A 57,671-nucleotide genomic window follows, 5' to 3' on the forward strand; every position below is an offset into this window, starting at 1 on the left:
AATACCAGTAGGCCCGTCCTCGATCGTACCGATGGTGTTTTTGGAGTGTTCGCCGCCGTCGGGCGCGCGGAACCCCTCGACGGTCGCGATGCCGGTGGGGTCGGTGACACTGAACAGTGCGGGCCCGAACGACCCGAGGTCGTGTTTGCCGATGATGTCGATGTCGCGGACGAGCATCTCCTGCTCGACGTACGCCTCGATCGCGCGGAACCCGCTGTGTTTCGCCGTGAAATCGAACTCGAACCCCTCGAAGTGAAGGTCATTTCCAGGGTCGGAGCCGACACCGAGGCGGAACAGGCGTGTGGGACCACTGAAGGATCCTTTCACGACGCTCCGGCCGTCGAGTTCCTCGACGGTTCCCGGGACGATCGTCGCGTCGTTCCCGACGATCCCGAAGTTCTCGAAGCCCGTAAACCGGAACTGCTCCGTCATCAGATACTCGCCCGGGGGGAACATCAAGAGCGTGTCGTCGTCTGCATACTTCGCGAGCAGATCGTTGATCGATTCGGAGGCGGTGGTGTCCGCCCCTGCTTCGCGCATATCAATCACTGTCGAGAATCGATCGAAGTACTCCGAGTAACGGTCGGAGGTCGACTCCCCACGTACCGTGGGGGCGAGCGCCGCGAGCGAACCGGCGGCAGCGATACCTTGTAGAAAGGTCCGTCGAGAGATACCTCGGGATTGCCTTTCCTCGTGCTTCGTTGTTTCAATGTCGGTCGTTTTCATTACAAATGTATAGAATCACCCCAACCGGAACTACTTCTGGATGGATATATCTAGAGTTTATATACTATACCAGTAGAGTGCTGGTCAGGCGGGGACACTACAGATGTATGTTGTCAGTTACCGTGGTTTGGTTTAACATCAACCAAGACGTACCTGTCGGTGACGCAGTGACGACTGCTCCAAGCGTGGTACGACGTACCGGTTGAAGCACTGACAGACTCGTGAGTGAGGGGAGTGGTCTGCGGGAGACGTTCAGCCGGTGCGAATAGTCTCCGCCGTTACTGCTTTGACTCCTGCACCCGGCCCAATGTTTCTATCGTGTCTTGAATGAGTTGTGCGGTAGCCCGTCGAAGCCGGTGAGACACCGCGGTAGTCGAAATGTCGAGTTGCGTTGCGAGGTCGTCCTGTGTTTCCCGTCGTGGGATGTCGTAATATCCCGATTCGAAGGCGATGCGTAATGCCTCCCACTGTTTGTCCGTGAGCGTGGACGTGCCGTCACCGAACTGCTCAGACCGATAGAGGCTGTTGAGACCGAATCTGATGTCCCGCTCGGAGCAGAACTGCCGAAGCGCCACTAACGCATCGCGGTCAGAAAACAGTAACTGGGCCTTCCAACTACCACTACTGCCCCGAACGGAGCGAGCGCGTGCACCGAGTTCGAGACTCGTCGATGCGACGAGCAGCGCGTGGTCCGAGAGGGTGATCCGATACACCTCGCTGTCCGGGAACGTTTCGATGAGATCCGCAACGACGACGGTCGGGTCGAGCGTGAACGCGTCTTTTAGACGTCCGGGAGTCGCGCCCGAAACTGAGAGGTACAGCGTCCGTTTACCCGATGGTGAGAGCGTATGGTGGTCGGGGACGAACGTGGCCTCCGTGACCAATTCGAGCGTACGGGCGAGCGCAAGCGACCCCCCCGACAGTTGGACAGTTCCAACAAGTAACGACTCGGTGCGCTCTTTTCTCTTCAACGAACTCGATCCATCGCGGCCTGTCCCGTCGTGATCATCCTCGTTGGACGCGTCTCGCGTGCGTGACCACCGCCCATTGGGCGTTCCTACACACGTCGGTTCCATAGCTGACGAATTTAAACGTGGGGGTTATAGGTTTCATAGCTATACAGATAGTGTCCACAATCCAACCGTCCATCTCCGTTCGATTTGCACGACCTCCCTACAAGTAGTCACCATCGGATAGCTCACTCTCGAACAACGCGCTGAAAAGTTTCCGTTCAACCACCCGCAGGTGATTGTTGAACGTCGGCTGGGTGATATCGAGGAGCGCGGCGATCTCCTCGCCCGTTCGCTCCCGCGGCCATTCGAAGTAGCCGTTGAGATAGGCCGTCTTGAGAACCTCCAGCTGGCGATCGGTCAGAGACTCAGTGAGCCGGGATGTCGTCATCTGCCGCGGTTCGGTCGGTCGTTCGAGGGAGGAACAACCACGTAGCTCCGCCGTCGGATACTCCTCTCGAAGTCGTTCGAGGAAACCGCGAACGTTCTCCCGCCGAGTCAGTTCGACGCTGAGATGCGTCTCGGTGGGCGTGGCAGTGAGGTCCCGAATCGACACCCCGGTTCCTCTCACCGAAGAGAGGATCGTCGGTTCGGACGTCGTTATCGCGAACACGCTACTGGTAGGCCCGCTAGCTATCCGTTCGACCCGATCTACGGAGGCCGACTCCTCGAGATATTCTCGAATCTCGTCTGCCGATCCACCGTCCACTGAGAGGTACAGCGTCGACGTCGCGTCGACCTGTGAGACGCGTCCCTCGAACGAGACGGTGCCGTCGACCTGATCGGCCAGCCTCCGCAGAATGTCGCTGGAGTCGCGAATCCGAACGTCCAGTCCGACCACGTGGTCTTTTTTTAACGCCTGTCGATCGCTGATTGCGTCGATGCCGAAGGCCACCGCGTCGGCGATTTCCTCGAAAGCGGACCGCCACAGGTCACCGAAGGCCTTCGCGTCGCTGGCACCAACCGTCAGCACGCCGTACCGTAGCTCCCCCGAGACGAGTGGGAGACTGAGAACTGATTGATTGCCGCGGTTTAGCAGGTTTCGTCGCCACGGCTCCTCGCGCAGACCGAACGAGACGTTTTCTACGAGTACAGCGTCCACGTCGCGGGCTGCTCGAACTGCTGGCTCACTGTTCTCCGGCGTCACAGAGAAGTCGATATCATCAAAATACCCTCGTATGGCACCTGCGTGCGCACGGGGGACGAGCCGGTTCTCCGCGGTGTCGTGGTCGCCGACCCACGCGAAGTTGACCCAGTCAAGTTCGGCGAGCGTCTCACAGATGTCGGTCTCGAGTTCCTCTCGCGTTACCGAACGGGAGACAGCGCGCTCGACATCGAGCAGCGTCTCGGTGGCCAGGTGACGTCGCTCCAACGCCTCAATTCGTTGGTGGAATTCTCCGGCCTGCTCCCGTGCAGTCCGTTCACAGTGAATGCGGGAGAACGACTGCTCGAGGAGGTCGGCCACGAGTTCCACCAGGTGTTCGCTCTCATCGTCAATCCGCCCAGGTTCACCCCATTCGACAGTGAGAACGCCGAACCCGTCGAACGGAGCAGTCATCGCCTGCGGAGTCGAGAGAACGTCCGCGTCGCTTTCGATCGCCTCCACACCCTCACTGGCCACAAACGAATCCCAGACGAGAGACCCGTCGTGGGGACCGATCGGAGAGCCGTCGCTGCTGGCGGGGATAAGACCATTCCGCGCTTCGTCCATAACGTAGACCGTCGCTGCGGAGGACGGAAAGAGCTTCTTCAGGGTGAGTTCGGCCGATCTGCTCGCATCCTCGACGGATTCGGCGTCAACGAGTTCCCGAATACTGTCTTTGAGCGTGTGTAGCTTCCCGCGTCGTGTTCTCGGATCGTTATCGGTCTCACGGTCACCGACAGGATCGGACCGTCGGGGCCGTTCACCCCCCACCCCCCGTTGGAATCCGGAGGTGGCAAGGGCGTTCTCCACCCGATGGACTAAGAGCTCCTCCGCGGCATCGTCGGTACTATCGACGATGTCAGTGACGCCTGCGTCGAGACCGGAGATCACGACTCCGGCCGCTGCGTCCGAGACGTATAGCACGAACGGAAGGGCGGGGTACCGGTCCCTGACCGCTCGGAGGAACGCCACGCCGTCGAACGACCCGTCGTCGTGCTCTGCAACGACACAGTCTACTTCCGGTTCGGCGCCGAGCCTGTCGAGCGCGGCGTCGCTATCGGAGACGATCGTGACGTCGGCCTCGCTCAGTTCAGCGCTGAGGACTGGTGTAACCGATGAGAGGCCGTCCCCGACGAGGAGGATGTTCGCGGTGCCGGTCCTCGCGGGTCGTTTCGAGGACACAGAACCCATCACTGCCCCCCCGAACCGAACATACACTGTCGCATACTTCCGTCGACGACTGCGAAGTGTTTACTTATACGCACGGTAAGCAGCGAGCGATTCGTTCGAGGGCGTCTCGGACCACCTTACCGGTAATATAATAAAGCGTCCCAGGACCCAACGATTGCTCACGGCACCCGCCGTAATCGACATATGACCCGAAAAAGACGCCTCGCACTGGCCGGTATCGTCATCGGAATTGTTCTCACCCTCGCGAATCGACGAACCAAGCGGACAGACTCCGCCGACGCCGACGCGGTGCTCGACTAGCCGATGTACCGCGAGCAGACCATCGGGGCGGTCATCCCCGCATACAACGAAGAAGCCCACATCGGCGACGTCATCGAAACGCTCCCGGAGTTCGTCGACAGGGCGTATATCATCGACGACGGGTCGACGGACGGCACGTGGGAAGAGATACAACGACACGCCGAGACGGTCAACGAGCGGTCAGTGGCGAATCCGCCGGTGACCGATGGCGGGACCGCGCTCGAACCGCGGGTCGTCCCGATACAGCACGAGGAGAATCGAGGCGTTGGTGGGGCGATTAAGACCGGATACCTTCGCGCCCTCGACGACGGTGTCGACGTCACGGCAGTGATGGGCGGCGACGGGCAGACCGAACCGGACATCGTCAAGCGCATCGTCGACCCGGTTGCGAGGGGCGACGCCGAGTACGCGAAGGGAAATCGTCTTCTCAGCGGTGACCGAGACGACATGCCCCGACTCCGACAGGTCGGGAATTTCACGCTGACGTTCCTGACGAAAATCGCCAGCGGGTACTGGAAACTCATGGACCCACAGAACGGGTCGACGGCGATCAGTCACGAGGCCCTCGACGCGGTCGGTATCGAGGAGATGTACGAGGGCTACGGGTACTGCAACGACCTCCTCATCCGACTCAACACCCACGGAATGCGCGTTGCGGACGTCTCTCGACGGGCAGTGTACAAAGACGAGACGAGCCACATCCGGTATCGGACGTACGTTCCGAAGGTATCAGCGATGCTGCTGCGAGGATTCATTCGCCGGTTGCACACGAAATATTTTGTGAAGGATTTTCACCCGATTCCGCTGGTCTACTACCTCGGCGCATTCAGTGCGGGAAGCGGTCTCTTGGCCGCTCTCACGGGTGCGGTGTCGGAAGATCGCGGTCTAATTGGAGGGTTCCTGCTGTTCGTCATCGGCTGTCTCTCGCTCCTGCTGGCGATGACGTTCGACCTCGATCAGAACAAAGATCTGGAAGTGCTCCTGTACGACCGCGAAGCCGAGAAGTAGTCCCGTCGCGAGATATTTATCGGGAGGGACGCGGCGGTGACACGACTGATTCCGCAGCACCGTCATCGCGCGGCTCGAAGTCACAGAACTCGTCGATATTGTACTTCTTTTCGACGAACTGTTCGTGCATAAACCGACGCGTCCGTCCGAGTGTCTGGCTCATAAGCCGCTCAAGACGCTCGACGAACGTCGCGTCACGGTTCCCCCACAGGCCGGGGTGCATCAGCACCTGCATCCGTTCGGGGATACCGTCTTCGAGCGGCGGCTCCTCGCGCCAGCGCTGATTCGAGTCGCCCCGGTAGGCGATGTCGCTGAAGAACCGTTCCTCGTAGGTACTCGCGAAGTCGGGGAAGGTACGCCGGAACACCCACTCTGGGGGGCGGTGAAACGAGACTGTCTCGATCGGATCGTCGGTGACCTGTGCCAGTATCGCCTTCTCCGCGGCGACGCGCTCCTGAAGGGCATCCTCGGACGGTTCGTCTGCCCAGTACTGGTGCGTGCTGAAGTGTAGTCCGACGTCGTGTCCGAGCGCCTCCAACCGGGAGAAGATCTCTCGGTTCGGCTTGTGCGTGACAGTATAGAACGGCGAGGTAACGAGGAAGAAGTACGTCGCCTCGATACCTCGATCGGCCTCCATACGCGCCGTCCGCAGCGCCCGTCGCGGCGACCAGTCGACATCGTGACGGAGGAGGACGTCCCCCGCCGCGAGGTCCTCTTCGTACCCGCGGAAGCGGCAGCCGTGATCGCACAACTCATCGAGGAAGTCGCCGTACCACTCGAACGTGAAGGCGACCTCGTCAGTCGTCATCGTGACCCCCGATAGGAGCGGCGGGAGATCCCACGACGGTCGTCTCGGCAGTCACGTCGTCGAGGACGGCGGCGTTCATCCCGATCTCGGCGTCGTCCCCGATAACGACATCCGTCGCAACCGAGACGTGTGGATGAACGGTGACCCGATCACCGACACGGACACCGCCGCTGAAGCCCGATCCGTACGCGACGGTCGTGTCCTCGCCAAGTTCAGCCTGGTGAGCGAGGTGGACGTTCCCGCTCAGTTTCGTTCCCCGACGCACGATCGTCTCATCGAAAACCGCGCGATCGATGGAGGAGTTCGCGCCGATCTCGACGTCGTTCTCGATGACGACTCGGCCCGTGTGTCTCTGTCGTCTGAGTTCGCCGTCGTCCATCCGTGCGAATCCGAATCCGATTCCGCCGAGAGCGGTGCCCTGTCCCACTCGGCAGTCGTCGCCGATGGTAACACAGCTGGCGACGTAGGCGTGGGCTCCGATCCGACACCGCTCGCCGATCGTTGCACCGTCTTCGACGACGGCAGTGGGATGAACGACAGTCTCGGCGACGCCCGGGCGGAAGAACTCGTCGTCGACGCGGACGAGAGCCGCCTTGGGTCGCTCGGCGTGAATCAGCGTCCGCTCCGGCAGCGAACCGACTGTGGGCGAGCAGATGACGATGCCAGCGTCCGAGGTGCGTACGTGTTCGGGATCATCGTACGTACAGAACGCCAGATCGTCAGCACCGGCGCCGTCTAGTGCGTCGACGCCGGTGACTGTCGTCTCCGGGCCGGTCACTTCGGCGTCGAGGAAGTCGGCGATCGTTGTCGAAGCAACCGGGTCGTTCTCCGGGGCCGACGTTCGATTCGTCGCAGTCGAGTGAGTGTACCGAGTCATAGTCCGTGCTCGTGTGAGACACTCGGCTGTCGGGGCTTTCTTATAGTGCTGCTAATAGCCCCGAGGCGGTGGATCAGACCGGTTCGTGGCGACAGCGGGACAGCGCGTGTGAGCCGGGTCCCGACCGCGGGAGACACCTCTGGCGATGCGTGGTGACGCGCGGCAGAGAAGATCCGCGGTTGGGACCTCAGCCGTCAGAGGCGACCGAGCGGAGGGTCCTAATCGCCTGTCGAACGCCCGGCGCTCCGTCAATCACCCAGAGGGTACTGACGAGGAAAAACACCGAGAGGTACGCGAGCACGTACGGGAGGTTGCTCGGATCAGTAGCTTCGTGGAGGTATCGCCCGACGTAGAGGGAAAACCGTCCGACGAACCCGTGATCGGTTTCGTAGGCCGGAAACGAGACGAGGGGCCAGAGGAGGCGATCGAAGGACAGCGCTCCGCCCGAGAGGAACGGGCTGAGGACGTCGCCCGCGAGGTGTGAGAGGTAGCCGACAGCGAGCGCAATACCGATACCGGCCCGGTCGTACCGCCGCGCGATCCAGACCGCGACGGCTGTGAGGGGGAGGGAAAACAGGATCGAATGACCCACTGCATAGCCCATCGGAAACACTTCGAGTCCCCAGGAGAGGGGTTTGTCGATCAAATCTGGTGCCTGCGTCCCAATGGCGACGACGACGGCTTCCGCGCCGCCGGGTGCCCGTCGCCACGTGAGATGGACGCCGAGAGAATAGATCACGTAGCCGAACGCGAGGTGCTCCCACGGCCACATCTGTTAGCGTCCCCCCGTCGAACCGCCGTCGACGGAAATCCAGAGCTGTGTACTCCGGTAGGCCGTCTCGGCCGACGGGTCCTCCGGCGCGTCGCCGCGGTAGAGGAGATACTGCACGCGAAGGCGTGAACCACCGAACGAGGGCTGTAAGTCGTGTCTGATACGATCAGTCTCACCGGCTTCGACGGTCCGCGAGAACCGATCGAGCTCCGTTTCGCGCGTGACTTCCGTCCCATCCGTTGTTTGATCGACTTCCTGTAGTTTCACAACGGTCGTATACGACTGCGACGCACCCTCGTGATTGGCGATTCCGACGTACACGGGACGGCTCTGCCCCCCATCGAAGTTCCGAGGGTAGTCCGAGGCGACGAACTCGCCGTCCCCGGATTCAGTGAGCAGGTAGAGTTCGGTGAACTGTTCATCCTGCGTCGGAGCCGCGTACATCGCAGCAACGCTGCCAGCGAATGCGACGATGCTCACCGCGAGCGCGACGTTCAGCAGTAGTCCGCGCCGTGACGATGGCTCGAAGGTGGGCGTCCGGGAGAGCGACCGTTTCCGAATCCGGAACGACGCCCCGACTGCCCCGACCAGCGCGGCTACCGACGGCACGCCGAACCGCTCGGACTCCGGGAGCTGATATCGTCGAAAGAGGGCCACGGGCGTCAGAACAGCCGTGAACACCGCGAGAACGATAAAGCTCGGAACGACTCGAATCTCACCGAAGACGAATTGCAACGCCAGCACGACGCCGGGCAGCAACCCGATACTGGCGGCCACCGAGAGTCCGATGCGGGCGGCGAGCGAGATGCTGGTGTTACCGGCCTTCGGTGCCGACACAGTTGTGTTGTCCGACGAATCCGGCCTTCGTTCTTCCGGAAAGAGCGCCGAGACAAGTGCGTACCCAGGGAGGAATATCACGAACGGTAGGACCAGTACCGTTCTGAGCTGTGACCCGGTGTTGTCGATAAGGACTGAGACCGTGGCCAATACTGTCGACAGCAGGACGACCAGCAGATCGGTAGTCCACCGGCTTTTTTGGAAAGCCATTTCGAGACCGTTGACCGCCGAAGGGTAAATATCCCCCACACAGTTGTTCGCCAGATGCGCCGAATTTGCGGTTTAGAGACCTTCTAAGTTAAGAATTCATCACATCGTTGAATTTCAAATTCGGCCACGCATCCGTTTAACGACCGTATAGTAAACTCTCTGACTAACGGAGTGCTCTCCGCGAAGCCGCTGTCGTGCCCGTGGCACGGAGCGCCTACCGACGCGTCGACACACAGGACAGACAATGATACGATTCCGAGATCCGACATCGTTGTGGCACCGCCCTCGAGGGGGAACCGACCCATCGCAACCGAATGAGGAGACGGTCCCGAGATGATACGCGAAGAATCAACTGAGGCGATCGACGGGCAGGTCCCCATCGCGGAACCGCACATTGGCGATGCGGAGATCGATCGGGCCGTCGACGTCCTCCAAACGGGGCAGCTCGCTGACGGACCAGAGGTCAGATCGTTCGAATCGGAATTCGCCGACCTATGCGATGCCGGGCACGCCGTTGCGACGTCGAACGGAACGACTGCGCTCCACGCCGCTCTAGAGAGCGTCGGGATCAGACCGGGAAACCGCGTCATCACGACGCCGTTCTCGTTCGTCGCAACCGCGAACGCGATTCGGCTGGCCGGGGGAGTCCCGACGTTCGCGGATATCAATCCCAGTACGTTCAATCTCGATCCGTACGCGGTCGAAGAGCGTATCCGATCGCTGGACGACCCGGTCGACGCGATCGTGGTGGTGCATCTGTACGGCCTTCCCGCCGATATGGATCACTTCGCGGATATTGCTGACACCTACGATGTCGCGCTCATCGAGGACGCCGCGCAGGCGCACGGAGCGATGATCGACGGGCAACACGTCGGTGCCATCGGTGACGTCGGGACGTTCTCCTTCTACCCGACGAAGAACCTGACGACAGGCGAGGGAGGGATGATAACGACGGACGACGAGGAGATCGCCGCGGCCGCATCGCAGTTCATCAATCACGGTCGAGAGAGTGACGGCTACGAGCACGTCGAACTCGGGCACAACTTCCGAATGACGAGTATGGCGGCCGCCATCGGGAACGCTCAACTCGAACGGCTGCCCGAAATCATCGAACGGCGACGCGAGAACGCGGTTGCACTGAACGCCGCGCTCGCAGAGACTCCGGCAGTCACGCCCATTGAACCCCCCGGACGCCGACACGCGTATCACCAGTACACGATACGGTGTGGAAACCGCGATAAAGTGATGCGCGTGTTGGCTGATCACGATATCGACAGCGCGGTGTACTATCCCACGCCAATCCATCAGCAACCGGCCTATGACGGCGTCTCAGGCACCGCACCGGTGACCGAACGGCTCGTAGACCAGGTGCTCTCCCTCCCAGTTCATCCGGGCGTGTCCCGCGAAGAGGCCGCGCATATCGGTCGAATCCTCACCGACGAGGAGGTGATCTCCTATGTCTGAGATGGCCCCGCTTTCCGCCGGTGTCATCGGCGCGGGGAGTATGGGACAGAATCACGCACGGGTGTACGATGAACTCCCAGTGACGACGCTGACGGGCGTGTTCGACGTCGACGCTGATCGTGCGGCGTCGGTGGCTGAGCGGTATGACACCGATGCGATGGATCTCGAAGCCCTCCTCGAATCGGTCGATATCGTCTCGATCGCCGTGCCGACGGCGTACCACCACGAGACCGCGAGAACCTGTATCGATCACGGCGTCGACGTGCTCGTCGAGAAACCGTTCGTGAGCGATCCGGACGCGGGCCGTGAACTGGCCGATCGCGCCGAGAAAAACGGTGTCACGTTGCAGGTAGGCCACATCGAGCGTTTCAATCCGGCAGTCAAGGTGGTTCGCGACCTCATCGATGAGTTAGACGTCATCTCGGTCTCCGCGCGTCGGCTGGGCCCGCCGCCGAAGCGCACGATAGAGGATACCGCGGTAATGGATCTGATGATACACGACGTGGACATCATCCTCGATCTGGTGGACGGCGATCTCGCTTCGTGCGACGCCGTCGGCACCGCAAAGGGCCGCTACGCGACGGGAACACTCGCGTTCGAGTCCGGGGTCGTCGGGCACCTCACTGCGAGCCGCGTGACCCAAGAGAAGGTTCGTGAACTCACCATCTCCGCGCGGGAGTGTCGAGTGCTAGTGGACTACATCGACCAGACGGTAGAGATCCATCGGTCATCGACGCCGGAGTACCTCCGGACGGAGAGCGACGTCCACTACCGCCACGAGAGCGTAGTGGAACAGCTCACCGTCGAACGCGAAGAGCCCCTCAAAAACGAACTTCGGTCGTTCGCCGAGGCGGCCGCGGCCGGGGCGGAACCGGTCGTGACCGCGTCGGACGGGCTGACGGTTCTCGAAGTCACCCGTGCGCTCGATCGAGCGGCCGCGGAGACGGAGAGCGGGACGGCAGACGACGCGCTGGCGGCCGACGGCGGACACAGATAATCCCCAAATCAGCCGCTTATCCTCCCGCTAAGCGCTGGTTTACCTGATTCATAGTGAAAGGGGCCCAGAACCGAGTACTCCACACCCACGGACCATCGGCTCACGGTACCGGGTCAATAGATACATGACGCACACGACGCACAGCGTGGTTGACAAGCACGCACGAGTGAGTGATGCACCGGCTATCGAGCAGTATGCACCTGCTGTCGAGAACTCAGTCCGGCAGCGGAACGCTACAGGCGAATTCGGGGGTGTCGAGCGCCCGTGAACGCCTTTGTGACCGGCAGCGGCTGCGACATCGACGAGGACGTGACCATCGGGTGCCGGGGAGAGGAGGCGCAGACGACGATCATCGGATCCGAAGCGAGGATTCGGGCCGGAACGATCATCTACGCTGACGTCGAGATCGGCGACGAATTCACAACCGGTCACAACGCCGTCGTCCGCGAACGAACCCGTATCGGTGACGGCGTGCTGGTCGGTTCTGACGTCGTCATAGACGGTAACGCCGTTATCGGTGACGAAGTACGTATGCAGACCGGCGTCTACGTCCCGCGGAATACGACGATTCACGACAGAGTCTTCTTGGGGCCGCGGGCGGTGCTGACGAACGATCCGTACCCGCTCCGTCGCGACGTGGACCTGGACGGACCGACTATCAGAGAAGGGGCGTCAATCGGGGCGAATGCGACAGTTCTCCCTGGCGTGACCGTCGGAGCGGACGCCTTCGTCGCCGCTGGCGCGGTCGTGGCGGAGGACGTCCCCCCCAACACGCTCGCCGTGGGCGTTCCGGCGACGCATCGACCACTACCCGACGAACTCGAAGGAACGAACGTAATCAGATGATATCTCAATACGGCCGAAAGCTGTACGCGAGTCGCGACGACCCCTCGGATCAACAAGACGACCTCATCAGCGGCAACGTCCCGGTGGCGGTCTACGGACTCGGGAAGATGGGACTGCCGTTGGCGGCGGTCTACGCCGACGTGACGACGGCGGTGATCGGCGTCGATACGGACGAAGAAGTCGTCGAGACGGTGAATCGCGGCGTGAGTCACGTCACGGGCGAACCCGGCCTCAGCGAGGCGGTCTCACGGGCCGTCTCAGAGGGGTGGCTCCGTGCGACCGACGAAGGCGAGCGGGCGGCCGAGGAGGCCAGCGTGCACGTGGTGATCGTCCCGACGCTGGTCGACGAGAGCGACGACCCGGACCTGTCGGTGGTCAAGGACGTCACACGCACGATCGCCGCCGGACTCGAACCCGGCGACGTTGTCATCGCGGAATCGACGTTGCCACCGCGGACGTGCCGCGATGTTCTCCTCCCGCTTCTCGAACGCGAAAGCGGACTCTCTCGTGAGGAGTTCGGGCTCGCATTCTGCCCGGAGCGGACATCGAGCGGCAGGGCCCTCGAAGACATCAGGGGCGCGCATCCGAAGATCGTCGGCGGCGTCGACGAGGAGAGCACCCGCGCGGCCACGCTCATCTACGAGCAGATCACCGACAACGACGTCCTCGCCGTCTCCGATGCGACCACGGCTGAGGCGGTCAAGGTGTTCGAGGGGGTCTATCGCGACGTGAATATCGCGTTGGCGAACGAGCTGGGGCGGCATTCCTCGGCGCTCGGGATCGACGTCGTAGAAGCGATCGAAGCCGCCAACACGCAGCCGTTCTGCGACATCCACACGCCGGGAGCGGGGGTCGGCGGCCATTGCATCCCCTACTACCCGTACTTCCTCATCGGACCGTTCGACGAGGATACACAGTTACTGGAGACCGCACGCGCGGTAAATGACGAAATGCCGTTCTACACGGCTCAACTCGCACTCGACACGCTCCGCGGGCAGGGGGTAGATCCCGCGGACGCCTCGATACTCGTGCTCGGGCTGACGTACCGTCCCGGGGTGGAAGAAATCAGGGCGACGCCGGCCCTCCCCGTCGTCAAACGGCTTGATCGAAGCGGTGCCTCCGTCTTCGCACACGACCCGGTCCTCACCGACTACGACGCGTTCGAGGAAGCCGGTGCGGAGATCACAGAGACGGTCGATCTCGACGACAATCAGTTCGATGCTGTCGTTCTCGTCACACCACAGGCGGCGTTCGAGGACATCGACGTCCCGGAGTTGGGACCGGAGGAACGCCCGCTCGTCGTCGTGGACGGGCGACAGGACCTGACGCACCTCCGAGACCGCGACGACGTGACGTACCGGGGGGTGGGACTGGATGGCTGACACCGTCTGCATTGTCGGGTTGGGATACGTCGGCCTACCGTTATCCGAGGCGTTCGACCGGAACGGCGCGCACGTCATCGGGTACGATATCGACGAATCGAAGGTCGAACGATTGGCCGCGGGTGAGGACGCTGTCGGCTGCGTCGGCGACGACGCCGTCGCCGACTGCGACGTGCAGTTCACGGCCGATCCGTCCCTGATCGGAGACGCGGAGTACGTTATCATCACTGTACCGACACCCGTCGACGACCTCCAGAACCCGGATATGCGATTTGTCGAGGCCGCGGCGGAAACGGTCGGCAAACAGATGATGCCGGAGACCACCGTCGTGCTGGAGTCGACGGTGTTCCCCGGTGCGACCGCTCAGGTACTCGTCCCCGCTCTGGAGCGGACGTCGGACTTCACGAGAGGCGAGCAGTTCAACGTGGCGTACTCACCGGAACGCGTCGCCCCCGGCGTCACGGGGCGGAGCGTCAACGAGGTCGTGAAACTCGTCGGTGCGTGGTCTCCGGCAGTCGGCGAGGACGTCGGGCGGCTCTACGAACGCATCGTTGACGCGGGCGTCGTCCGCACGCCCGACGTCGAAACCGCCGAGGCCGCGAAGGTGATCGAGAACGTCCAGCGCGACCTGAACATCGCGCTGGTGAACGAACTGGCCGTCGCCTGCGACCACATCGGTCTCGACACGCACGCGGTGCTGGACGCGGCCGGGACGAAATGGAATTTCCACGACGAATACCGGCCGGGTCTCGTGGGCGGGCACTGCATTCCGGTTGATCCGCTGTACCTCACCTACCGCTCGGAGCGCGAGGGGTTCTCGCCGAAGCTCATCCTGCAGGCCCGCGAGATAAACGAATACGTTCCGAAGCACACGGCCAATCTCGCGATACGCGCACTCAACGAGAGCGGACGCGTTATCAAAGACAGCAGACTGCTCGTTCTCGGCCTCGCATACAAGGCGAACGTCGGGGATATCCGGACCTCCGAGGTCGGCGGGGTCATCTCCCATCTGCAGGACTTCGGAGTCGACCTCGCCGGGTACGATCCCCACGCTGACGACGCCGAGGTGCGCGAGGCCTTCGGAATCGAGATACTTCCGGAGGTGTCTCTGGAGAATTTCGACGGGGTTCTGATCGCGACGGCCCACGACGAGTTCGCCGACCTCGATCTCGAAACGCTCAGTGAGGAACTGAACGCCGATCCCCTGCTCATCGACGTGGCGAACCAGTTCGACGGCGAGACGGCCCGCGATTTCGGGTTCGTCTACGAGAGCCTCTAACCCATGAACAGAACCTACCGTCCTGGCAGCGAAATGGGCGCACGGCGAACGAACGCGTTGCACAGTTTCGGGTGGGGATGATGGAGATACTCATCAGTATTCAGCATCCGGCACACGTGCACTTTTTCAAGCACGCGATCAGGGAGTTACGCGAACGTGATCACGAGACGCACGTATACGCCCTCGACAGAAGCGTCACGCGCGAACTACTCGCCGCGAACGATATCGAACACACCGTCCTCGCGTCCCGAGGCCCTGACGACTCGGTTCCGCTCACCCAGTTGGTTTACGAGTACCGACTGCTGCGTGCCGCGCAGCGTCACGATCCGGACGTGATGGCGGCCGTCGGCGGCGTCTCCGTCTCACACGTCGCGTCTGTTCTCAAAACCAGAAGTGTCGTCTTTACGGACACGGATCACGCCACGCTCTCGAACCGACTCGCGTTCCCCTTCGCCGATCTCATCTGCACGCCGACCTGCTACCGCGGGAACATCGGCCCGAAACAGTACACCTATCCCGGCTACCACGAACTGGCCTACCTCCATCCCGACCGGTTTTCGCCGTCGCCAGCTCCCCTCGAAGCGATCGGCATCGACCCCGAGGAAACGTTGGTCGTCCTGCGGTTGATCCGGTGGGATGCGATGCACAACGTCGGAGGAGAGGGGTTCAAGGACTTGGAAGGCGTCGTCGAGCGGCTCGAACGGACCGGCGCGCGCGTCCTCGTCAGCTCCGAGAAGCCGCTCCCGTCGACGCTCGAAGACCACCGAGCCGTCGTCCCGTCGAACCGGATGCACGACCTGCTCGCCTACGCCGACCTGTTCATCGGCGAGAGCGGCACGATGAGCGCTGAGAGTGCAGTTCTCGGCACGCCAGCGGTCTACGCGCACGAGAATGAAACAGGACTGACGGAAGAACTCGCCGAGTACGGACTGCTGTTCCCTTGTCACGGCCCGACTCGACGGGCTGACGCGCTCAAGACTGCGGTCTCCATCCTCGAAGGCGGGACCGAGCGCGATTGGGAATCCAGACGGGATCGAATGCTCGCCGACCGTCGAGACACGACCGAAATCGTCGTCGAGCGACTTCTCGACGTGGGGAGACGATAAGATGCGTACCCTTCATCTCGTGACCACGGAGTCGCCGTTCTTTGAGAAGCAGATACAGGCCCTCGAAGAGCGGGGCGTCTCCTGTACAGTCGTCTCGATGCCGAAACGGGGCGAAACCGCCCGATCGGTACTGTCGTACGGTTCCTTTTACAGCCGGGTGCTGCAGTCCGCGATGGACGACTTCGATATCGTCCACGCGAACTACGGCCTCGTGGGACCCTTCGCGCTCGCGCAGCCGAACAGGCCTGTCGTGCTGACGCTTTGGGGATCGGAGGTGATGGGCTCGTCCAGATGGCTCGACGCACTGAGCGCGTGGACGGCTCGGCAGTGCGACGCCGTCGTCGCGCCGTCGCCCGCAATCGCAGCGCGACTCGATTGTGATCACCACCTCGTCCCGTTCGGTGTCGACACCGATCTCTTCGAGCCAATACCGCAACACGAGGCCCGCGAGCAGGTCGGATGGGATCCCGACGAGCACGTCGTCCTCTTCCCGTACCCACCGCGCAGAACGGTGAAGAACTATCCACTCGCCGAGCGGGTGGTCGCCCAATTACCGGATAACGTCGTCCTGAAGACGATGTGGGGCGTCCCGTACGAGAAGGTTCCGGTGTATATGAACGCGAGCGACACCGTACTCGTGACGTCGCGTCGCGAGAGTGGGCCGATGGTCGTCAAGGAAGCGACCGCGTGCGGGGTTCCGGTCGTTTCGACTGACGTCGGATTCGTGGCCGACGTGCTCGAAGACGTCCCCCAGTCGTTCGTGTGCTCGTCGGAGGCGGAACTCGTCGAAGGTCTACGAGCCGCACTCACCGCTGAAACGTCTGAAAGCCCTTCGAGGGAGATCACCCACGATCTCGATCGGATGGGTGATCAGCTCCTCAGAGTGTATCACGACGTCCTCGACAACTCCACGGAGGGAACGCGTGTACGAACCTAACCGCGGCCTCGTCGACCGGATCGACGGGCTCCGTTTCGACGTCGTCGGTGCCGCCATCGGGTTAGTCCTCGCGGCGCTGATGTTCCCGCTGCGATTCCTCTCCTCGCAAATCTACATCGAGACGCTGCCGATCGTCCTCGGGTTGGGGTGCGCCATCTATCTGCTCGCCACCCGACAGAGCCTTTCGACGGACGAACGGCCACAGTTCGGTGCTGGCTTCGCCCGGTTGGCTCCGGCACTCGTCTTCTTCGGCCTCGCGGGGATGGTCGTCGTCGCTGGCACGGCCGGTCGTCGAACGCTGTTGTTCTACGACCTCGGCGGCGTCATCGGTACGTTACTCCTGGCGCAGGTCGTTCTGATCAGAGAGCGCGACTTTTACCCCGGTGTCGTCCTCGCACAGGTCATCCTCCTCGGAATCGTCGTGCGGTTCGCTGCACTCTATACCGCACCGGGATACATCGGCATAGACATCTGGTCACATATGACGTACGTCGAGGCAATCGCCCAGGGGAACTCCCTCTCGGCGATCGAGCACACCAAGTACTACGCCTCACCGTTCTATCACCTGTTGGTTGTCACATCGTCGAGGCTGCTGGACGTGTCGCTGCGGAACGGTCTCTACCTCTCTCTCGGCATCGCGATGCCGCTGTCTGTCCTCCTCGTCTACGCGGCGGGAAGGACACTCGTCTCCGCGCGGTGGGCCGTCTTCGCCGCCGCAGCGTACGTGGTCTCGGACCACGCGATTCGTTGGGGAATCCACATTATCCCGACCAGTATGGGACTGGTGTTCTTCCTCGCGATACTCTTCCAGCTATCGCACATCCTGCAGAACGAGCACCGTCCACGCGATTATGGGCTGCTCGCGCTGTTCAGCGCGGCCGTTATCCTCACGCACCAGATTTCGTCGTTCATAATGCTCGTCTTCGTCGGAGCGGGGTTACTCGCGCAATTACTCCTCAGATCCGACCTGATTAGAAAGCCGTCCAGCAACAACTGGCTCCTGCAGTCCGTCCCGAAACCGGCGAACCTTCTCGGCATCCTCATCTTCGACGTTGGACTGATTACGTTTATGTGGTCGCTCACGCCGTACAACGGTGACACGTTTCTCGAGACGGTGTTGAGCTATCTGTATGACACGCTGTTCAGCACTGCGGGGTTTCTCAACGGCGTCGACAACGACAGAGGGGGAGGTGCCGCGGCCGCAGGGGGCGACGGCGGTTCACAGTTCATCGCCGAACTCGCGGTTTACATGGACACGGTCGGGTTCCTGTTGCTGCTCTTCACCACCGTGATCGGCAGCCTCGTCGTCCTCCGGCGACGGCGTGCGAACCACGCGACGTTCACGCTCGTAATCACGGTTGTCGTGATGCTCTTCTTCGTGCTCGGCCTGCCGCTCTTCAACGTGAACAACTTCGTTCCGGGTCGCTGGTTCGCGTTCCTCTACGCTCCGATGGTGATACTCACCGCGATCGGCTTGCGATACCTCAGCCGTAACCTCTCGCCCAAAGCGGTCCTCGTTTGTCTCCTCATCTTCGCGCTGGTCTTCCCGAGCGTGATGCTGATGTCGAGCGACGGGACGCCCGACAGTCCGGTGTTCCCGAGCCAGAACGAGCGACTGTCCTACACCGACACCGAACTAACCGCGGTGCAGACCACCGGTGCCATCGCGGCCACGGAGGGACAGCCACTCTACACAGACCACCCGTACGCCACGGTGTTCGTCCGAACCGAAACACATCCGGCGGAGGTGATACGATTGCGCAACGGTCGCGCCGTCCTCGATGGGACAACTGTCTACCGGACGTACCAGTCTGACGGCGGTTCGTTCTTCCGCATCGGGGAGGGCGCAGGGATCCGCAACCCCGACCGCTCGAACATCTGTCCCGGCGCCACGAATCACGTATACGCGAACGGTGATGTGCAGGTGTGCCAAGCACCGTGATCACGGAAGATTGTAGCTAAAGTAGCGTTTGCAATCCGTTTCGAAGGTTGCTAATCGAAGATCAATTCGGATTTAGTTAACTTACAATCGACACACTGCGTGGATATCAACGGTCTAAATAATTGCAACGGTCTGCAAAAGTCGGGATTAGTTTCCCATTTTATTATCTCCCTGGTGAATGGGGAAAGTGCAATGAGCACGAACGCTTCCGATGGAATGAACGAACTCTCAGAGCAAGCCCCCCAGACGACGAACGCGGAGCGTCAAAGCCTCTCTGAGGACGATATCTTCCACGTGCTACAGAACGAACGACGGCGCCTCGTTCTCAAGTATCTCGAGGGTCGAGACGGGGAGGTCCGTATGCGCGATATCGCTGAGCAGGTGGCCGCGTGGGAACACGACACGACCGTGCAGGCGCTCACGTCCACGCAACGCCAACGTGTGTATATCCCGCTCTATCAGAACCACCTCACCAAACTCGATGACAAAGGAATCATCGAGTACAACCAGAGCCGCGGTATCGTCAAGCGAACCCCGCTCGCCGATGAGCTACAGGCTTATCTCGATCCGTTCGAGGTCGAGAGCGACAACGCCGACGCGGAGAGTGACGATTTCCCGTGGGAACTCCCGTATTTCAGCATCGCTGGCCTCGGGACGGTCCTCCTCGTGGGTAAGGCGTGGAGCCTCCCGCTACTGTCGATGCTGTCCAACTTCCTGGTGAGTACGCTCATACTGGTCTTGTTTTCGGCCACTAGCGCCGCACAAGTCGCAAATGAACGCGGCTTCAGGGTGTAAGCGGCGGCCCCGCCCGATACGAGCTCGTCTCGGAAACAGTGATGTTGTTGAAATCCCCGAGGAGTTACGGGTCCGTCTCGTGATATCACGAGATGGCAATCATCCCGAAACAATAGTTCGACCTGCTATGGACGATGCGGGATTCGCTGAGTGGACGTACTACAATGGCACGGAATTGAAAGCACTGACTTCAGCCGAAGTGCCAGTAATTTATGTTGCGAAGCGGTGACTGTGTGTTCCTCTGCAATCAGTAGGCACTCATCAGCTACCGGCCGTGTTTATGCTTGTTGTGCCTGAAAGGTAGGGTTTCAACAGTGGCGAAACAGCGGGACCTAGAAGCGATTCATTCCACAGCGCGCTCGATCTGTGCGAGCGTATCCTGAAAGTCGACCGTCGGTGCGGTAACCGTCCCGTCAACCGCCACTCGCGGGACCGTTGAGACGCCGAGATCAGCGGCAGTGTCCGTCGTCGCGTGGACCGGACCGGCGTACGCCCCGTTCGTGACGCTCTGTCGGAACTGCGTGATCCCCGACACTCCGCTCGTCTCCGCAACGCGGACGAGGAACGACGGTTGCGCCCATTCGTAGCGCTCCTGGGGTTGGTTCGCGAAGAGGTGGGCGAAGTACGACCAGTACGATTCCGGGTCGATATCCCAGACGGCGAGACCCGCGCGAGCGGCCCGCGGTGCGTCGGTACCGAGAAACGGATCGCCCGAAAGATACGCGAGCGAGCGGTACTCCACCTGGAGATCCCCGGAATCGACGAACCGATCAACGATCTCGGGCAGCAGCTCCAAGACGAACTCCTGCGTGTAGGGACACTTCCAGTTCCCGATTACCGTGGCGGTGACCGCCGCGTCGTCGCGGCCCATTCGAGCGTACGACGACTGTCCGTCGGGGACGGGGATACCCGATAGATCGAGATCCGGCGATTCGAGTGTCACCGAATCCGTCGACCAAGAATCATCATCTGCCTCCGTCGAGGCTGTCCGATCGGATCGAGTCGAGACCGAATCAGTCGACGGTTGGCCGCCGTTCTGACCGGGCTGAGACGTCGATGTCGACCCCCCTTCACCGTGGTCTTGTTCGCCAGTGGAGAACTGCTGTGCGACGCTTGCACAGCCAGCAATCGATGCGATCGCGGTTGTTCCGGCCAATTGCAGAATTCGGCGGCGTGTGTCGTCTAACGACATACGTACCACGAGTAGCCGCACACTCATCATTATCCGGATGGTAATACCGTCTGAAACAGTCGGTTTCACGGTGTCCGTCACTCCAGGTGTGGCGGAGTTCTTCGCTGTCTCGTGTCGATCAGTTCACGTGTGTGACGTCGGACGGGGTCAGTTCCGAGACCTCAAGCCAACGGGTTTTCGACCGTCCCACCGGGCTTACCGCGATGATAACGGACTGCTTAGCCCGTTTATAGTAATGGGTCGAGCCGGTGTACGCCAAATCAACCCCTCGTAGCGAATCGGGGCCCTGAACGGAGATTTCGACTATGACACGACCCACTCCAGTCATCGACGCAGAGACACCACCCGCACAACCAGTCTGCCTCAGTACCGACATCGTGTACTGGTGTTCACCGCTTGCAAGCGCCCGAATGACCTCCTCCGAGGTGAACTGCTAATGTGTGGCATCATTGCCAGAGTCGGCGAAGGAAACGCCGTCGACCGAGTCATCACCGGACTCGACAATTTAGAGTATCGCGGCTACGATTCCGCCGGGATCGCCCTCCAGAACGGCACCGGCGTCTCGGTATCTAAGTGCTCGGGCGAGGTCGAAGAGCTGAAGCAGAACATCCGTGGTGACCGATTAGCTGGCAACATCGGAATCGGGCACACGCGATGGAGTACCCACGGCCCACCGACAGACGAGAACGCTCACCCTCATACGAACGGCGATGGGACCATCGCCGTCGTCCATAACGGCATTATCGAAAACCACGCAGAGCTCCGTGAACGACTGAGGAGCCAGGGCGTTGAATTCGAAAGCGACACCGACACCGAGGTCATTCCGCATCTCATCGATCACTACTACGCGACGTGCGACGACCCGAAGGTGGCGTTCACCAGAGCGATCAGCGAGCTCGAGGGAAGCTACGCCGTTGTCGTGATGTTCGAGGACTACGATGCGGTCTACGGCGCTCGGCAGGGATCTCCCCTCGTTCTCGGCGTCGGTGACGATCAGTACTTCCTCGCGAGCGACGTGCCCGCGTTCCTGGAGTACACCGACCGCGTCGTTTACTTCGAGGACGGCGACGTCGTCGTCGCACGCCCGCACGGGGTCACGGTGACAACGGCCGACGGAGAACCGGTGAATCGCCCGATCGAGTCGGTCGATTGGGACCCCGAGGAGACGGGGAAGGGCGCCTACGACCATTATATGTTGAAAGAGATCGAGTCACAGCCGAGCGCCCTCTCGAACAGTATCAGGGGACGGATCAACGACTCGAACGACGGTGTCGATGTAGACGTGTTCGATCCGTCGACGCTGGCGGATGTCCGAGAGGTGCAGTTCATCGCCTGCGGGACGTCGTATCACGCGGCGATGTACGCGTCGACGGTGTTGAACCGAACCGGAATTCGCGCACGTGCCTTCCGGGCGAGCGAGTACCAGTTGTCCTCCGATCCGGTGACGACCGACACGCTCGTCGTCGCGGTGACGCAGAGCGGAGAGACGGCTGACACGCTCGGAGCGATGGAGCGTGCGGCCGACGAGGGGGCGAAGTTGCTGACCGTTACGAACGTCGTCGGATCGTCCGCCGCACGCGCCGCGGATGACACGCTGTTCATCCACGCGGGTCCTGAGATCGGTGTTGCGGCCACCAAGACGTTCTCCTCGCAGGCGGTCACGCTCTCGCTGCTCGCACAGCACCTCGCCGAACACATCGAGGATGGGACACCCGTCCCGAATCTCCCAGCGGTTTTGGACGCCGTCCAGACACTCCCATCGGACATCGAACAGATCATCAACACCACGCGCGCCGCTGCGCTCGCGAATCACTATCTGAACAGCGAGGCGTACTTTTTCATCGGGCGAGAGCTCGGTCACCCGGTAGCACAGGAGGCCGCGTTGAAGTTCAAAGAGATCACCTACGAGCACGCGGAGGGCTTCGCGTCCGGGGAACTGAAGCACGGTCCGCTCGCGCTCGTGACACCGCGGACGCCGGTGTTCGCCATATTCACCGGCCTTCACGACGAGAAAACGCTCAAGAACGCAAAGGAGGCACAGACCCGCGGAGCAGATATCGTTGCCGTGGCACCGGCCGGGCACCCCGCGGTCTCAGAAACGGACGCTCATCTCCCGATACCGGACACGCATCCGATGTGGGCCGGGCTGCTCGCCAACGTTCAACTCCAACTTCTCTCGTATCACGCGGCAGATGCGCTCGGGCGTTCGATCGACAAGCCTCGAAACCTCGCGAAGAGCGTCACCGTCGAATGATCGGTTGTGTCAGAGCGGGGAGACGAATATGAAAAAAGAGCTCTTCGGTGTCTTCGGCGACCTCTCGGAGTTCCGGCGCTACCGGTCGGAGACCGAGTTCGATCGCGTCGTCGAAGGGCAGTCATCGACGGTCGGGATCCGGGACATCGCACTCGGAATTCCCGGTCGATCCACCGTCTACGAGGAGGGAGACGATATCTGCGTGCTGTGGGGTGAAGTGTATCCCCCGTACGGGATGTCGACCGGGACGGCCCGGTGGCTCCTCGAACGGTACCGAGAGAGCGGACTCGACGCTCTCAAGGAGTTGAACGGTTCCTACCTCGCCCTCATCGACGACGGCGACGCGGTCATCGCCACGGACCCGATCCGGTCCTGGGAGTGCTACTACGCGGATACGAACGGATCGCGCGTCTTCAGCACGGCACCGGATTCGATTTCGAACCACCTCACGGAGCCGGAGCCCTCGACACGGGGACTTCAGGAGTTCCTTCACTTCGGCGTCGTACTCGGCGACAAGTCGACGGTCAAAGGGCTTCATCGCGTTCCGTTCGACGGGTGTCTGTACCGCGGTTCAACCCGAGATCTTCGCCGGTTCGTCTACGAACCGACGGAATTCGACTACGTGCAAGAACTGGCCGATCGCCTCGAACGCGCGTTCGCCCGCCGGGCGAAACTCCCCGGCAAAAAGGGGTTACTCCTGAGCGGCGGGTACGACTCGCGGACGCTTCTGGCCGGACCGCTCGACGTCGATCAGTGTTATACAGTCGGCGATCCCACGAGCGCCGAGGTGAACGTCGCGGCCCAGGTTTCCGACCAGTACGACGTTCCGCACCGCGTTCTGAGCATCGATGAGCGATACCTTCGGCGCGATGACGACGTCATCAAGTACGGACACGGAATCAAGGAGTCGCTCCACATCCACCACGCCGCGTACGACCACGAGATCGACGTCGATACGATGTATCACGGACTGCTGTGGGACACGTTCTTCCGAGGGCACTTCCTGCCGAGGGATCGCTTCGACGTGTTCGGGTATAAGATACCGAGAAATCGACTCGAACCCGATCCGGGCCTCGCCGAGACGCTCGTCGATCGGAAGTTCGGGTTCATCCCCACGGAGAAGGATCTCGTCGCTGACGCCGACGTGAGAGGCGATGGGCGCGCAATGGCATACGACGCCATCGTCTCCCAGCTCGATGGCCAGACGGACCGGTACGATTCGATTTATAACGCGATCGATCTGGTGGGCATCCAGAACCAGCCGACGCTGCCGTTCCGTAACCACCTCGCGGACCAGTACATTGAGTCCTTCATCGTCGCGGACCGCGAGCTTATCGATTGGCACCTTCGAACGCCGCCGGAGCATCGAAACTCGAAAACGCTTCTCCAGGCGATCCAGCTCATCGACTCGGACATCTTGCGGCATCGACCGCCAGGACGGCCCTTCGAATCGGTGTCTCTCAACACCGCACAGAACTTCTTCCGGAAGCAGTGTCCGTTCCTGTCCGGGTTCAACGGTTCGTGGCCGGACCGAACCCGGCACTACGATCAGAACCACTTCGACGAGAAGCTCTTCCCGCACTGCCGGGAGATACACAACCTTCCGCCCCGATTGAAACTCCGTATCAGCGACATCAGTGTCTGGCTGGACGACGCCGCTGACGATTTGAGCGGCATCCCATCCGAGACGCTCTGCTCACCGGTCTGAATTCCGCGAGTTTCTCATCGGCCCCCACCACACACTCTTCTGTAGACGACGACTCACCGAGTGACGACAACGCTGCTGAGGTGATCGCCGGGGTATCCGCCGAACAGGGTGAGGAGTTTATCGAAGGTCGATAACAACGACGTATTCGACGACGTGGTCGACGTCTCTGTAGTGCTGGCCGATGTCTCCGTGGCCGTCGTCGTTTCGGTTGTCGTTGCGGTGGTCGCTGTCGTCTCCGTCGGCGTGGCTGTCACGGTCTGAGTTGACGTGGCAGTCACGATCTGAGTCGACGTTGTCGTTTCCGTCGGAGTCGGCGTCCTCGTCTCCGTGGATGTCGAGGTCTCTGTGGGTGTGGATGTTTCCGTCACCGTCTCCGTTGGTGTGAATGTCGACGTCGCCGTCGATGTTTCCGTCGGAGTCGGCGTGGACGTCGACGTCTCCGTAGACGTGGATGGCGACGTCGCCGTTGATGTCTCCGTCGGAGTAGGCGTCTCGGTGGACGTAGACGGCTCCGTGGGAGTCGACTCCGAGACTGTCGTTGTGGTCTGCGTCGCCGTGGGGGTCGTTGCGTCAGTTGGAGCCGACGTGGGGGCAGTGGTTTCTGTGGAAGGCGATGGCGGCGGACGCGTCTCCGCCTCAGTCGGTGCGTCCGTGGCAGTTGAATCGGGAGTCTCCGTTTCCGTCGGGGTCGACTGCGGTCCGGTGGGCGTGGGAGTCATCGTGGGCTCCTCATCACCCGGAACCGGGATGTCCATTCCGCCGACGCTCGGTCCGGCCACGGCGACGACCAGTCCGGTCACAAAGAGCAGGACACCGACGATCAAGAGCAGACCTTGGACGGTGTCAACCATATCCGCCCTCACATGGAAATCGACAGTGGTCGCTTGGGTCCGTGACGCCCATCGACCGAGTGGGTCGGGGAACGACTCGAGGACCGAGAGGAGTTCAGTACCGCCGAGGGCACCGGTCAACAGCGCGAACGACACGTAGATGAAGAGCCCAACGGGCGGGACAATCGCGAGGGCGAGAACGTCGCTTTCGATGACCCGCGCGAGGTAAAAGATGGGGACGATAGAAAGCAGGATCGTGAGCAGCGTCCGGATCGGTCGAGCGTCCGAAAGCGGGTCGAACCCGATCCGACGCGCGCTCCACACGTGGAAAACGAACATCGACCCGTAACTGATGCTGGTCGCGACGGCCGCACCGTTCATCCCGTACCGGTTGATGAGAATCCAGTTGAGAACGAGATTGAGTCCGGCCGCAGCGCCGGTCGCCACGATCAGTGCCTTCAGGTCACCCTTCCCCTGTCCGATAGCGAGAAGCGGTCTCGCCACGGCGAACCCGAGTGCCCCCGGAAGCAGTAATAGGAGCGGGATCCGGCTGGCGATGTAGTGGTCCGGATAGATGAGTGGTATCGCCTGTGTTGCGAGCGCCGCGAGACCGATCGCCATCAGGGCAGTGAGAAGGAGAGTGTAGCGGGTGACCCGAGCCGCGATAGAACTGATCCGCGCTTCGTTCTCGTTCGCCCAGAGGTTCGAGGTCGATTGTAACAGCACCATTTGCAACGAAATGGGGACAAACCAGAGAAACTCCGCGAGTGTGAGTGCGATCTTGTAATACTGGGTTTGATCGCGGCCAGCGAGTGGACGAAGCATCAGGATGTCAATGTGAAATAGCGACGTGAGCAACAGGACCAACAAGATACTGAATCCGTTGAACGCGAGCATCTCTCGCCGGGGGAACTCAAGGGAGGGCACTGACAGGACGGAGAGCAGCGATACCCTCCGATGAATGAGCCAGAAGCCGATGAGCGCGACGGTGGTGCTCGCAAGGATATGACCGATGAGAACGCCGACGACACCGTATCCGAGGTACGCAAGCGAGAGACCGCTCGTCAGGAAGATCGCCTTTCCAAGCACTCTCAGCGGTTCGGATCGGGATTCCAGTCCGAATCCCATAAGCGTACGTCGGGTGTATTCTCGAAATTGAGCGGCGACGACGAGGACAGCCAATACGTAAAAGTACGTCTCGAATCGCGCACCTGCTACGATAGGTTCAATAAACCCCAATCTCGATGCACCGGCGAGGAACGCGGCACCGAGTGCAGCCAACACGACCGCGAGCCGAAAATAAAATCCCACAACGTTCTCTGCCCACTGCGGATCGTCGCGCTGTTCGGCGAGGAATTTCCTGACGCCGTCGGTTACGCCCGAACTGACGAAGATCATAAAGATAGCAAAGACGGACATCAGGAACGCGTAATCGCCGTACTCGTTGTCGAGGAGGCGTGTCAGAAGCGGAGAAGACGCGATCCCGAGGAGGAGCAAGAGCACCTTCGTACCCACCAACGAGAGAAACCCGCTGGTAATACTCCGGTCCATTATGACGCCATCTCCGGTTCGGATTGAGACTGCCCCACGAGTGACGGTGTCCGTGTTGAGGCCGCTTGATTATCTGTCACGGGAAATACGTTCGCCTGGTTCCGTCGTGGCGGTGGGAGACAGCGTGACCCCCGGTTCGAGACTCGTATTGATAGCCGTCTTTGCACCGGGGCCAGCAACCACGCCGAACTTCCGGCGGTTTGTCGAGACGCGTTCTCCCTTGACCGTGAGCTTGACCGGTTCCCCGTCGTGCCGGAGGTTAGCCACGTTCGTTCCGGCACCGAAGTTCACGTCAGGGCCGAGGAGGCTATCGCCCACGTACGAGAGATGACTCACGTTGGTATCGGTCATAATAATACTGTTTTTCACTTCGACACCGTGGCCAACGGAGACGTTGGGTCCGACGAGCGTGGCACCCCGAATGTAGGCGTTGGGACCGATGCGCGCATTCGACCGGACCAGTACCGGCCCCTCAATGATGACGCCGTCTTCGACGACCGCACCCGGTTCGACAATCACGTTGCCGTCGATTCGCGCCCGTTCGCTGATCTCTCCCTCGATCCGCCGATCGATTTCACCGAGCTTCCATTCGTTGGCCGAGAGGAGTTCCCACGGGCGGCCCACGTCGAGCCAACGATCCAATTCGACCGCGCTCACGTCGTAATTTTGAATAACGCGCGAGAGGACGTCCGTAATCTCGCGCTCACTGCGTTCGCTGGGTGGGACGTCCAGCAAGTCCCGCGCTTCAGACGGAAACACGTACGCCCCCGCGTTGATGAGCGTCGATTCGGGGTTATCCGGTTTTTCCTCGATTTCCATCACACGATCACCCTCGGTCGTCAAGACGCCGTACTGCGACGGGTTATCCCGATGGACGCACGCGACGCTCGGCCCCGACTCGAACAGTGCGCTCACGTCGGTCGCCTCGTAGAGGTTGTCGCCGTTGAGGACGGCAAAGTCCCCTTCGAGATGCGTCACAGCGGCGTGGACCGCATCCGCAGTGCCAGCCTGTTCTTCTTGGATGGCGTACTCGACCGGGGTCCCTCGGAACGACGCTCCGAAATAGTCTCGGACGGCGTCTGCCTCGTATCCGACGACGAAGATCAGCTCATCGACACCGGCGTCGACCGCCGCCGAAGCGACGTGGGCAGCGATCGGTCGGCCAGCGACTGGGAGCATCGGTTTCGGAAGCGAGTCGGACAGCGGCCGAATTCTCGTTCCTTCGCCAGCGGCGAGGATGACTGCTTGCATTACCCTCCTCTCCCACCCGAGCGGGTATTATTATACGGCTGATAATGCGACCGACACTGCACAGTCCGTCGATGTTCCGCGGTCCCCCGATATACATTCACGGAGCACAGTCACATAACGCACCCCCTCTCAGTCAGATTGTGATATCGAAGGTGTGATAAGTTCCCTCGCGCGCTCGAGCAGTTCGTCCGCGCGGCCGGGATCATCCGCCTCAGCAGTGAGACGAACGAGGGGCTGCGTCCCGCTCGCACGTATCAGAAACCAGCCGTCGCCGACGGGCACCCGTATCCCGTCAGTCGCCTCGATCCCATCGTAAGATTTCGATGCCCGTCGGTGGACCTCTTCGATCACGGCCGCACTATCGTCGCAGGAGAGGTTCGTACGCCGGGTAACGTACCCGCCGATTCCGTCGAGTTGTCCTGCAAGCGACCCGCGCTCATCGACCAGGTTGACGAGTCGGCAGGCGGCTAACGGACCGTCTGGACAGAGGGTCTCCTCGGGCCATATCCACGCGCCGCTCGGTTCGCCACCGAAGACGACGTCTCTGTCCGTCGCTCGCTCAGCCACGAATACGTCTCCGACTTTCGTTCGAACGACCGATGCGCCGACCGACGCGAGCGCGTCGTCGACTGCGAGACTGGTGTTGAGCGGCGCCGCGACGGTATCACCGGCGGTTGCAACCGATCGAGCGAAGAGGGCAAGCAGGTGATCACCCATCACGAAATCTCCGTGTTCGTCGACCGCCACTAACCGATCGGCGTCACCGTCGTGGGCGACGCCCAAGTCGGCGTCGCTCGTCGCAACGAACTGACGCAGAGCGCGACAGTTCTGAGCGGTCGGTTCGCTGGGGCGAGCGGGGAAGCTGCCGTCAGGCACGGCGTTCAGCGTCGATACCGTTGCGCCGAGTTCGCGCAGCGCCGTGGCCGTAACGACCCCCGCACCGTTACCGATATCGACAGCGACGTGAACATCATCGACCGCAGAACAGGCGTCTCGAAGCGCCGCAACGTGTCGCTCGTTCCGCTCCTCCCAGTAGCGGGTTGTCCCGACATCGGCCGCAGACGCGAATGAATACGCCTCGTTCTCGATCGTATCGGCGATTACGGTACGCTGATCGGCGTCGAAGGCCTGTCCCGAGGGATTCCACAATTTGAGCCCGTTATCTTTCGGGGGATTGTGCGACGCCGTGATCACAACGCCCGCGTCAGCGTCGAGCCAACCGACACTGCGAGCGACCGTCGGCGTCGCCGCGATCCCAACGTCAACGACATCGGCACCGCATTCACACAGACCCGCCGAAAGCGCGTTAACGAGCATCTCGCCGCTCTCGCGCGTGTCTCGTCCGACGACGATCCGACGGTAACCGACAGACGCGAGTGCTCGACCCATCGACAGCGCGAGATCAGCAGTAACGTCACTCCCAACTTCGCCTCGAACGCCGCTCGTTCCGAACATAGTCGTACAACCCAGACCGATATCCTAACTATAGGGATGCTAACCCACCTGTCTTGCTGGACGAGACTGCCGTACCGGGCGGTTTTCCCCGCCAACACTATCGCGGACAGCCCAACCAGTGCTTAAGTACGCTATAATAAATGGGTCGCCGACGCTAGGGGACTGTGATGATAGATCGACCGCTGTCTCGACGGCGAGCCATCAAGAGTATCGGCGCGGCCGCGCTTGTGGGTGTTGCCGGTTGTTCGAGCGATAGCGATCAGACGGACACCGAGTCGTCGACTAGTACCGAAACGCCGACGGCGACGAGAACAGAGACCGCCACGTCCACACAGAGTGATTCGTTAGGCCTCGACGGGCCGCGACACGGGGACGATCTGCCAGCAGACCCGGACCCAACCAACGGATACCCGCCGGAGTTCGAGGTGGTTCCCGAGGAACGGTCCATCGATACCGCGGAGTTCGAGACACTGACGCGGGGGGACTTCGAGGTAAAACTCGTCCCAACGGACGTCGCGTATTACTGGTACGCTCGGGGAGAGGCCCGGTTCGCCGACACCCGCAGCGAATCCGAATTCGAGGTCTCGCACATCTTTGGCGCCGTGCTCAGTCCAGCAGGGGATGGTATCGACCTCCCCGACGATCCGGTGCTCGAATGGCCGACAGACGACCGAATCGTGACCTACTGCGACTGTCCACACCACCTCTCATCCCTTCGAGCAGCTTCACTAATGAATCGCGGGTACGAACGGGTGTATGCCCTGGATGAGGGGTTCGGTGCGTGGCGCGAACACAACTTCCCACTCGCGGGGACGGACGCGGGACGCACCCCGCCCACCAGAACGATCACCGGCACGGTTCCGACCCAGTATGAAGGCGAGACGGCGTGGGCGTTCCACACCGAATCGAACCAACGTGAGGCAACCGAAATCACGTCCGATGGGAGCTATACGCTCGAATTCCGGTTCGTAGATGTCACTGCAGAATCGACGATACGCGTCGAGACGCCCGCCTATGAGGTGACCGCGCCGCTAGGTGACCTGACGAATGGCACTGTGACGTCGGACGGAACGGTCTCCGCCTCCGGCGGAACGACAAACACGACCAACACCGCAAACACTAGCACGAGGTAGTGGCGACGAGCGCCGAAACAGTCAATTGGGCCCGCTGACGCGTCACAAAATGACGTTAGACAGGTGTTAATCGACACTATATCTGTAGTAATCGGTAGTCGGATTTCCGATCGTGGAATTACAGATATATATGTGTAATGTGAATTGTGTGAAGTGAACCCGCTACCGATCGCAACGGTGCTATGCATATAGTGATCAGCGGGGAACGACGGTAACCGATTCGCGAGGATCACCGAGTGAAACGGAACAGACCAGCGCCGAAACGCTACTAGTGTGATAGCACCGCGGACAGCAGAGGGAGTAAACGAACAAAATCGAGGATGCGAACGTTCCACATAGAGATAATTTCTGCACTAATTTAGTGGGTTATACTCCGGACAAGTTTTCAAATAATAGACCCAATATATTTATTGGATTAGTGTTAATTAGTGGAATAACGATGGCAAACTACGAAGTAATCGAACGCGTCGTCGTCGATCGGTGGGGTGACGGAGAGGGGCGTGCCGAAGTCCAGGCGGTCAGAATCGAGGACACAGACAGGTATGAGGTGCGCGTCTGTTACTTCCGAGATAATGGTCAGTTCGGACAGTCCGCCCCGACCGTGAGTCCGGACGAGGAAACAGTCGAGCGCGTCAGTGAGGGGATCGAAGAGATGGCGAAGATCGCTCGTACGAAGGAACGCGAGCACCGGTTGGCCGAGATCGACACTCTCGTGGAAGATGTCGGTCTCGACCGGGCAAAGCAGATTCTCGAGGAAGCGGCGGACGAGGAAACGCAGTAGCTCATATCGGATGAGTAGCGGGAGACACTCCGGTAGCGTAAAGCGCTCTTGAAGCAATCGGGCGTTCTTAGGTATCGGCTGCACACCGGAGACGTGTATGCCCTCCACGGCCATATCGAAAATCGACGCTGACGGGAACAGATCGCGCGACCGTGACGACAAACAGATCCCAGGAACCACGCCGAATCGAACGACGGGGGCGCACAATGAGTAACAGAACCCGATCGAGATCACTCATTCTCGTGGGGGTCCTCCTGATCGCCGCGCTGTCACCCGCGGTACTGGCCGGTCCGGTCGCCGCAGATCCCAGTGTGAGCGTCGACTACGACGGGGACGGGGTGACGGTGGCGAACGGGACCTCCCAAGTGGTGAGCGGAACGGCCGACGCGCCGGTCGGGACCGAGATCATCGTCCGAGTGCGATCAACGGGCGAAACGGAGCCGGTGTTTCTCAAGAGCGCAACGGGAGTCGTGACCGAGAACAGCACGTGGGCCGTGACGTTCGACTTTGAGCCCCATCGCGCGAACGACACGTTCCAGTTGACCGCCCGGTTCGAGAACGGCTCCGCCGAGACCGAAGCCGACGGGGAGGTAGTCGCCTGCGGCGAGGAGTGTGGAGAGACACCACCGAGCGGAACGCCGACACCGATTCCGGAACAGACCCAGAGCCCGACGCCGACCGACGGGCCGTCGGCACCGGTGACGTTCGAGGAGAACATCTTCGTCGTCGACCGCGGCGGCGTCGCCGCGATTCCGATCGCCTTCGAGTCGGACCAGGGGGAGCGTGTCGACGAGGCGGTCGTCGTCCTCGGAAACGAGAGCCAGTCGAACTACGAACTCGAAGCGGTCGTGCGCGACGATGACGACGACGGACAGGCCGTCCTCTACGTCGACACCTCCTTGGCCGGACGGAGCGACGAGACGCTGAGCACCTCCGGCGGCGATGGCGTGCGAGTCGTTTCGGAGACGTCGCTCGATTCGATGATCGATCCCGCCGATTACGACGTCTCGCTGTACGCGGGCAGCGAACGGGCCGAGGAACCCACCGACGTCGGGAGTTTGGTCGTCCAGACGCAACCGACGCGAACGGCGACGGTGACGACGTCCTCCGGCGTCGAAACCGGCGACAGTTCGGGGATCGACGGGTTCGGTCTCGGGCCCGTCGCCGTCGGGGGCGTCGTCAGCGGCGCGTTCATCGTCGGTGGTGCGCTCCTCGCGGCGTTGCTACTACGGGGGTAATCGAGGGGGCCGGTCCGAACTGTGAACGCTACTATAATACGGCGGTAGCGAGAAGGCGGGGTATGAACTTTCGATACGCCGGGGACGCCCACGAGCGGCTCTTCGACTCGTATCAGAACGACTCGGACCCGTTTCCGACCAGCGTGACCGCGTGCTTCCCGGACCGGGAGCACCGCCGCGAGGAGGTCGCGATCCTTCAGGAACTGTTCTTCCCGACGTGTTGGAACGCGCCGGAGCTCGTCCGCGACGAACTTGCCGTGTTGGACCGCCTCGACGATCTCGGGAGCTTGTTCAAGGCGGGGATCTGCCCGTACACAGACAGTCGTCCGGACGAAACGGTCGCGGCGGTCCTCGACAGCCTCCCGCACGTTCGCTCGCTCCTCAAGCGCGACCTGGAGGCCGCCTACAAGGGCGACCCCGCGGCGAAGACGTATATGGAGATCGTTCGCTCGTACCCCGGCTTCCTGGCGATCGCGGTTCAGCGCGTCGCCCACGTGCTCTACGGCATCGGCGCGGCCGAGTACGCCAGAGAGCTCACCGAATACGCGAAGACCCAGACGGGCATCGACATCCACCCGGGCGCGGAGATCGGCGAACACTTCTTCATCGACCACGGGACCGGCGTCGTCATCGGCGAGACGGCGACCGTCGGCGAGTGGGTCCGGCTCTATCAGGACGTTACGCTCGGCGCGCTCCACTTCGAGGAGGAGGAGGGCGACGAACACGCGCTGAAGAAGGACTACAAGCGACACCCGGATATCGGCGACCACGTCGTGATCGGTGCCGGAACGAAGGTGTTGGGAGCGGTGACCGTCGGCGATCACGTCAGCATCGGCGCGAACTCCTGGATCACCGAGAACATCCCGGATCACACGAAGGTGTTCGTCAAGGACCACCCGACGCAGGAGCGAAAGCGGTACGAGTAGCGCGGCGGGTGGGCAGGCGTAGAATCGAGCGGGGGAACGGAGAGCTGTGCAATCGAGAGCGGAGAGGTGGAGGACGGAGAGAGCGGAGAGGTGGAGGACGGAGAGAGCGATGACGAAACACCGAAGCCGCTCCACCGTGTCGACTCCTCTATGTCAAGTAAATCGACGCTCGTGAGAGATGTAATGTCGACGCCGCTCGTGACGATCAGTCCTGACGCGACGTTGGTCGAGGCGGCCACGCGGATGCGCAGCGAAAACGTCGGCGCGCTCTTGGTTCCCAGCACCGAGTTGGCGATTCTCACAAGCACCGACATCCTGGATGCGATCGCCGCCGATCGCGACCCGGCGGGGACGACAGTGGCCGACGTGATGACCGAATCCGTCGAGACGGTGACTCCCGAGCTTCGACTCACCGAGGCCGCGGCGATGATGGAGAACTTCGGGATCAGTCACCTCCCGGTCGTCGACGACGACCTCGTCGGGATGGTCTCCTCGACGGATATCACGGCACAGCTATCCTAACTGACGTCGATAAGAGCCCTCCATAACGGTGGGAGCACGATCCACGTTCCCACGAAGGCGCACGAGCACGTCCTCACGGAGGCAGGTTATCGCGTTCCCGACGGAAGCGCACGATTCAATTACCACGCGCTCGTCCACGCCATATGGACATCGTCGCTGCACTGGAGGCCGAGAGCGGGACGACCTGCGTCGTCGGCGCTGGCGGCAAGAAGACGACGCTCGCCGCGCTCGCGTCTCGCCTAGACCGTGCGGTCGTCACCGCGACCGTCCGTATCCCGATCTTCGACGACTGGGTCGACCGAGTCGTGGTGACGGACGATCCGGTCGGCGTCCTCGACGGAGTCACCGCCGACAGTTTCGAGCGAGACCGCGGGTCGGACGGCGCCGGTTGGCCGCTCGGGCTGGTCCCGGAGCGCGAACGCGACGACCGATACCGCGGCTACGAACCGGCGACCGTCGACGCGCTCGCAGGTTTCGACGTCCCCGTGCTCGTGAAGGCCGATGGGGCCCGGATGCGGCGGTTCAAAGCGCCCGCCGAGAAGGAGCCGCAGCTCCCGACAACAGCGGACACGGTGGTGTCGATCGCGAGCGTTCACGTCGTGGGCGAACCGCTCTCGGCGTCGCTCGTGCATCGGGTCGACCAGGTGTCTGAGATCACCGGACTGTCGGAAGGCGAGGAGATTTCGGCCGCGGACGTCGCCAGAGTGCTGGCGAGCGACCGCGGCGGGATGAAGGACGTGCCCGACGGAGCGACCGCGATCCCGCTGCTCAATATGGTCGACGACGGCGACCTCGAAGAGACGGCCCGGGAGATCGCCGCAGAGATCCACGACCGTGCCGACGTGCCGCGCGTCGTCCTCGCGGAGATGCGCGCCGAGGATCCACTCGTCGACGTCGTCTAAGTAGGAATCACCCCGCGTCCTTCGAATCCGGTTCGCCCGATCCACTCATTCCAAGGTATCACTCGGCCTCGAACCGCCGCTTCGCCGCTTCGAACTCCTCGGGCGTGTTGACGTTCTCGAACGTGTCGAGGGAGCCGACGGATTCGATCTCGTCGGCGTCGACGACGACTTCGTCGAGGTCGTCCAGGGGTGCGACGATCCGACTCGCCCCGCGGTCGAGCGCCCGGCGGCAGGCGCGCGACATCGGCTCGGTCCGATAGACGGCCTGCGTCGTCTGAAACCACTCATCGAGCCGCGGGACCGCGGCGTCGTGGTCCCGAGCGCGCTCGAAGAGGAGATCGACCACCTCGGGATCGACGAAGGGCATATCGCAGGCGACGACGAGGGTGTACTCGGCCGATACCGCTTCCAATCCGCGAGCGATCCCGGCCATCGGCCCCGCGTCCGGGTCGCGATCGACAGCGAACGCGGGCTCGAAATCGAGGCCCGCGAGCGCGGTCTCGATGGCGTCGACCTGGTCGGCTCGGCAGTTGATCACTACCTCGTCGACGACGGGTGCCAGCCGATCGACGACGCGGCGGATCATCGGCATCCCACCGAGGTCAGCGACGGCCTTGTCGCGGTCGCCGAACCGGGTCGACCGTCCGCCAGCGAGAACGAGGGCTGCGCGCATACGCCGTGATAGGTGGACTGGGTAAAACAACGCACCGATCGAGAGTCTGTTAGAACCGATGTGCCGACCGCACCGTCACAGCGGAGCGCATATATCCCGTGAGGCAGTCCATCGAAGCGATGCGGGAGGACGAACTGGCGACGGCCGCGGTCGAACACTTCGAGGCGGCCTTCGAATCCCCGGAGATCCACCTCGAAGAGCCGTACGACCACTACGGGAACAGGGGCGCGGTCGACCTGTACGTCCGAACCCGGCCCCCGGAGCGAGTCGAGTACGTGGTCGAACTCAAGGCCGACCCCGCCGTGCGGATGGCGGGCGGCGCGAACGAAATCCTTCGCCAGTACCGCCGGATGGAGCGGTACTTCTACGAGGACGACGAGCACGCGCTTCGGAAACGCCTCGGTAGGGAAGCGCCCGCAATCAACCTGCTGTTACTGTTCGCACCCACGACGCGGTGCGTCGAACACGTTTACGAGTACCGGCGGCTCTACGGGTCGATCGACGCCGATCTAACGATCGACGGGGTGGCCGCGGCCCGGAAGGTCGCGTTCCTGGTCAACCTCGATGAGGCCGCCTCCGGCGGACTCGGCTTCCTCTCAGTCAACGGCGAGGTGACGATCGGCACCGTGCGGTTCGCCGAGGCCGTGCCCGACGGCTCGCGGCTGGCCGAAGCGCTCGACGCCGCAGAAATCCCAGATCCGGGAGAGCGTCCCGATCCCGGCTAACCGCCGATCCGGGAGAACAGTAGCCCTCGACGCGGCGCGAAAGCGGTTCGATCGGTTCGAGACCCGCCACGCTCGACACAGGTGCCGGTGACGCCGACGGCTCGCTCACCACGCGCGGTCGAGTATCGAACGGATCTCGTCGATCCCCGGATCGACACCGTCGGGCGCGACGTCCAGAAGGCGGTCCTCGGAGATCGCCGAGGCGACGTCGTCGAGGTCGGACCGCTCGATGCCGTCGATGTCGCGAAGTCGACTCGGGAGACCCAGATCGTCTCGAACGTCCTCGACGGAGTCGATCACCGCCGCGGCGACAGCGTCGTCGGAGCCGTCGCCCATCGGACAACCGAGCGCCTCGGCGAGGAGACGGCGGCGGCCGTCGACCGCATCAAATACGTACCGGAGGACGTGCGGGGCGACGACGCCGTGGACGGTGCCCTGGTGCACGTCGAAGCCGTGGGAGAAGCCGTGGCCGAAGGCGTGGATAATCGACGCCCGGTAGCCGTCCCCACCAGCCAGCCCGTACTGGACGTTCACGATGCCGGAAAGCACGTCAGCGAGTCGTTCGTCGTCCATCGGGTCCTCGCGAATCGTTCCGACCCCTCCAACGAGCAGCCGCAGGCCGCGCGCGGCGGTCCCGTCGGTGATCGGCGTCGCGTGCGGTGAGTAGAGCATCTCGACGCCCTTGTCGAAGCCGTTCATCGCCGAGGCGGCAAGGACCGCGGAGGGCGTCGTCCGATACAGGTCCGCGTCGTAGAACAGCGCCTCCGGCATCAAGCGAGGGTCGCCGACGCCGCCGCTTTCGGGATTCCCCTCACCATCAGAGGCGTTGCGGGGAGCCGCCGCACCCGCAGACGCGTCGGCACCGTCGGGTAGGTCGCGGTCGAGGGTGAGCGTCACGCCCGCGATATCGGAAAGGTCCGCTCCCGCGAGCGTCGTGGGCACGGCGACGATGGGAAGCGGGTCGCCGTGCGGAGCCACCGAGAGTTCACCGGTGTCGACGGCCCGCTTTGCGACGTCCTCGGTCGACTGTCCGTGCGAGGAGAGCGCGGAGAGGGCTTTCGCCGTGTCGAGCGTGCTTCCGCCGCCGACAGCGACGACGACGTCCACGTCGTGCTCGCGCGCCAGACGAAGCCCCGCGAGCGCGGTTCCGAGCGTCTTCGCCGGAGTGGTTTCGGGGAACTCCGCGGCGAGACGGTCGCCGAGTCCGGATCGAATCGGATCGACGACCGCGGGGGTGGTGCCGACAGTCCGGCCGCTCAGTAGCATCGCCCGCTCGTGGTCGCGGCGTTCGAGTTCGTCGCCGAGACCGGCGACACAGCCAGCGCCGACGACGATCGTTCCGGGGTGGAAATCGAAGGTGAATCCCTCGGTCGCGTTCATCGGGTTGTGTTGGGAGGGGACGCGGAAAGGTCTATCCCGTTCTCGGTCCGACAGTGACGCGTTCCGCGGCGAGGGAGGAAGATAGGCCGGGCAAACCCATTGGGCCGCGCAAGTATGATGCGCCACGCGAATCCAATCGGCCGGGCAAGGGCGGTGACCACGCAAAGCCACTGAGCCATCCAAACCCGATCAACGTAAGGGGGAGGGTAGAGACCACAGTCGTATGGAGGTTCTCGGCCGACTGCTCGGACTGCTCGTCCTTCTCTTGGTCGGGACCGGGCTGCGCTTCTCCGGCGCGCTCGACGAACGGCGGACGCAGCTACTCAACACGCTGGCGTACTACGTCGCCCTCCCCGCGCTCATCTTCGTCTCGACGTACGATCAGGCGATCGGCGAGTTGCTCACCGGGGAACTGCTCGTCGGCCTGCTGGCTGCGGTCTTCGGGACAGTCGGCGTCGCGTGGCTCATTCATCGCGGCGCCGAGGAACGGGGTCGCCGGAGCGTCGCCATCATACAGTCGTACCACTCGAACCTGGGCTATCTGGGACTACCGCTCGTGGCGGCGACGTTCGACGCGCGGGTGACCGCCATCGCGAGCGTCGTCCTCGGCGTGGTGTCGCTGACGCAGGTCCCGCTCACGATCGTCATTCTCACGGCGATCAACGAGGCGGACGCCTCGATCGGCGAGGAGGTTCGACGCCTCGCGCGCAACCCCGTGCTCGCGACGCTCATCGCCGGACTGACAATCGGATCGCTCGGACTGCCGGTACCGGGGCCGGTCACGGCCGGACTCGACGTCCTCGGGACCCTCGCCCTCCCGATCGCGCTGCTGTGCGTCGGCGCGTCGCTCCAGGTCGACCTCCCGAGCGTCGACGTCGTTTCCACCGGAGCGGTCGTCGCCGTGAAAATCGTCTGTATGCCGCTTTTCGGCTGGATTGCCCTCTCGCTCCTGGAGGTCGACGCCGCGACGTTCACCGCGTCGATCGTAATGCTCGGAACGCCGACTGCGGTCTCGACGTACGTGTTCGCAAGCGAACTCGGTGGCGACGAGGAGTTCGCATCGCTGAACGTCTTTCTCACCACGCTCGCCTCGATCGCGACGCTGTTCGTTCTCATCCGCGCCGTCGGGTAGGCGGTTGTGCGACCCGAGTGCTTCACGTCGATTCACTCGGCGCATACCAGCCAGCGACGACCAGATAGTCGCGGAGGAACACCGCGAGCGACGGCGCGAGGACGACCGCGGCGAGCACGCGGAGCACTCCGGGACCCAGAAGCGGCGCGAGCGCGAGCGTGATAAATCCCATCTGCACCCCCGCGAGCGGGCGGCGGACGAGACTGTCCGGCAGGTCGTAGACGGGTTTTCCGCGGCGGCGGCGAACTCCGCGGCCGAACCTGAACAGGTACCGTGCGGCCGACAGCGAGAGATACCAGATCGGCAGGTGTCCCCACAGGACCGCAACCACCGGAGCGACCAGGAATCCGGTCGTATCGAACGCCATATCCAGTTTCGCGCCGAGGACGGTTCGGCGATCGAGCCGCCGGGCGAGAAACCCGTCGACAGCGTCCAGGGCGCACCCCGCACCGTAGAGAGCAGCGGGGATCCACGCGATTTCCGGACGTGGAGCGAGCGCAGCGAATCCGGCCAGCGCGGCGAACAGGACGCCGCGGACGAGCGTCACGTGGTTCGGAACGCCGAGCGTTCGATACGTGCCACCTGCCGGTTCCGACAGTGGGCGGTTTGCGCCGAGGTATCGGAAGCAGAACCACAGCTCGAAGGCCCCGACTGAGAGAGCGGGGAGCAGCCATCGAATCGCGATCTCCGAGAGCGGGTCGGTTCGAAGGATTGGGGCGGGACCCGACTCCAGCGTCGACGCGTCGGCAAGGATCGCGAGCAAGGCGGCACCGCCGACGAGGAGGAGAGAAACGCTCGTCGCGACCGCGGCCCACTCCCGTCGGAGCGCCGTCGAGGCCGTCGGCTCGTCAGTCACGGTCGAACTCCGGGTCTTCGAGCGTCGCGAGTCGCCGACGATCGTCCGGCGTCAACCGAACCCGTGCGGCCGCGAGGTTCGCAACGAGGTGTGCGGGATCGTTGCTCGCGGGGATGGGAACGACGCCGCGGTCGACGTGGAACGCGAGCGCGACTGCCGCTGGTGAAACGTCGTGGCCGTCGGCGACGGCGCACAGCGCGTCTTCGGTGAGGAGCCCGGGGGCCGACAGCGGAGAGTGCGCGAGCACTCGAACGCCGCGCGCGTGACACCACTCGACGATCTCGGCCCGCGGCAGGTACGGGTGCGACTCGATCTGGACGATCGCCGGGGGGACACGGGCCGTCTCAGCAAGTCGCTCCAGGTGGGAGAGCGACACGTTACAGGCGCCGAGCGTCCGAGCGAGCCCTCGGTCGTGGAGTTCTTCGAGGCGTCTCCACGTCTCTTCCAGCGATACGTTCGCGGTCGCCGGATCGCCGCTGTCGTCGGTCGGGAAGGTGCGCTCCTCCTGTTTCTCCACCGGTTCGGACGCCAAGTCGCGAAGCGGTCCCTGATAGGCCCACGCGTCGGGCCAGTGAAGCAGATAGGAGTCGAAGGCGTCGACGCCGAGTTCGTCGAGGCTGCCCCGACAGGCCTCCTCGACGTGTTCGTGGTTCGTGTTCCAGACCTTGCCGATGAGAAACAGGCCCTCCCGGTCGGGCGATCCGGGCGCGTCGAGGAGGTTCCCGATTCGCGTCTCGTTGCCGTACAGTTCCGCCGAATCGAACAGCCGATACCCCGCGTCGAGCGCCGTCGCGATCGAGTCGATCCGGTCGACGTACTCGCCGTCGCGGTACCGCGAGCAGCCGAAGCCGACGCTCGGAAGTCGAATCGCGGCGTCGCGGAGGGTTTGGGATGCAGATCGGTTGGAGATGGGATCTCCTTCCTCAGCGCCGCCCGTCGACGGGTTCGTTGACGCGTCTCGCGTCGGCGGGCGAATCGGCGGGCAGGATCGGTCACCGACGGCGAGCAATCCCGCGTCAGAGTCCTCCACGTCGACACGCGAGCCATCGGCTGCGGCCCGCTCGATGGCGTTACAGACGGCGACGACGTGCGCGGCCCGTCGAGCACCCCGGATCGGTGCGTTCCCGTCCCCGATCGCGGCCGCGAGTCGCTCGGGTCCGAATATGTACGGGCGCGTCCGTTCGGGCTGGGGGTGGGGGGCCGCCACGTAGGGCCGACCCGCGCCGCCGACGGAGACAGTTTCCCGCTTGGCAGCGAGCGCCCCGGTGTCAGCGAGGTACAGCGATCCGTCGTCGCCGTGCAGTTCGAGGCTGTTGAACTCCCGACTCCGGTGCGGCGCGTAGAGGCTCGCCGTGAGTCGGACGACCGGACCGGCTCGGAACTCGATCATCGACTCGATGTGAGGCACTCGGCCGGGAGTGCGATCCTCGCGGTCGGGCCAGACGTCGAGCGCGTCGGCGACCCTGACCGCGTCGACCGGGCCGAACCAGGAGACGAGAAGCGAGAGGGGGTAGACCGCGCCGTCGTAGAGCGGCCCCACGTCGAGGAACGAGTCGGGATCGTCGTGCCACTCAGTCACCCGTCCCACGTGCGCGTGCGCGTAACCGAGCCGGATCGGCCCGAAGCGGCCGTCCGTCAGGAAATCGCGCGCGTGTCGCTGGGCGTCGCAGGCGTGGTTGATCGGCGCGCAGCCGAGGGCGAGCCCCCGTCGGTCGGCTGTCGCGACGAGTTCGCGCGCCTTAGTCGCGTCGAGTGCGAGCGGCTTCTCGGTGAACACGTGGCGATCGGCGTCGAGACAGGCCGCGGTGACGTCGGCGTGGGCGGCGTGGCTCGTGAGGTTCACGAGCAGGGGAGCCGATTCGGCGGCAAGCAGGTCGTCGAGGTCCGAGTACGCCGTCGCTCCGGCGGCCGCCGCCAACTGCCCGGCCCGGTCGGCGTCGAGGTCGCAGACGGCGGTCAGCGAGAGCGACGACTCTTCGAGGCCCGACGCGTACTTGCGTGCGACAGCGCCCGCACCGACGAACGCACACTTCATCAGCGGTCGTTCGATGGGCGGGGGCAAAAGTGCGCTGGCGGATACGCGGCGCTGTGGACGCGATGATAGCCAACGGAATCATCACACGGCAGCGCGAACGTGCGGTATGGCACGGGTGGCGGTCGTCCACAACACGCTTGATTTCCACGGCGGCGCGGACGTCGTCTGTCTCGCGGTCTGTGAAGCGCTCCAGCGCGACCACGACGTCACCCTGTACACGCTGTCGGAGACCGCCCCCCTCGACCTCGCCGAGCGGTTCGAGATCGCGCTCGATTCGAGCCGACTCACCGTCCGAAATCCGCTCGGAGGCCGGGCAGTCGCCCGGGCGCTGTCGACCGTGACACCCGTCGTCGGACCCCAGCTACCGTTCAGGAGCGTTCTCATACGCCACTTTTTCGAGCGAGACGCCAGCGAGTACGATCTCGTCGTGAGCACCGCCAACGAGTTCGACTTCTCGATTCCCGCGGTCCAGTACATCCACTACCCGCAGTTCCGCCCCGATCGAGCCGCAGCGTCGGGTGACTCGGCGGGAGCGTTGAACCCGCTGTGGAGTCGACTGGCGGGGCCCGAACGGGGGGAGGTCGACGGCAGCACACTGCTGGCGAACTCGTCGTGGACGGCAGACGTATTCGAGCGGCTCTACGGCGTCGAACCCGCCGTTTTGCACCCGCCGGTCGAGCCAATTGAGCGGCGACTCGACTGGTCGGAGCGGGCGGACGGCGTCGTCGTCGGTCGAATCGCGCCCGATAAACGGGTGTTCGACGCGATCGAGATCGTCGACGGAGTGCGCCGTCAGGGCCGCGATCTGCACCTGCATATCGTCGGTGCCGCTCCGCGAGCGTACCGCCGGTACGTCGCTCGCGTCGAACGCGCGGCCGCCGACAGATCGTACGTCACCGTCGAGCGCGACGTCCCCAGAGCGCGGCTCGAAGAACTGCTCCGGACGCACAAGTACGGAATCAACTGCAAGCCGAAGGAACACTTCGGGCTGTCCGTCGCGGAGTACGTCGCCGCGGGAATGGTCGCCTTCGCACCCGACAGCGGCGGTCAACGAGAGGTCCTGGAAGAGCGCGAGGACCGGCTGTTCGGGTCGGTCAAGGAGGCAATCGAGTTGCTCGCGGCGGCGATAGAGCGCAACGGACCACCGAATCAGTCGCCGACGCGGTTCGGCCGAGCGCGGTTCCGAGCGGATATTCGTGCGTTCGTGGATGAGACCCTACATTAAAGGCTGATTACGTCCATTGTGAACATATGGCAACACAAACAGCCGGTGGTCTGTCTCTGCGGACGGAGTCGCTCACCGGGATTCACTGGGTCGGCATCGTGCTGGCGGCGATCAGCGGCGTCATTCACCTCGCGCTCGGCGTGAGCTTTATCGGCGACCCGCTCGGCTGGGCGTTCATCATCGCCGGGATCGGGTTCCTGGGCGGGATTATCGGAGTGATCGTCGACTATCGGCGACGGCTGCTGTATCTGGTGGGAATTCCGTTCACCGCCGGACAGATCGTGGGATGGTACGTCGTCAACGCGCCGGACTTCTCGGCGCTGGGGATCGGAGATAAAGTCGTTCAGGTGCTCTTGATCGCCGTGTTGATCGTCCTGTACCGCCGCGGTGACGCGACAACAGGGGCTACCTAATCCAGAAAGAACTACTCGATGTGGCCTTCTTCGCGCAGCTGCTCGGCGTCCTGCTCGGAGTAACGCCACTCGATGTTGGCCTTCTCGTCCTGCCAGTCCCACGGTTCGACGAGGACCACGTCGCCCTCGTTGATCCACGTGCGGTACTTCATCCGACCCGGGATCCGTCCCATCCGATTCTTTCCGTCTGCACAGCGTACGCGAACGTGGTTGCCGCCGTTGTGTTCGACGACGACCGCGAACAGCTCATCACCGTTGGGCATCCGTAGATTCCGTCGCCCTGATTCTTCAGTCACAACCGACATATGTCGGCAGCACGGATAAATGACCGGTTCCGCGAATCGATTCACGTGGGTGGGGTTATCACGCACTGAGCGGTGAATACGCCGCGGTCGTGGTGGTCGGTGAAGAGACGATCGCCAGGTGCAGGGACGCAAAGAGGAGGATATCGGTCTCTCGCTGTACACTATCGAAAGAACTGCTGGGATCGGTCGGTTCGAGTTCGAAACCGGGTTGTCAGACCCGGAATACGCCGAAAACCGACTTCGACTCAATAGACCGCGCGCGTGCCGTCGATCGCGCGGTAGAACGCGACCGAGTACGTCGCGTAGAACGCGCCCAGAACCGCGATAGCGACGATGTAGACGACGGCCGCACCGGCCAGAATCGGCATCGAGAGTTCCGGGAGCGGCAGGGCAGTCGGTTGCGGCGACAGCAGTATCGAGGCCACGCCGCCGACACCGCCGAAGACGACACTGCCGACGAGGAGGAGTGCTGAGTAGCCAAGCACGCTGAGGGGGTTCCGACGAACGAGTCCGAGGCTTCGTTTGAACCCGTCGACGACGTCAGTGTCGCTCAGGACGATCGCGTGCCCGTAGAACTGGATGAAAAAGGCGATCAGAAGGTACGCGAGGACGAACAGAAGTCCGATACCCACGAATACGATGAGCCCGAGGCGGTTGGATTGACCGCCGAGCGCGAACAGTCCAGCGCCGCCAAACAGGGCGACGAAGAACGAGACGAACCCGAGGGCGAGGTTGACCGCGAAGACGGCGAGATACGCGATGAGGAGGCTGACGTAATTCGCTTTGCCGTCGGCGAGCAGGGTATCGACGCTCGTCTCCCCGTCGAGCGCCTCGTCGGCCATACCGAGGAGGCCGCCCTGGAAGAACGGCACTACGATGATCATCACGCCAGTGATCGCCAGCGAGACGAGCGCCGCGAGCAGCGGTTGCGACGATTGCAGCGCCAGTTGCGGCAGTTGAACCACACCGAAGAGACCGACGATGGCGATAAGTATCGGATTCCGGATCAGTGCACCGACGGCTGGACGGAGGGACTTCAGGGCAGCCATACGCGGCGGTTCTCGATGGGGGATTGTAAACCTTCGTGGCTGGGCGGGACGGCGAATTCTGACGGAATGGGGTGCAGGCGAGACACTTCCCCCACGTTTCCACGGGCTACCGCGGAACCAGTCGGTCGAATCACTCCAGTCGCTCGATTTTCGCTGTCGCCTCAGTTGACGCGCTCTGTGAAGGAGTCGTGGACTACCGGACTGCAAACAGTTTCGTGGAACATAAAAATATCAACGTTGATATTTAGGTCAATAATGTTATATGTTCGTGCAATCAAGTGGTAATCAGAGGACGAACAACGATGAACATCAAACAACTATTCACGGAAGAGCGTGCTGTCAGCCCGGTTATCGGCGTCATTCTAATGGTAGCGATCACGGTCATTCTCGCGGCCGTTATCGGTGCGTTCGTGCTGAATCTCGGTCAGGGGATCGGCCAGTCGGCCCCGCAGGCGACGTTCGAGATCAACTCGACGAATCTCGATTCGAACCAGAATGCGACGATTACGCACTCAGCTGGTGATTCCATTGAGAAGACGAATCTGTACGTGAACGGAGATATCGTTCAAGATGGAGCACAAGTAGATAACCTTTTGAACACCATCAACGGCGATACGGTAAGCTCTGGCGAGAGTTTCGAGGTGGAGACCAACGCGGATAACGGAACGATCCGCGTCACCTGGCAAGCCGAGGACGGCAGCAGTTCCTCGACGCTCCGGACGTTCGAGTACCAATAACGTCCGCTCGATTCCCGGGATTAATTCCTCGTACAGTTTCTGTAGGGACAGTTTTTGCCTCCTACGAGCACTAATTCGGTAGCCCTCCGGCGGTGACGACGATGATCGATGAAATAGCACTCGCCAGAACCTACAATCCCCGCAGTTACGCCGATCCGGCGGACCAACTCGACGACTACCGGCGGGTCAAACGGTACGTGAACCGCCACCCGAACGCCGGTCGGACCGCCGTCGGAACCGCGTTGGATCTGCCGCCGAGTCGAGTCCGAGGCTGGATGGACGGCGGCAAACCCGATGCCGTCAACGGGGTCGAATGCGCGCGAAAACACGGATGGCTGGATATCGCGATGGCGGATCCCCACACCGCGGCGTTCGCGGAGTGTGTCATCGGCGTGTTCGCCTGCGGGAGTATCGATCGGCGGTGGACCGTCGCGTACGCTCCGGCCGCCGACCGAAGTCGATACCGGCTGTGGAACCGCCTGTCGGCGCTCGGCGTCGAACCCACCCGTCGGCACAGGAGCGCGCCGACCAGACCGACTGAACTGCTGCCGGGCGTCGACGGCTCGGTATTCGCCCGCTGTCTGGGCGCCGCGGGTGCACCGCGCGGGACGAAAAACGCAGCGACTACCCCGCCACTTCCCTCGTGGCTGCTCGAGACAGATCTCGAAAGCCGACGGCGGTGTGTCGAACTCTACCTGCTCGAACGCGGCACCATATACGAGGACAAAGAGACCGTTGTACTTCGGAGTCGGAACCGATCGGAAGCGTACCGCCAGTCGCTCGCGCACCTCTGTCGATCGGTCACAGACGAGGAAGTCTCCGTGGGTGCGAACGTGGTCCTTTCGGCCGCTGCCGCCCGAGAGCTACGACCCGACGCGGATGGATCCCCGTTGTTCGAGATCCTTCCGACCGAGACCGACAGTTCGCTCTCCTCCGGGGGCACCAAGCGCAGTCGCTCGGTTCGCGGGTACTAAGAGCGACATACTTCTGAGAGCAGCGTACCCGCGAAAGCGAATTCGGTTCGAGGAGAAAAACGCGTATCAGCGTGCCGCGAAGATCGCGTCTCCTACAGTTCCTCGTAGGGCTGGACGACGACGAATCCGTCAGTTCCCTCGAAGTTCATCTGATACCGTTCGCCGGACTCCTGGCCGATCATATCCGAGAGATTGCGGTTCACCTGCACGTTCGGGGAGGTGCCGCTCCACGCGACCGTCGCACTGGGATCGGTCGCGACCGGAGGTTCCAACACGAGCGGGTCACCGTGGGTCGTGATGGCGACGTAGCCGGGGCCCTCGAGGAACACGTTGGTGAACCCACCGGCGAACGAGCCAGCGAGGCTGTCGATTGTGCTGATTTCGTAGGAAACGTCGTTCTCGAAGGCCAGGACGTCCTCACCGTTGACGGTGATCGAGTCGTCCGCCGACAGTTCCAGTATCTGTACTTTCTTCTGGTGATCTGCGAGATACACGTGACCGCTCCCTTCGACCGTCATCACCGGCGTGCCTTCCCCAGTGGCCGCTTGTTTCAGAAAGCCAGTGATCCCGCCCTCCGCGGAGGCGCGTCCGGTGAACGTGAGGTCTCCGGAGTACGCGATCATCGATCCCGCCTTCGCCAGGACCGAACCCTCGACCGCGACGTCGAGCGTATAGCTGTTCTCGAGTTGGAACGATTCGTCGGAGACACGGGGAACGTGTTCGGATTTGAATTGCTCGATATTCATCGTTTCACGGAGCCAGGGCGACTCCAGCGGCAGAACGACCCCCGAAGCGAAGAAAGTATGGGTCGATATCGTCGGCTACCGCCGGAACCGTGCTTCTAGAATGGAACCCAGTACACGGATTCAGGACTGCCATTCCCGGCTGAATGTGTGGAAATTCATCGACGTCAGCATATAGACAGCCCACAGGGAGACAGTAAGAAAGTCCACTTATGCCACACAGTCATTCACCGAACTCATTAGTATTGTTCATTAGTTGTGTTCATTACATTCAATCAGGAACACCGTTAATGGATGGTATTCATTAATAGGCTTAAAGGAAAACAGTACAGAGTTGTTTCAATGAAGATCACGAATTTATGGTGTTCGATATGAAACATCATTCATCGAATTCCGGAATGCGTCTGGAGAACATTCAAGGTGAAGCCAATCGTTGGGCCGGTAATGCTCGCATACTCGACGTACAGTGAGGCAGGTGGGGTCGGAAAAACCACCACCGCGGCGAATCTCGCGGTGGCGCACGCACGGGCCGGACTCAAGCCCCTCGTCGTCCCGCTTGATCCGCAGGACGGGGACCTCTCACGGCTGTTCGGCGTGGACAACCGACGGACCGAATCCGTGGACAACATCGTCCGGCATATGATCCGTCGACCCAAGGGCGAGTTCGACGCGCTCGTGCGGACGGTCGAGGGCGTCGACATTATCCCGGAGCACAACATGCTCTCCGATCTCGCGGAGTACCTGCAGCGAGAGAAGGAGCAATCGGAAGCGATGGGCGAAGCCTTCGGCGTCCACGCACAACTCCTCCGCGTTCTCAGAGAAGCGGGAGTGCCGGACAACTACGATGTGCTCATCTGTGACCCTCCAGCAACGGAAGGGCCGCACCTCTACAACGCGATCAACGCGACGCGATCGCTCGTGATTCCCGTTGAACCGAGTGCAAAGGGACAGGCGGCCGTCGAAGGGTTAGAGGAACTCGTCTCTGGCTTCGAGGAACAACTCGACGTGAAAGTCGGTGTCCTCGCCGCGATTCCGATGGGATTCAAAAATACCCGCGATCAGCGAGAGATCCTCGACGGGATCAACTACCCGGTCCCAGAAATCATCGGCGAGCGGGCGTCGTTGATGGAGGGATGCTGGATGCAGCAGTGCTCGGCGTTCGCGTACGTTCGCGAGCATCGAGAGCGCCGACGTGACTACGAGCTGGAGACGCTCGCGCAGTTCGACCGACTCGCAAGGCATTTAGAAAAAGAGGTGGCACTGGAGGCGCCGAATCCACCGGCGCCGGGGGACGTCGACCACGAGGTGATGACCGCATGACTGGAATGAAACAGGGAGCCGGCGAGAACCCGTTCGCGGACGATACGCCGTCCGAGGACGACGGAGGCACCGACGAGATTCCGGAGGCCGGAAGCGAACGCGAGGAATCTACCGAACCCGATGGTAAGAACGAATCCACCGGGCGAGAACCGATGCAGATTCCGTACAAATTCAGACGCGACGGCGTGCAGGACGGCCGTAATCGGGTCCCGCTCTTTCTGCAACCCGAAACGAAGACCGCGGAACGGGAGACGCTTCGGGATCTGGAAGACACCTTCGGCGACAGCGTCTCGCTCACGGATCTCAGAGAGGCGCTCGTTCTGGTCGGCCTCGAACACACGAACGAGGTCGAAGAACAACTGGAGGAGTGGGGATACGGGATGACGTTCGAGTGACCGAGTCGTACGCGCCGAAATAAACTCTACACTGATATATGATCGTCTATCGGGCGCTGGAGTACACACTTCGCAAGCCACGGTCGCTAACTGCCCAGGATACACGATAATCATCGGCGTTCGGTGCGCCGGGAACGATAGTAGATATTGTAACTGAGAAATCAGCCGCTTGCGCGCCGTATCGTGCGAACGGGGTAGTATATGCGTACGAACAGTTTTGGGCTTATTAGGAATGTACAGGACTCCGCTTCATCTAATACCTAAAGGGGGGATACGCTCCGGTCTGCGTGGTGGGTTCGCCGGGCGGCAGGGTTGTAAGCGAGTGGCCCATGTATCGAGCCATGGGCAGGAATATGCTCGTCGACGGCGAATGGCGGACCGATATCGAACCGTATACCGACGAAACCGGCGCGTTCGACCGCGCCCAGACGTCGTTCCGTGACCGGATCCAGAACGATGAAGATAGTCGATTCCAACCGGAACCGGGTCGATATCACCTCTACATCGCCAGGAACTGTCCGTGGGCTCACGGTGCGGCACTTACTCGTCGCCTGGCGGGCCTGACTGAGATCGTCTCGATGGACGTCGTCGATCCGTGGCGCGAGAACGACGGCTGGGAGTTCACGCCCGCGAAGGAGGGCTGTACGAGAGATACGGTCAACGGATGTGACTACCTCCGGAACGTGTACGTCTTGGCTGACCCGGAATTCACCGGTCGCGTGACGGTACCAGTGCTGTGGGACAAGAGGAGAGAAACCATCGTCAACAACGAATCGATCGAGATAATGCGGATGTTCGCCACAGAATTCGACGAGTACGGCGACACCGTCGATCTATATCCCGACGGGTATCACGCCGAAATCGACAGCATCATCGAGTCGATCTACGACTCGATCAACAACGGAGTCTACCGGGCTGGCTTCGCCGATTCACAGGCCGCATACGATGAGGCGGTCACGGACGTCTTCGACGCCCTGGATCGCTGGGACGGGGTACTCGCCAACCAGCGATACCTTGCTGGCGATCGACTCACGCTCGCCGACGTACGGCTGTTTCCGACGCTGATCCGGTTTGACGAGTGTTATCACACCGCTTTCAAGTGTAATAAGCAGTATCTCCACCAGTACGACCACCTCTGGCCGTATCTACGCGATCTCTACCAGACGCCAGGTTTCGCGGAGACAGTACGGATGGAACACATCAAAGACGACGGCTACTACCAGGGGGAAATCACACCGATCGGGCCCGGACTCGATTTCGAGCAACCGCACGACCGTGACCGTTTCCCGACTGTCAACGGAACGACGGCCCAAAGGTCGTAGTTTTCGATTGGTGACCTACCTCGACACAGTGGGGGAGTAGCCGTGTGGGGGCATTGGTTAGAGTTCGCGGCCGGGAAGCGCCTCCTCGACCGTCCAGAATGAGATAGTTCGCACCGGCTTCGGTCGCGAAACCGATACTGTCGTCCACGAGGGCACCCTCAAAGCGGAACGGGAAACGGGTCCGATCCGACGCACGTTCCAAACATCCGAGTGTTGTAGTTTCGTTTTGGTATTTCCAACGATGTGACTTCAGCAGGAAAATGACATTCGAGTTTCCAGAAGGTAGTCCTAATGAGATCGTGGTTAGTCGAACAATGGAAAGATTCTCCGTGTTAATATGAAGTTACTTCGGTAAAGTAATATTAAAATGTAATATTAATTAGTATAAGAGATAATAGATGAATAAGCGGCGATTTGATCGTGAGACGATGAGTTTCAAAATGAATTGTCCGGTTCAGATTGAGTCGTCCCTCGATAGACGACAGAGCAGTCAACGATATATTTGTCCGACATTACCGAACGAATAGAACGTTGTAGAGAGTAAAACGACCGAGTTCCATCGACAACAAGCCACCTCTGAGATCGACGAGTACAACGAGACACCGATCTAAGCGTCCAAAATCGAGTGGTGATCCAGATAGCAGTAATCACGGGTGACATAAATAACATGCGTACGGTTGTTAGTACATTGTATTGCATTTCGACGGCACAAGTGACACCACCGTAAGCAACTCAATACATACACAGAACCCTCAGAGCCCATCAAAGTTCGCTACCAAAGAGGTTGAATCGGATTTTGTCCGGTAATACCGTACACAATGTGGAACGATAGACGGAGCGTTCACAGCGAAAGAGAAACGGGCAGACGGATCTCAAAAGGAAAGAGACGTGACGGGTCGTCGAACGAGAAAGAGCGAAATTGCCAAAAGCGGTCGAGAGGAACCCTATTCGTTGGATTTGAGCTTATACCGCTCGATCTTACCGCTCGGATTTCGGGGCAGTTCGTCGATGAACCGGTACTCGCGCGGTCGCTTGTAATCGGCCAGGTCGTCGCTGTCTTTGCACCACTGATCGAGTTCTTCCGCCGTGACATCGCCGCTCCGTTCGACGAACGCGACCACGATCGATCCCCACTCGTCGTCGGGATGACCGACGACACCGACGTCCGAAACGCCAGGATGCGTCAGCAGGACGTCCTCGACTTCCGTGGGGTGGATGTTCTCGCCGCCGCTGATGATCATATCGTCGACGCGACCGGTGATGACGATCCGGTTTTCCTCGGTCAGACGTGCGGCGTCACCCGTGTAAAGCCAGCCCTCGTGGATGGCCTCTGCAGTCGCTTCGGGCTTGTTCCAGTACCCGTCGAACGACACCGAGGAGTCGGTGTTGACGATGAGTTCGCCCTGTTTTCCGGGGTCGACTCGGTCGTTCGGATCATCGCTTCCGATCTCGACCACGCGGGTCTCGATTCCCACGTTCGCAGGGCCGGTCACCGTCGGATCGCCGATATCGTGGAGATCGAGATATGCGAGGGTACCGTACACCTCAGTGGTCCCGTAGAGGTTCGCGATGTGGTCGGGCTCGAACGTCTCGATCGCCCGGTCGAAGATCGACTGGCTCATCGGCGCACCGGAGTAACCGATCGCCCGGACCGATGAGAGATCCGTCTCATCGATCGCATCGCTGTCGAGCATATTCGCGAAGATCGTCGGCGCCTCGTGAAGGGCGGTCACCTGATGCTCCTCGATGGCGCGGACGGCGATCTCGGGGTCGAACTGCGACATACAGAGGTACGTCCCGCTCATCGAGAGCAGTCCGCAGAGGATACCGTGCAGACCGACAGTGTGATACAGCGGCATAACGCCGATCAACGTCTCCTCGAGGTAGTACCGTTGCCCGAGCGAGTTGATGATCCACCGGTCAACCGTCGCCTCGTGGTCCAGCGGAATGCCTTTCGGATCACCCGTCGTCCCCGAGCTGTACAGCATCACGCTCGGATCGTCGTGGGCGACAGACACGTCGGGCCGCTCGGGAGCCGAGTCACTGAAAGACTCGAACGACTCCGCGAAGTCAGGGGTTTCATCGCCAACGTAGACCATATCCAGATCGAATCCGTCTGCGATGCCCGCGACGGATTCCCGCGAAATCGAATCGAAAAAGAACAGTTCCGGATCGGAGTCCTGGAGGTGATACCGAACCCCACCGGCGGCGAGGCGGAAGTTGAACGGGACGGCGACGACACCGGCGAGCTGCGTTCCGAGGAACGTGATCACGTGCTCGGGACGGTTAGCCATACAGATCGCGACGCGATCGCCGGGGTCGATACCTCGGTCGTGAAGCTCGTTCGCGACGGCGTACGCCCGCGTCTGTACCTCGGCGTAGGTCAGCTCCTCGTCGCCGTTGAGATGGACGATTGCGGGCCGCTCGGGAGTGCGCGCGACCGATTGTTCGAACAGTTGTGGGAACAGCATACAGCGTCATATATTCGTACAGATCGTAATAATTTTTCCTGTTTATGCGACTGAAATCTGTGCTACGATACGATCCCGACGCAGTGTTATCAGAAGTTGACGCCGCCTCTGACTCAGTAGAACCGGTAGTTGACGCTTATCTCCTCGGCGGCCGCGCGCACGTTCTGAATGAGGTTCTCCCGATACTCATCTTGCTGCAGTCGGCCGGTCGGACACGCCACGGAAACGCTGCCGAGCAGTTCGCCGTCTTCGATCACCGGACACGCCACGAAACCGATTCCGACCACCTGCTCTTCGTGGTCGATAGCGTACCCCTGTTCTCGGATCTGCTGCAGTTCATCGCGGAGGGCCGCCGGGTCTGTGATGGTGTGTTCTGTGACCGCTTCAAGTTCGTCGACCGAGAGAATCTCCTCGATTCGCGGTTCTGGAAGATTCCCAAGAAGGACTTTCCCGGCGGCGTGGGTGTGAATCGGCGTTCGAAATCCGGGGTAGGTGCCGGTCTGAACGGACGTGATGTCACCCTCCTCGTGGAGCATCACCCACTCACCCGACTCCTCCTGGCCGAGTTGAGCCAGTTCGCCGGACTGCTCGGAGAGCTTTCCCAAGACGATGTCAGAGGAGTGGAAGAACCGGTTCCGGTACTTGAGGCGGCTTCCCCGCTGGAGAAATCGATAACCGATCCGATATTTACCCGCCTCTCTGACGACGAAGCCGGTCGCTTCCAACGAGACGAGGTAGTCGTGTGCTGTACTCCGGTTGACGTCCATCAGGGCCGCGATCTTCGCTGGACCGGCCTCCCGCTCGCGTTCCAGCAGGTCGAGCACCTCGAACGCCCGCGAAACCGTCTGGAGTGGAACCGTATCGGAGCTCACATCCGTAGTTAGCCCCCCTCGAATATGAAACGAGTGGTCGTCTCGGACGAGGAGATTCACACCGGTTAGGAAATAATTAAATAATATTGGAAGAAATGTATTCTCAGGCACCACTATGACAGAGAGCCTCGAAGACGTTCTGCAGCAGTACGACAACCCGTTGGATCTCGTCCGCCGCATCGGCTCCCACGCCGACTCCGGCCACCTCCGACTGTTCGCCGACCTCCCGTCGGAACACACCAACTGGCGCGAGGAGCAGGCCGCGTGGGCCGACAGCGTCGCGATCGCCGACCTCTCGCACCATATGACCGACCTGCACGTCGAGGGTCCCGACGCGCTCGATCTGTTCGCAGATCTGGGTATCAACGACTTCTCCAGCTTCGAGCCCGGACAGGCCAAGCAGTTCGCCGCGACGAGCCCCGACGGCTACCTCATCGGCGACGGGATTCTCTTTCACCTGAGCGAAAACGAGTTCAACCTCGTCGGCTACGGCCCGATCAACTGGGTCCAGTACCACGCCGAAACCGGAGACTACGACGTGGCGACCGAACGAGACGAACACGGCGGCGTCCGCGAGGGGCCGCCGAAGACGTTCCGCTTCCAGGTGCAGGGCCCCGACGCGCTCGACCTCATCAAGGAAGTCGTCGACGAACCGCTCCCCGACGTCCCCTTCTTCAACTTCCGCCCCGTCTCGATCGCGGGTCACGAGATCAACGCGCTCCGACACGGAATGTTGAACGAACCCGGCTTCGAGTTCTTCGGCTCCTGGGACGTCCAAGCAGACGTCCGAGAGGCGATCGTCGAGACCGGCCAGAAGTACGACATCCGCCAGATCGGCGCGATGGCGTACCCGACCAACGTCATCACGGCGGCGTGGATGTCGATCCCGCTGCCCGCGATCTACCACGACGACGAGACCCTTCGAGAGTACCGCGAGTGGCTCGACGCCAACAGCTTCGAGGGCGCGCTCGCTATCGGCGGCAGCCTCGACTCCGACGAGATCACCGACCACTACCTGACACCCGTCGAAGCCGGACACGAACGGTTCATCGACTTCGATCACGACTTCATCGGCAAGGAAGCGCTTCAAGAGGAAGTCGAGAACAAAGAGCGCACCCGCGTCACCCTCGTCTGGGACGAAGACGCCACGAAGGAACTGGTCGGCTCGTCCTTCGACAAGGAGACCAACTACCGCTACACGGAGCTTCCGGTCGCGGACTGGGCGCTGACGCAGAACGACAAAGTCCTGAAAGACGGCGAACTCGTCGGCGTCGCGAACAACACCCGCTATCTCTACTTCGAGAAGCGGATGTTCTCGCTGTGCAGCATCGACGTCGATCTCGCGGAACCGGGCACGGAGGTATCGGTGCTCTGGGGCGAGCCCGATTCGGGCAACCCGCGCGTCGAAGCCCACGAACAGACCGAAATCAAAGCGACCGTCGCGCCTGCGCCGTACTTCGAGGACAAGCGCAAGACGGCGAACTACTCGGTCCAGTAATCGAACCGGGGACGACTCCCCGTCGAATCCGCTGACGCGAAGGGGACTCCCTCCGAATCCACTGACATAGGGTGACCCACACCGAATCCGAAGACATAGGACAGCCCTCGCCGAGTCTACCGACACGAGACGGCACCATTGAGACCTCGAGGGGAAGTTCCTGCGTGAAAGACCGCAGAGAACGGTATTGCGACGGTTTACATCCGAACACACAGAGCGTTCAGAGCAACGGGAACAAGGAAAGAGAGGAACAAGGAAAGAGAGGAGAGCAACGGGAGCACGGAGAGCAGCTGGAGGAGTAAAAATGGCCGCGCGAAACGTCGAAACCGCCGACTACGACGATCCTTCGAGTTCGTGACGAAGTACCTTCCCGCTGGGGTTGCGGGGCAGTTCGTCGACGAAGGCGTACGCCCGCGGGCGTTTGAAATTGTCGAGCCGGTCGCTCGCTTTGCACCACTCGTCGAGTTCGTCGGCGGTGACGTCGCCGTCGACGACCACGAAGGCCTTCACGGCCGTCCCCCACCGTTCGTCGTCGACGCCGGTGACGCCCACGTCGACGACGTCGGGGTGCGAAATGAGCACGTCCTCGACTTCCGAGGGGTGGATGTTCTCGCCGCCGCTGATGATCGTGTCGTCCGCACGGCCGCTGATCGCGGTCTCGCCCGTCTCCGTCTCGAACGCGGTATCGCCGGTGAAGAACCAGCCGTCGTGGATCGCGGCCGCCGTCTCCTCGGAGTTCTCCCAGTAGCCGTTGAAGACGATCGGCGAGTCGGTGCTGATGATGAGCTCGCCGGTTTCACCCGGCGAAACCTCTGCGTGAGGGTCCTCCGAGCCCAGCTCGACGATTCGACGGCGATAGAACGCGCCGTTTCGACCGGAGTGGGTGGGATGGATCAGCGCGAGCGGGTGGTACGTCTCGGTCGTCCCGTAGATGTTGACCAGCCGATCCGGCGCGAACTGTTCGCGGGCGAGGTCGACGAGGTGTTCGCTGATCGGCTCGCCGCCGTAGCCGAGTAGCCGGACGCTTCCGAGGTCGGCGTCGTCGATAGCGTCGCAGTGAAGTAGTTGATTCAAAATCGTCGGCGCGGTGAAGAGCACGGTCGCCTCCGTGCGGTCGATCGCCGCGAGGTACGCCGCGGGATCAAACTCCGGCATCGGTACGAAGGTACCGCTCAAGAGCAGTCGCGAGAGGCAGTTCGAGTGCAGGCCGATCGTGTGATACAGCGGCATCGTCGAGACGGTCGTGTCGCCCTCGACGTAGCTGCCCTGCGCCAGCGACGTGTCGATCGCGCGGAAGACGGACGCGCGGTGATCCAGCGGGACGCCCTTTGGCAACCCAGTCGTTCCCGAGGTGTACAGGATGACGCTCAGGTCGTCCGATCCGAGGTCGACGTCCGGTCGATCGCTCGACCCGTCGAGGAGGGCCGAAAACGGTCGGGCGAACGCGTCGGGAGCGTCAGCCGCGTCGACGAACGTGGACACGGAAAGCTCCTCGTAGAACTGTTCGAGATCCGCTTCGAGACCGTCGTCGTAGGCGAAGACGACGGGATCGGATTCTGAGAGGTAGTGTTCGACGCGTCCGCGCGAGGAGCGGTAGTTGAACGGGACGACGACCCCGCCGCAGTGTTGGGTACCGAGGTTCAAGATCACGTGATCGATCGAGTTGGTCATGGCGACGGCAACTCGGTCGCCCCGTTCGACGCCGAGGTCTCGAAGCGAGTTCGCGACTGCGTACACCGCCTCTGCGAGTTCGGCGTACGTGTACCCTCGGTCACCCGTCGGACTCGTGAGCGCAATGCGGTCGGGTGTGCGTTCGACCGATCGAGTAAACATCTCTGGTACGTTCATAGGCGGATATCTACCTCGTATTTTTATTAAAGATGCCGGTGGGGCGATCGGTGCGACAGCGTTGGTCTCACTGAGGAGTGTCCGGAAGAACCGGCAACGGTGGGGGAACATTAATATGCGGATCTCTCATTACCTTCACTAACAATGTTAGAGGTGTCGGACGTAACCAAGAAGTTCGGCGGCCTGACGGCCGTCGATGACGTCGCTTTCACGATCGGTGAGGCCGAAATAGTCGGCCTCATCGGTCCGAACGGTGCTGGAAAGACGACGCTTTTCAATACGATCACAGGGATCTACCAGCCCGAGCAAGGCGGAGATATCGAC

The 57,671-nt window shown here is 61.9% G+C and carries 49 protein-coding genes and 2 pseudogenes (1 of these 51 cut by a window edge); 29 read left to right on the forward strand and 22 right to left on the reverse strand.

The window, feature by feature from the left end:
• The 4 genes and pseudogenes from FJT57_RS12385 to FJT57_RS12395 form a co-directional block, all read right to left on the reverse strand.
• Positions 1-540, reverse strand: a pseudogene (locus FJT57_RS12385) (right-handed parallel beta-helix repeat-containing protein); the annotation flags it as partial.
• A 72-nt stretch (positions 541-612) separates the two neighbouring features.
• Positions 613-726, reverse strand: a pseudogene (locus tag FJT57_RS17365) (twin-arginine translocation signal domain-containing protein); the annotation flags it as partial.
• A 278-nt stretch (positions 727-1,004) separates the two neighbouring features.
• Positions 1,005-1,802 (reverse strand): helix-turn-helix domain-containing protein, encoded by a 798-nt coding sequence (locus tag FJT57_RS12390; RefSeq protein WP_144905676.1) that lies wholly within the window; start codon positions 1,800-1,802, stop codon positions 1,005-1,007.
• 97 nt (positions 1,803-1,899) lie between these two features.
• Positions 1,900-4,071: a bacterio-opsin activator domain-containing protein gene (locus FJT57_RS12395; RefSeq protein ID WP_144905678.1), complete on the reverse strand. Its 2,172-nt coding sequence runs from the start codon at positions 4,069-4,071 to the stop codon at positions 1,900-1,902.
• 303 nt (positions 4,072-4,374) lie between these two features.
• Between FJT57_RS12395 and FJT57_RS12400 the strand changes: the two genes are divergently transcribed.
• Positions 4,375-5,379, forward strand: a complete 1,005-nt coding sequence (locus FJT57_RS12400; RefSeq protein WP_144905680.1) for a glycosyltransferase family 2 protein — start codon at positions 4,375-4,377, stop codon at positions 5,377-5,379.
• A gap of 16 nt (positions 5,380-5,395) precedes the next feature.
• Here the strand turns inward: FJT57_RS12400 and FJT57_RS12405 are convergent, their stop codons facing one another.
• From FJT57_RS12405 to FJT57_RS12420, 4 genes are all read right to left on the reverse strand, one after another.
• Entirely contained in the window at positions 5,396-6,187 is a 792-nt protein-coding gene (locus tag FJT57_RS12405) for a polysaccharide deacetylase family protein (RefSeq protein WP_203229173.1), read from the reverse strand.
• The gene (locus FJT57_RS12410; protein ID WP_144905682.1) at positions 6,177-7,064 is read right to left on the reverse strand and encodes a DapH/DapD/GlmU-related protein; all 888 of its coding nucleotides are present in this window, start codon (positions 7,062-7,064) and stop codon (positions 6,177-6,179) included. Before FJT57_RS12410 ends, FJT57_RS12405 begins: the two co-directional genes overlap by 11 nt.
• 187 nt (positions 7,065-7,251) lie before the next feature.
• Positions 7,252-7,836 carry a metal-dependent hydrolase gene (locus FJT57_RS12415; protein WP_144905684.1) on the reverse strand — a complete coding sequence of 195 codons (585 nt, stop codon included), beginning with the start codon at positions 7,834-7,836 and terminating at the stop codon, positions 7,252-7,254.
• Between the two features lie 3 nt (positions 7,837-7,839).
• Positions 7,840-8,883 carry a DUF1616 domain-containing protein gene (locus tag FJT57_RS12420; RefSeq protein WP_144905686.1) on the reverse strand — a complete coding sequence of 348 codons (1,044 nt, stop codon included), beginning with the start codon at positions 8,881-8,883 and terminating at the stop codon, positions 7,840-7,842.
• A gap of 333 nt (positions 8,884-9,216) precedes the next feature.
• Between FJT57_RS12420 and FJT57_RS12425 the strand changes: the two genes are divergently transcribed.
• The 9 genes from FJT57_RS12425 to FJT57_RS12465 all read left to right on the forward strand — a co-directional run bounded on the left by FJT57_RS12425 (position 9,217) and on the right by FJT57_RS12465 (position 19,631).
• The gene (locus FJT57_RS12425) at positions 9,217-10,347 is read left to right on the forward strand and encodes a DegT/DnrJ/EryC1/StrS family aminotransferase (protein ID WP_203229174.1); all 1,131 of its coding nucleotides are present in this window, start codon (positions 9,217-9,219) and stop codon (positions 10,345-10,347) included.
• Positions 10,340-11,344: a Gfo/Idh/MocA family protein gene (locus tag FJT57_RS12430; protein ID WP_144905688.1), complete on the forward strand. Its 1,005-nt coding sequence runs from the start codon at positions 10,340-10,342 to the stop codon at positions 11,342-11,344. Before FJT57_RS12425 ends, FJT57_RS12430 begins: the two co-directional genes overlap by 8 nt.
• Positions 11,345-11,608: 264 nt before the next feature.
• Positions 11,609-12,190 carry an N-acetyltransferase gene (locus FJT57_RS12435; protein ID WP_144905690.1) on the forward strand — a complete coding sequence of 194 codons (582 nt, stop codon included), beginning with the start codon at positions 11,609-11,611 and terminating at the stop codon, positions 12,188-12,190.
• Positions 12,187-13,572, forward strand: coding sequence for a nucleotide sugar dehydrogenase (locus FJT57_RS12440; protein WP_144905692.1), 1,386 nt, complete (start codon positions 12,187-12,189; stop codon positions 13,570-13,572). The genes FJT57_RS12435 and FJT57_RS12440 overlap by 4 nt, the downstream gene beginning before the upstream one ends.
• Positions 13,565-14,851 (forward strand): nucleotide sugar dehydrogenase, encoded by a 1,287-nt coding sequence (locus tag FJT57_RS12445; protein WP_144905694.1) that lies wholly within the window; start codon positions 13,565-13,567, stop codon positions 14,849-14,851. The genes FJT57_RS12440 and FJT57_RS12445 overlap by 8 nt, the downstream gene beginning before the upstream one ends.
• An 80-nt stretch (positions 14,852-14,931) precedes the next feature.
• Positions 14,932-15,957, forward strand: a complete 1,026-nt coding sequence (locus FJT57_RS12450; protein WP_144905696.1) for a DUF354 domain-containing protein — start codon at positions 14,932-14,934, stop codon at positions 15,955-15,957.
• A 1-nt stretch (position 15,958) separates the two neighbouring features.
• Positions 15,959-16,894 carry a glycosyltransferase family 4 protein gene (locus FJT57_RS12455; protein ID WP_144905698.1) on the forward strand — a complete coding sequence of 312 codons (936 nt, stop codon included), beginning with the start codon at positions 15,959-15,961 and terminating at the stop codon, positions 16,892-16,894.
• Positions 16,881-18,836 (forward strand): hypothetical protein, encoded by a 1,956-nt coding sequence (locus tag FJT57_RS12460; RefSeq protein WP_203229175.1) that lies wholly within the window; start codon positions 16,881-16,883, stop codon positions 18,834-18,836. The genes FJT57_RS12455 and FJT57_RS12460 overlap by 14 nt, the downstream gene beginning before the upstream one ends.
• Before the next feature lie 192 nt (positions 18,837-19,028).
• Complete coding sequence (locus tag FJT57_RS12465) at positions 19,029-19,631, forward strand: DUF7344 domain-containing protein (protein WP_144905700.1); 603 nt, start codon at positions 19,029-19,031, stop codon at positions 19,629-19,631.
• A gap of 343 nt (positions 19,632-19,974) precedes the next feature.
• On the opposite strand, the gene FJT57_RS12470 is transcribed toward FJT57_RS12465, so the two are convergent.
• Entirely contained in the window at positions 19,975-20,823 is an 849-nt protein-coding gene (locus FJT57_RS12470) for a DsbA family protein (protein ID WP_162524348.1), read from the reverse strand.
• A gap of 436 nt (positions 20,824-21,259) precedes the next feature.
• On the opposite strand from FJT57_RS12470, the gene glmS reads away from it, so the two are divergent.
• Entirely contained in the window at positions 21,260-23,077 is a 1,818-nt protein-coding gene (glmS, locus tag FJT57_RS12475) for a glutamine--fructose-6-phosphate transaminase (isomerizing) (protein WP_144905704.1), read from the forward strand.
• A gap of 28 nt (positions 23,078-23,105) precedes the next feature.
• A complete protein-coding gene (locus FJT57_RS12480) occupies positions 23,106-24,785 on the forward strand; it encodes an asparagine synthetase B family protein (protein WP_144905706.1) in 1,680 nt (559 codons plus the stop codon).
• A gap of 53 nt (positions 24,786-24,838) precedes the next feature.
• On the opposite strand, the gene FJT57_RS12485 is transcribed toward FJT57_RS12480, so the two are convergent.
• The 3 genes from FJT57_RS12485 to glmM form a co-directional block, all read right to left on the reverse strand.
• Positions 24,839-27,166, reverse strand: a complete 2,328-nt coding sequence (locus FJT57_RS12485; RefSeq protein WP_144905708.1) for an oligosaccharide flippase family protein — start codon at positions 27,164-27,166, stop codon at positions 24,839-24,841.
• Positions 27,167-27,235: 69 nt separating this feature from the next.
• Complete coding sequence (glmU, locus tag FJT57_RS12490; protein ID WP_144905710.1) at positions 27,236-28,417, reverse strand: bifunctional sugar-1-phosphate nucleotidylyltransferase/acetyltransferase; 1,182 nt, start codon at positions 28,415-28,417, stop codon at positions 27,236-27,238.
• Positions 28,418-28,546: 129 nt separating this feature from the next.
• A complete protein-coding gene (gene glmM, locus FJT57_RS12495) occupies positions 28,547-29,872 on the reverse strand; it encodes a phosphoglucosamine mutase (RefSeq protein WP_144905712.1) in 1,326 nt (441 codons plus the stop codon).
• Between the two features lie 167 nt (positions 29,873-30,039).
• Here glmM and FJT57_RS12500 point away from each other — a divergent pair, with 167 nt between their 5' ends.
• The 6 genes from FJT57_RS12500 to yqeC all read left to right on the forward strand — a co-directional run bounded on the left by FJT57_RS12500 (position 30,040) and on the right by yqeC (position 35,374).
• Positions 30,040-31,005, forward strand: coding sequence for a rhodanese-like domain-containing protein (locus tag FJT57_RS12500; protein WP_144905713.1), 966 nt, complete (start codon positions 30,040-30,042; stop codon positions 31,003-31,005).
• Positions 31,006-31,444: 439 nt separating this feature from the next.
• Entirely contained in the window at positions 31,445-31,786 is a 342-nt protein-coding gene (locus tag FJT57_RS12505; protein ID WP_144905715.1) for a hypothetical protein, read from the forward strand.
• Between the two features lie 206 nt (positions 31,787-31,992).
• Positions 31,993-33,024 (forward strand): BGTF surface domain-containing protein, encoded by a 1,032-nt coding sequence (locus FJT57_RS12510; protein WP_144905717.1) that lies wholly within the window; start codon positions 31,993-31,995, stop codon positions 33,022-33,024.
• A gap of 62 nt (positions 33,025-33,086) precedes the next feature.
• Positions 33,087-33,950 carry a serine O-acetyltransferase EpsC gene (gene epsC / locus FJT57_RS12515; RefSeq protein WP_144905719.1) on the forward strand — a complete coding sequence of 288 codons (864 nt, stop codon included), beginning with the start codon at positions 33,087-33,089 and terminating at the stop codon, positions 33,948-33,950.
• Between the two features lie 150 nt (positions 33,951-34,100).
• Positions 34,101-34,472, forward strand: a complete 372-nt coding sequence (locus FJT57_RS12520; protein ID WP_203229176.1) for a CBS domain-containing protein — start codon at positions 34,101-34,103, stop codon at positions 34,470-34,472.
• A gap of 143 nt (positions 34,473-34,615) precedes the next feature.
• The gene (gene yqeC, locus FJT57_RS12525; protein WP_144905721.1) at positions 34,616-35,374 is read left to right on the forward strand and encodes a selenium cofactor biosynthesis protein YqeC; all 759 of its coding nucleotides are present in this window, start codon (positions 34,616-34,618) and stop codon (positions 35,372-35,374) included.
• 58 nt (positions 35,375-35,432) lie between these two features.
• On the opposite strand, the gene mobA is transcribed toward yqeC, so the two are convergent.
• Entirely contained in the window at positions 35,433-36,047 is a 615-nt protein-coding gene (mobA, locus tag FJT57_RS12530) for a molybdenum cofactor guanylyltransferase (protein ID WP_144905723.1), read from the reverse strand.
• A 119-nt stretch (positions 36,048-36,166) separates the two neighbouring features.
• On the opposite strand from mobA, the gene FJT57_RS12535 reads away from it, so the two are divergent.
• A complete protein-coding gene (locus FJT57_RS12535; RefSeq protein ID WP_144905725.1) occupies positions 36,167-36,772 on the forward strand; it encodes a hypothetical protein in 606 nt (201 codons plus the stop codon).
• Between the two features lie 105 nt (positions 36,773-36,877).
• Here the strand turns inward: FJT57_RS12535 and FJT57_RS12540 are convergent, their stop codons facing one another.
• Positions 36,878-38,152, reverse strand: coding sequence for an iron-containing alcohol dehydrogenase family protein (locus FJT57_RS12540; protein ID WP_144905727.1), 1,275 nt, complete (start codon positions 38,150-38,152; stop codon positions 36,878-36,880).
• Between the two features lie 223 nt (positions 38,153-38,375).
• On the opposite strand from FJT57_RS12540, the gene FJT57_RS12545 reads away from it, so the two are divergent.
• Entirely contained in the window at positions 38,376-39,284 is a 909-nt protein-coding gene (locus FJT57_RS12545) for an AEC family transporter (protein WP_144905729.1), read from the forward strand.
• 22 nt (positions 39,285-39,306) lie between these two features.
• On the opposite strand, the gene FJT57_RS12550 is transcribed toward FJT57_RS12545, so the two are convergent.
• Positions 39,307-40,140 carry a CDP-alcohol phosphatidyltransferase family protein gene (locus tag FJT57_RS12550; RefSeq protein ID WP_238993988.1) on the reverse strand — a complete coding sequence of 278 codons (834 nt, stop codon included), beginning with the start codon at positions 40,138-40,140 and terminating at the stop codon, positions 39,307-39,309.
• The gene (locus FJT57_RS12555; protein WP_144905731.1) at positions 40,133-42,175 is read right to left on the reverse strand and encodes an aldo/keto reductase; all 2,043 of its coding nucleotides are present in this window, start codon (positions 42,173-42,175) and stop codon (positions 40,133-40,135) included. Before FJT57_RS12555 ends, FJT57_RS12550 begins: the two co-directional genes overlap by 8 nt.
• Before the next feature lie 106 nt (positions 42,176-42,281).
• Between FJT57_RS12555 and FJT57_RS12560 the strand changes: the two genes are divergently transcribed.
• Together FJT57_RS12560 and FJT57_RS12565 are read left to right on the forward strand one after the other, a co-directional pair.
• Positions 42,282-43,400 (forward strand): glycosyltransferase family 4 protein, encoded by a 1,119-nt coding sequence (locus FJT57_RS12560; RefSeq protein WP_144905733.1) that lies wholly within the window; start codon positions 42,282-42,284, stop codon positions 43,398-43,400.
• A gap of 26 nt (positions 43,401-43,426) precedes the next feature.
• Positions 43,427-43,813: a DUF7475 family protein gene (locus tag FJT57_RS12565; RefSeq protein WP_144905735.1), complete on the forward strand. Its 387-nt coding sequence runs from the start codon at positions 43,427-43,429 to the stop codon at positions 43,811-43,813.
• An 11-nt stretch (positions 43,814-43,824) separates the two neighbouring features.
• On the opposite strand, the gene FJT57_RS12570 is transcribed toward FJT57_RS12565, so the two are convergent.
• Positions 43,825-44,109 (reverse strand): translation initiation factor eIF-1A, encoded by a 285-nt coding sequence (locus FJT57_RS12570; protein ID WP_345775905.1) that lies wholly within the window; start codon positions 44,107-44,109, stop codon positions 43,825-43,827.
• A 254-nt stretch (positions 44,110-44,363) separates the two neighbouring features.
• Positions 44,364-45,167 carry a DUF7847 domain-containing protein gene (locus FJT57_RS12575; protein WP_144905739.1) on the reverse strand — a complete coding sequence of 268 codons (804 nt, stop codon included), beginning with the start codon at positions 45,165-45,167 and terminating at the stop codon, positions 44,364-44,366.
• A 302-nt stretch (positions 45,168-45,469) separates the two neighbouring features.
• On the opposite strand from FJT57_RS12575, the gene FJT57_RS12580 reads away from it, so the two are divergent.
• On the forward strand, positions 45,470-45,904 hold the full coding sequence (locus tag FJT57_RS12580) for a type IV pilin (protein WP_144905741.1): 435 nt from the start codon (positions 45,470-45,472) through the stop codon (positions 45,902-45,904).
• Between the two features lie 101 nt (positions 45,905-46,005).
• Entirely contained in the window at positions 46,006-46,878 is an 873-nt protein-coding gene (locus FJT57_RS12585) for a hypothetical protein (protein ID WP_144905743.1), read from the forward strand.
• A 92-nt stretch (positions 46,879-46,970) separates the two neighbouring features.
• Here FJT57_RS12585 and FJT57_RS12590 read toward each other — a convergent pair whose 3' ends face one another.
• Complete coding sequence (locus tag FJT57_RS12590; RefSeq protein WP_144905746.1) at positions 46,971-47,624, reverse strand: AIM24 family protein; 654 nt, start codon at positions 47,622-47,624, stop codon at positions 46,971-46,973.
• Between the two features lie 441 nt (positions 47,625-48,065).
• Between FJT57_RS12590 and FJT57_RS12595 the strand changes: the two genes are divergently transcribed.
• The 3 genes from FJT57_RS12595 to FJT57_RS12605 all read left to right on the forward strand — a co-directional run bounded on the left by FJT57_RS12595 (position 48,066) and on the right by FJT57_RS12605 (position 50,658).
• Positions 48,066-48,941: a ParA family protein gene (locus tag FJT57_RS12595; protein ID WP_144905748.1), complete on the forward strand. Its 876-nt coding sequence runs from the start codon at positions 48,066-48,068 to the stop codon at positions 48,939-48,941.
• A complete protein-coding gene (locus FJT57_RS12600; protein WP_144905750.1) occupies positions 48,938-49,336 on the forward strand; it encodes a hypothetical protein in 399 nt (132 codons plus the stop codon). Before FJT57_RS12595 ends, FJT57_RS12600 begins: the two co-directional genes overlap by 4 nt.
• 341 nt (positions 49,337-49,677) lie before the next feature.
• Positions 49,678-50,658 carry a glutathione S-transferase family protein gene (locus FJT57_RS12605; protein WP_144905752.1) on the forward strand — a complete coding sequence of 327 codons (981 nt, stop codon included), beginning with the start codon at positions 49,678-49,680 and terminating at the stop codon, positions 50,656-50,658.
• 944 nt (positions 50,659-51,602) lie between these two features.
• Here the strand turns inward: FJT57_RS12605 and FJT57_RS12610 are convergent.
• Together FJT57_RS12610 and FJT57_RS12615 are read right to left on the reverse strand one after the other, a co-directional pair.
• Positions 51,603-53,129 (reverse strand): class I adenylate-forming enzyme family protein, encoded by a 1,527-nt coding sequence (locus FJT57_RS12610; RefSeq protein WP_144905754.1) that lies wholly within the window; start codon positions 53,127-53,129, stop codon positions 51,603-51,605.
• A 113-nt stretch (positions 53,130-53,242) separates the two neighbouring features.
• On the reverse strand, positions 53,243-54,001 hold the full coding sequence (locus tag FJT57_RS12615) for an IclR family transcriptional regulator (protein ID WP_162524349.1): 759 nt from the start codon (positions 53,999-54,001) through the stop codon (positions 53,243-53,245).
• Positions 54,002-54,116: 115 nt separating this feature from the next.
• Here FJT57_RS12615 and FJT57_RS12620 point away from each other — a divergent pair, with 115 nt between their 5' ends.
• Positions 54,117-55,499, forward strand: a complete 1,383-nt coding sequence (locus FJT57_RS12620; protein WP_144905759.1) for an aminomethyltransferase family protein — start codon at positions 54,117-54,119, stop codon at positions 55,497-55,499.
• Between the two features lie 333 nt (positions 55,500-55,832).
• Here the strand turns inward: FJT57_RS12620 and FJT57_RS12625 are convergent, their stop codons facing one another.
• Complete coding sequence (locus FJT57_RS12625) at positions 55,833-57,347, reverse strand: class I adenylate-forming enzyme family protein (protein ID WP_162524350.1); 1,515 nt, start codon at positions 57,345-57,347, stop codon at positions 55,833-55,835.
• 144 nt (positions 57,348-57,491) lie between these two features.
• Here FJT57_RS12625 and FJT57_RS12630 point away from each other — a divergent pair, with 144 nt between their 5' ends.
• Positions 57,492-57,671, forward strand: partial view of an ABC transporter ATP-binding protein gene (locus FJT57_RS12630; RefSeq protein ID WP_144905763.1) — the 5' portion only. 546 nt of this gene lie beyond the right edge of the window; 180 of the gene's 726 nt are visible here — the first part of the coding sequence; it begins with the start codon at positions 57,492-57,494; the stop codon falls past the right edge of the window.

The organism is Halobellus captivus, assembly GCF_007655485.1.
GTDB lineage: Archaea > Halobacteriota > Halobacteria > Halobacteriales > Haloferacaceae > Haloquadratum > Haloquadratum captivum.

Excerpts from the sequence above, each read along its gene's own strand:
- FJT57_RS12590 (WP_144905746.1), bottom strand. The coding sequence starts at position 47,624 with ATGAATATCGAGCAATTCAAATCCGAACACGTTCCCCGTGTCTCCGAC.
- FJT57_RS12545 (WP_144905729.1), top strand. The coding sequence starts at position 38,376 with ATGGAGGTTCTCGGCCGACTGCTCGGACTGCTCGTCCTTCTCTTGGTC.
- FJT57_RS12440 (WP_144905692.1), top strand. The coding sequence starts at position 12,187 with ATGATATCTCAATACGGCCGAAAGCTGTACGCGAGTCGCGACGACCCC.
- FJT57_RS12505 (WP_144905715.1), top strand. The coding sequence starts at position 31,445 with ATGGCAAACTACGAAGTAATCGAACGCGTCGTCGTCGATCGGTGGGGT.
- FJT57_RS12620 (WP_144905759.1), top strand. The coding sequence starts at position 54,117 with ATGACAGAGAGCCTCGAAGACGTTCTGCAGCAGTACGACAACCCGTTG.
- mobA (WP_144905723.1), bottom strand. The coding sequence starts at position 36,047 with ATGCGCGCAGCCCTCGTTCTCGCTGGCGGACGGTCGACCCGGTTCGGC.
- FJT57_RS12480 (WP_144905706.1), top strand. The coding sequence starts at position 23,106 with ATGAAAAAAGAGCTCTTCGGTGTCTTCGGCGACCTCTCGGAGTTCCGG.
- yqeC (WP_144905721.1), top strand. The coding sequence starts at position 34,616 with ATGGACATCGTCGCTGCACTGGAGGCCGAGAGCGGGACGACCTGCGTC.
- FJT57_RS12455 (WP_144905698.1), top strand. The coding sequence starts at position 15,959 with ATGCGTACCCTTCATCTCGTGACCACGGAGTCGCCGTTCTTTGAGAAG.
- FJT57_RS12565 (WP_144905735.1), top strand. The coding sequence starts at position 43,427 with ATGGCAACACAAACAGCCGGTGGTCTGTCTCTGCGGACGGAGTCGCTC.
- FJT57_RS12390 (WP_144905676.1), bottom strand. The coding sequence starts at position 1,802 with ATGGAACCGACGTGTGTAGGAACGCCCAATGGGCGGTGGTCACGCACG.
- FJT57_RS12405 (WP_203229173.1), bottom strand. The coding sequence starts at position 6,187 with ATGACGACTGACGAGGTCGCCTTCACGTTCGAGTGGTACGGCGACTTC.
- FJT57_RS12535 (WP_144905725.1), top strand. The coding sequence starts at position 36,167 with ATGCGGGAGGACGAACTGGCGACGGCCGCGGTCGAACACTTCGAGGCG.
- FJT57_RS12395 (WP_144905678.1), bottom strand. The coding sequence starts at position 4,071 with ATGGGTTCTGTGTCCTCGAAACGACCCGCGAGGACCGGCACCGCGAAC.
- FJT57_RS12520 (WP_203229176.1), top strand. The coding sequence starts at position 34,101 with ATGTCAAGTAAATCGACGCTCGTGAGAGATGTAATGTCGACGCCGCTC.
- FJT57_RS12600 (WP_144905750.1), top strand. The coding sequence starts at position 48,938 with ATGACTGGAATGAAACAGGGAGCCGGCGAGAACCCGTTCGCGGACGAT.
- glmS (WP_144905704.1), top strand. The coding sequence starts at position 21,260 with ATGTGTGGCATCATTGCCAGAGTCGGCGAAGGAAACGCCGTCGACCGA.
- epsC (WP_144905719.1), top strand. The coding sequence starts at position 33,087 with ATGAACTTTCGATACGCCGGGGACGCCCACGAGCGGCTCTTCGACTCG.
- FJT57_RS12575 (WP_144905739.1), bottom strand. The coding sequence starts at position 45,167 with ATGGCTGCCCTGAAGTCCCTCCGTCCAGCCGTCGGTGCACTGATCCGG.
- FJT57_RS12625 (WP_162524350.1), bottom strand. The coding sequence starts at position 57,347 with ATGAACGTACCAGAGATGTTTACTCGATCGGTCGAACGCACACCCGAC.
- FJT57_RS12485 (WP_144905708.1), bottom strand. The coding sequence starts at position 27,166 with ATGGACCGGAGTATTACCAGCGGGTTTCTCTCGTTGGTGGGTACGAAG.
- FJT57_RS12415 (WP_144905684.1), bottom strand. The coding sequence starts at position 7,836 with ATGTGGCCGTGGGAGCACCTCGCGTTCGGCTACGTGATCTATTCTCTC.
- FJT57_RS12555 (WP_144905731.1), bottom strand. The coding sequence starts at position 42,175 with ATGAAGTGTGCGTTCGTCGGTGCGGGCGCTGTCGCACGCAAGTACGCG.
- FJT57_RS12580 (WP_144905741.1), top strand. The coding sequence starts at position 45,470 with ATGAACATCAAACAACTATTCACGGAAGAGCGTGCTGTCAGCCCGGTT.
- FJT57_RS12450 (WP_144905696.1), top strand. The coding sequence starts at position 14,932 with ATGGAGATACTCATCAGTATTCAGCATCCGGCACACGTGCACTTTTTC.
- FJT57_RS12510 (WP_144905717.1), top strand. The coding sequence starts at position 31,993 with ATGAGTAACAGAACCCGATCGAGATCACTCATTCTCGTGGGGGTCCTC.
- glmU (WP_144905710.1), bottom strand. The coding sequence starts at position 28,417 with ATGCAAGCAGTCATCCTCGCCGCTGGCGAAGGAACGAGAATTCGGCCG.
- FJT57_RS12410 (WP_144905682.1), bottom strand. The coding sequence starts at position 7,064 with ATGACTCGGTACACTCACTCGACTGCGACGAATCGAACGTCGGCCCCG.
- FJT57_RS12420 (WP_144905686.1), bottom strand. The coding sequence starts at position 8,883 with ATGGCTTTCCAAAAAAGCCGGTGGACTACCGATCTGCTGGTCGTCCTG.
- FJT57_RS12425 (WP_203229174.1), top strand. The coding sequence starts at position 9,217 with ATGATACGCGAAGAATCAACTGAGGCGATCGACGGGCAGGTCCCCATC.
- FJT57_RS12610 (WP_144905754.1), bottom strand. The coding sequence starts at position 53,129 with ATGCTGTTCCCACAACTGTTCGAACAATCGGTCGCGCGCACTCCCGAG.
- FJT57_RS12585 (WP_144905743.1), top strand. The coding sequence starts at position 46,006 with ATGATCGATGAAATAGCACTCGCCAGAACCTACAATCCCCGCAGTTAC.
- FJT57_RS12560 (WP_144905733.1), top strand. The coding sequence starts at position 42,282 with ATGGCACGGGTGGCGGTCGTCCACAACACGCTTGATTTCCACGGCGGC.
- FJT57_RS12470 (WP_162524348.1), bottom strand. The coding sequence starts at position 20,823 with ATGTCGTTAGACGACACACGCCGCCGAATTCTGCAATTGGCCGGAACA.
- glmM (WP_144905712.1), bottom strand. The coding sequence starts at position 29,872 with ATGTTCGGAACGAGCGGCGTTCGAGGCGAAGTTGGGAGTGACGTTACT.
- FJT57_RS12400 (WP_144905680.1), top strand. The coding sequence starts at position 4,375 with ATGTACCGCGAGCAGACCATCGGGGCGGTCATCCCCGCATACAACGAA.
- FJT57_RS12605 (WP_144905752.1), top strand. The coding sequence starts at position 49,678 with ATGGGCAGGAATATGCTCGTCGACGGCGAATGGCGGACCGATATCGAA.
- FJT57_RS12430 (WP_144905688.1), top strand. The coding sequence starts at position 10,340 with ATGTCTGAGATGGCCCCGCTTTCCGCCGGTGTCATCGGCGCGGGGAGT.
- FJT57_RS12540 (WP_144905727.1), bottom strand. The coding sequence starts at position 38,152 with ATGAACGCGACCGAGGGATTCACCTTCGATTTCCACCCCGGAACGATC.
- FJT57_RS12465 (WP_144905700.1), top strand. The coding sequence starts at position 19,029 with ATGAGCACGAACGCTTCCGATGGAATGAACGAACTCTCAGAGCAAGCC.
- FJT57_RS12500 (WP_144905713.1), top strand. The coding sequence starts at position 30,040 with ATGATAGATCGACCGCTGTCTCGACGGCGAGCCATCAAGAGTATCGGC.
- FJT57_RS12595 (WP_144905748.1), top strand. The coding sequence starts at position 48,066 with ATGCTCGCATACTCGACGTACAGTGAGGCAGGTGGGGTCGGAAAAACC.
- FJT57_RS12445 (WP_144905694.1), top strand. The coding sequence starts at position 13,565 with ATGGCTGACACCGTCTGCATTGTCGGGTTGGGATACGTCGGCCTACCG.